Origin of the sequence: Nannocystis sp. RBIL2, from assembly GCF_026626745.1 — a bacterium.
In the GTDB taxonomy this organism is placed as follows: domain Bacteria; phylum Myxococcota_A; class Polyangia; order Nannocystales; family Nannocystaceae; genus Nannocystis.
Genome location: NZ_JAPNJW010000002.1, coordinates 921,816 through 979,486 on the forward strand (window position 1 = coordinate 921,816; position 57,671 = coordinate 979,486).

Below are 57,671 nucleotides of genomic sequence, written 5' to 3' on the forward strand. Positions count from 1 at the left end.
ATCCCCTGACGCACGCTGATCGGGTCGCGCGTCATCACGCGCCCGACCGGCTGGTCGAGGTTGGTTTCGAAGCGGACGTCGCGGCTGGTGAGGATCCCGACCGGGCGCCTGCCCTCGACCACGGGGAGCCCCGAGAAGCCGTGCGCGTGCATGAGCGCGAGCGCCTCGCGCAGGGTGTGCTCGGCGGTGACCGTGATCGGGTCGACCACCATGCCGCTCTCGCTGCGCTTGACCCTGCGCACCTCCTGAGCCTGCTGCTCGGGGGTGAGGTTCTTGTGGATCACGCCGAGGCCGCCGTGACGCGCCATGCAGATGGCGGTCGCGGCCTCGGTGACGGTGTCCATCGCCGCCGAAACCAGCGGGATGTTGACCATGATGTCGCGCGTCAGCCGGCTCTGCACCTCGACCTGCGCCGGCAGCACTTCGCTGTAGCCCGGGACGAGCAGCACGTCGTCGAACGTCAACGCCTCGCGGATCTCGATCGCAGCCATACCTGCTCCCTCGAAAGGTGGCGGGAGACTACCCAACGCGAACGTGCGCGCGCATGCGCGAAGGCGTGCGTTACCTGACGACTTCGCGCGCCGCTCCTGCGCACGCACGATCACGAATCAATCTCACGGCGGCGCCGCGCGCCAGTCGTGATCCGTCGGCGACCTCGGCGATCGCGCGACGACAAGGTGCGATAAGCTGCATCGACCCTGGGCGCCGTGGCCGGCGCCGTCACCTGAGCGACGGTTGTGCCGCCTGTACAGCCCATCGATGGCCCCTTCGCCGAGCGCGTCGTCAGCGTGCTGACCCCGCTGCTCGGCCCGCATACGGCGAAGCGCGCGCTGGCCATGATCTGCAAGCGGGCGGGCAAGGACGCCGCCGAGCTCGGGCTCGACGATCTCGAGGTGGCCCAGACCACGCTGCGGCCGATGCTGCGGACGCTGATCGGCAACGAGGTGACGGTGCGCGTGCTCGCCGACCTCGGCGCAGAGGAGGCGTCATGAACGCGCCGCGAGGCTTGGGCCTTCTCTTCTGCTTGGTCGCCGTCGGCGGGCGCTACGCCGCCGAGCTGCTGCTCGGCGCGAGCGCCGGGGACGCCTGGCAGCGCGGCCTCGAGGTCCTCGTGGTCGCGGTGTGCGCCTTCGTGGTGTTCCGCTTCAGCGCGGGCGACCCGCCGCGGCGGCCGTGGACGGTGCTGCTGCTGTCGATGGCCGTGGTCCCGCTGATCCGGTTCGCCACCTGGCAGAGCTGGTCGATCGCCGGCATCCAGCTGCAGAACATCCTCCTCATCTTCGGCAACATCTTCTTCGCCGGCTCGATCATCGGCTTCGGCCGCGTGCTCGGCAGCTCCGAGCTGCTGTCCGAACGGACAGGCGGCGCGCGGGCCCGGGCCCTCCTCGTCATCGGCTCGCTGGCCCTCGCCGGCCTGGCCTTCATCGCCTACAACGTGTTCGAGCTGGCCAGCCGCGGCATGCCCTCGACCAGCGACGCGTGGGCCGGCGCGGTCACCAGCGGGATCAGCACCCTGTCCGACGCGATCGTGTTCGCCGGCGGCCTCTACCTCGTGTGGCTGCTGCGCCCGATCGTCGGCGGCAGCATCGCTCTGCCCTACCTCCTCATGGCGTTCGGTGGCGCCGCCTTCCTCGTCGTCGACGTCTGGCTGGTCGCCACCCACAAGACGGCGCAGACCGACCTCACCGACACCACGGCCAAGCTGATCGGCGCGCTCGCGTACAGCTGCTTCGCCGCGGCGGCGCTGATCCAGGCGAGCCTGCTGGCTCCGAAGGCCCCGCGCGTGTCCGGCCCGGCGGCGGCCGCCCGCACCGCTCGCCGCGGCTGAGCGGGTCCCGCCCGAGAGCGCGGGCCGGTCGAGCTGTCCTTTCGGGCAGCCTCACCTGGCCCGAAGCGCAGATGACTTGACAAGCCTAAGTGGACATGTCCGAAAGTGCAGGCCTATGACCTGCGCTTTCGGACACATCCACCTGTCCGGACGGACAGCCTACTTCGCGGCCGCCGGCGCGCGCAGCCAGGTGTCGAGCCAGGCCAGCACGTTGTCGTGCCACACCTTGCTGTTGGCCGGCTTCAGCACCCAGTGGTTCTCGTCGGGGAAGTAGAGGAGGCGGCTCGGCACCCCGCGCCGCTGCAGCGCGGTGAAGGTGGCGATGCCCTGGGTCTCGGGGATCCGGAAGTCCTTGCCGCCGTGGATGACGAGCATCGGCAGGCGCCAGCGGTCGACGAAGTTGGCCGGGTTGTGCGCCTCGTGCTGCTTGGCGAACTGCCAATAGGGGCCGCGGTGCTCCCACTCGGGGAACCACAGCTCCTCCGTGGCGTAGTACATCATGCGATTGTCGAACACGCCGTCGTGGTTGACGAGGCAGCGGAACGGGGCCTGCCACTGGCTGGCGATCCAGTTGACCATGAAGCCGCCGTACGAGGCACCGAGCGCGCACACGCGGTCGCCGTCGAGCCACGGGTAGCGGGCCAGCGCCGCCGCCAGGCCCTTCTGCAGGTCGACCAGCGGCGCACCGCCCCAGTCGTCCTGGATCGCGTCGGTGAAGGCCTGGCCGTAGCCGGTCGAGCCGTGGAAGTCGATCATCACCACCGCATAGCCGGCGCCCGCGTAGGTCTGCGGGTTCCAGCGGTAGCTCCAGCGATCGCTGAACGAGCCCTGCGGACCGCCGTGGATCAGGAACGCGACCGGGGCCTTGGCGCCCTCGGCCAGGCCCGGCGGGCGCACCACCCAGCCGTACACCGTCTCGTTCTTGTGGCCGGGGAAGCTGAACTGCTCGGCCACGCCGACGTCGGCCGCGGCGACCTTGGCGTCGTTGACGTGCGACAGCTGCTCGGCCTTGCCGTCGAGGCCCGCGGTGTAGATCTCGTCGGGGTGCGCGAGGTCGTTGCGGAGGAACAGCAGGCGGTCGCCGAAGCGCTGCACGTCGTGGATCGCCCCGCCGCGGATCAGCTCGCGCGCGCCGCCGGTGGCGACGTCGACCGCGAACAGCGACAGCCGGCCGACATCGTCGGCGGCGGCGTAGATCGTCTTGCCGTCGCCGCTCCACACGAACTCCTCGACCGAGCGGTCCCAGCCGCCGGTGAGGATCTTCGACTGTCCTTCCGGCCATGGCCGAAGGACCAGGCTGAAGCGGTCGGCCTCGTAGCCGGGGCGGGTCATCGCCGCGTAGGCCAGGGTCTTGCCGTCGGGCGAGAAGGCCGGGCGGGTGTCCCACGCGAGGTTGCCGGCGGTGAGGCTCTTGGGCGCGGCCGAGCCGTCGAGCGGGGCGTAGAAGAGGTCGAAGTTGGTCGACCACGGCTCGGTCTGGCCGGCGACGCGGGCGGCGAACACCACGCCCTTGCCGTCGGGCGTGAGCGTCAGCTCCTCGCTGCCGCCGAACGGCTTCGACGGGACGTCGCCGTCGATGCCGCGCGAGACGTGGACCGGCTGGCCGCCGCCGCCGCTGATCGTCCAGGCGAACAGCTGCGCGCGCCGGCCGTCCTCCCACTCGTCCCAGTGGCGCACGAACAGGCGGTTGTAGACCGTGCCGGTGCCGTGGTCCTTGCGGCCCCGCTCGCGCAGCAGCGCGGCCGTACACGCGAGCGAGCCCTCGGGCGCCGCGTCGCACTCGGGGAACACCTCGGCCGAGAACACCAGCTGACCGCCGTCGCTCAACACGATGGTGCCCACGTCGACCGGGAAGTCGGTGACGCGCGTCGGCGTCTCTCCGATGGCGACGCGGAACACCTGCTGCGTGCCCTCGTGCTTGCCGAGGAAGTAAAGCGTCTCGCTGTCACCGGCCCAGCGCGGGCTGGACTCGCTGTCGAGGTCGGAGGTCACGCGGATCGGGCCCGAGCCGTCGATCCCCATCACGTAGATGTCGGTGCGCCCGCGGTTGTTCTCGAGGTCGGTCTTGCGCAGCACGAAGGCCACCTTCTTGCCGTTGGGCGCGACCTGGGGGTCGCTGATCCGATCGAACGCGAGCAGGTCGAGCACCGAGAACGGGTGCTGCCCGGGCGGCGCGATCACCTGATCGACGAACGGCTCGGGGGCGACGGCCCGGGCCTCGGCCGCCGGGGTCTCGGGCGCCGGCGCTGCGGCGGGCGGACAGTCGCGGACGACCCGCTCGCGGGTGCCGCCGCACGCGACGGCGAGAGTGGACAGACCGAGGATGGTTCGAAGCCGGGGGCGAATGCGCACGATTGCCCCAGACTATACGGGCGCCGCCGCGCGCCGGGAAGTTATGCAGCCGAACGGCGCTCACCGGCCCTCCGGGGCGTCCCGGCGAGGGATCGGGCGCCCCGGCGCCCCGGCGTCGGGCGGGCCGCGGCGGCCGCCGGCCAGCGGCGCCGACGCGGGTTATGGGGAGCATGTCTGAAGGGACATGTCGTGGCGACATGTCTCTCGACGCTTCGGTGGCGAGCCGACGGGCGCACCAGGATCGACGCCGGCCTCGCCGGGGCTCTCGACCGCGCGACCAGGCCTCTCCGCTCAGGTTCGTCCGAGCATGTCTCCGAGGACATGCCCCTTCAATCATGTCCTCGAGAACCTGCCCTGGCGGACACTCACCGCTGCCCGCGGGTCTTGACCGAGCGGGCCACGCCGGCGGCCGCCAGCAGCGACAGGCCGAGCGCGGCGGCGAGGCCGGCCGCACCGGCGACGACGGCGGCGCCCCAGCCGTACACCTGGGCGGGAGGCGGCGCCGGCGGGTTCGGCGGCGGGGCCTGGCCCCACGCGCGGGCAGCGGCCTGGAACAGCGGATCGACGGGCACCTCGGGCGCGCCCCGCCCGGCTCGCGCGAGGTCGAAGCGGGCCCGCTGCTGCCGATCGCAGAGCAAGTCGCGGGCGGTCAGGATGGCCCGCATGCGCTCGCCGGCGGCCGCGTCCTGGGGGTTGCGATCGGCGTGGTGGCGGTGCACCACGCGGCGGAAGGCTCGACGGATCTCCGCCTCCGACGCGGACGGCGCGACCCCCAGGACCCGGTAGTGATCGACGAAGGCGGGCATGCGCCGCGATCTTGCCACACGCCGCGGCGCGCGGCGCGGACTCGGCCGCCGGCGGGTCGACAAGCCCGCGCGACGACGCTACCGTGCGCGCGTGCAACCGGTGTGCGACAGGCGCTGCCCGTGGTGCGGTCAACCACTCGCGCTGGTGTGGGTCCACGGCCACGGCCAGTGCGTCCGCTGCGGCACCAACCTCGAGGAGTGCTGCCGCGGCGAGACGGCCGAGGTCGCGTCGGCGAGCGCGACCGCGCCGGCGCGCGTGCCCTCCCCCGCGCTTCTGTGGGAGCGAGGCTGACCGCCGTGGCGCGCTACGACTGCCTGAGCTGCGGCGCCTGCTGTCAGAACACCCCGGAGAACCAGTCCGAGGGCTTCGCGCAGTACATCGAGGTCGACCCCGCGGCGCCGCTGTGGCGCCGCCCCGACCTGGTACGCAAGCTGGTGGTCCGCGACGACGACGGCGCGGCGCACCTGCGGCTCCACCCCGACGGCCGCTGCGTCGCGCTGCGCGGGCGGATCGGCGCACGGGTGCGCTGCGAGATCTATCGCGAGCGGCCGATGCCGTGCCGCAGCGTCGAGGCGGGCAGCGATCTGTGCCAGCGCTACCGCAAGAGCCGCGGACTCCGGGTGTGAAATTCGCCGCGTTGCGGCACGCTCGTGGGGTGCGTCTCTCGCCGGTCCTGCTCGCGCTCGTCGCCTGCGCGCCGAAGCCGGCGCCTTCGAGCCCGACTCTCGATCCCGAGGCTGTCCCTGCGGACATGCCCCAAAAGCCCGGTCCTGAAGGCCAGGTCGCAGCCCCACCGCCCGCGCCCATGTCCGCGCTCGCCCCGGGGCCCGGCATTCGTGTCGCGCTCGACGTGCGCGGCTGGGCGGTCGTCGCCCTGCCCGATCGCCTCGTCGTGCTCGACGACGACTTCCGCCACCTCCGCGGCTTCGATCCGGTCACCGGCGCCGAGCTGTGGCGGGTCCAGGCGCAGTCGGAGCCGCGGGGGTGGCACACCCTGTACGCCGTCGGCGACCGCGTGCTGCTGCACGCCGGGTCCGACCTCGTCGCCGTCGACGCGCGCCGCGGCGAGCTCGTGGCGACCCATCCGGCGCGCGTCTTCAACGGCAGCGAGGACGCCTGTCGCCTCGACATCTGGCACGGCTTCGACGACCGGAGGCGCCGCTGGACCCCCGACGACCCGGCGCTCACCGCCTGTGCCGCGGCCTGCACGTGTACCCGACGGCTGTTCCGCTGCGACACCGGCGCGCCGATCGGCAAGCCCTTCAACGGCAACGAGATCTATCTCCACGACGAGCTGGAGGAGTCGGCCAGCATGTTATGCGTCGGCGCGCCGAACTGGCTCGGGCGGATCGGCGGCAAGTACCTTCTCGGCGTCCGGGCCGGGCCCGACGCCTACGAGGGGATCGCGGTCGACGGCGAGGGCAAGGTGCTGTGGCGCCGGCCCGAGCTGTCCGCCGCAGTCGAGCCGTACCGGCGGTTCGACGGCGACGTCGCCGCCGACGCGTGCTGGTCGATCGACAGCACGAGCATGGTCGCCTGGACATGTTCGACCGGACAGATCCGGTGGCAGGCGCAGTTCCCGGGCGAGCAGAAGGGATACAGCGGCGAAGCTCACGTGGTGGCGCCGGGGCTGCTGCTCGTGCGCCGGCGATCCGAGAGCGAGCTGCAGGTCGAGCTGCGTGACGTCACCACCGGCAAGCAGCGGTGGCGTCGCACGCTGCCGCCCGACCGCGTGGCCCTGGCCCCCGGCGAGAACACCGACGTCCTCGCGTACGCCCACACGACGACCTACGCGTGGCTCGACCTGCGCAAGGGCGCCACGCTGCGCGAGCACACCATAGCGCCGGACCAGTCGATGACCCGCGACCCCGCGAGCGACGGCTACATCCGGCTCGGCGGGCCGGAAGTAGCCCTGCTGAGCCGTGAGGGCGAGGTGCTGCAAACTGTCCCGAAGGCCACCCCCGGGATCCAGTGGCTCGGCGCCGGCTTCGTCGCCGGCCGCGAGGAGCGGCGCTTCACCGTGCTCCGCCGGCCCGACTTCGCCGTCGCGCTCGCGGTCGAGGGCGCGTGGCTGGTCGAGGACTCGAGCGCGGCGCTCGGGCCGGCGGCAGTGGTGCTCCTCGATCAGCGCGGCCAGGACGAGCCGCTGCGGATCGTCGTGCTGCGCTCGGACTGAGCGACCGTCGCCCGGCATCGCCACGCCGGACGACCTGTCCCTTTGGCCAGGCAGCGCATCGAGTCGAAACGCCGCGGCCGCGGGCCTCAGCCGCCCTTCTTGGGCCGCGTGATCTCGATGTTGGTGCCGACGCCCTCCTCGGGGTCGAGCTCCTCCGAGGCCGCGTTCTCCTCGTCGCGGAAGCTCTTGCGGTCGGACCGCTTGAGCTTGGCCTTGAGCTCCTTCTGCCCGTCGGCCGCGACCTCGATCGTCTCGAGGTGGTTGTCGAAGCCCTTGGCCTTGAACTCGACCTGGTGCGACCCCGGCGTCAGCTCGAGCGTCAGCGGGGTCTTGCCCTTCGACACCCCGTCGACCAGCACCTCGGCCTTGGGCGTGGCGTCGATCTTGAACGCTACCGGGCCGGCCGGCTGCGGCGGAGTCTCGACCTTCGTGTCGGGCGGCGTCTCGACCTTTGTGTCGGGCGGCGTCTCGGGCGGTGTGTCCGTCTTCGTGTCGGGCGGCGCCTCGACCTTCGTGTCCGGCGGCGTGTCCGTCTTCGTGTCGTCCGGCGGCAGCTGGCCCTTCGCCTCTGCCTCTTGAATCAGGGCCTTCAAGGCAGCTTGCCGCTCCTTGGCCTGGGCGTTGGTCGGATCGGTGACCAGCACGACCTCGTAGGCCGCGAGCGCCTCGTGCAGCTTGCCGGCGGTCTCGAATTCCTGCGCCTTGGCCAGGCCGGCGGCGCTCTGGGGCTGCGGGGTCTCCTGCGGGGGAGCCGCGATCGGCGGCGGGAGCGGCGCCTGCTTCTGGCTCTCGAGGTAGAAGTACACGCCGACGCCCACGCCCACGATCGCCAGCAGCGCGAAGATCCAGCCCGAGCCGCCGCCGGAGCTGGGCGCCTCGGCGACGGCCGCCGGCGCGGGCTCGATGACGGGGATCGGGTGGGCGCCGCTGGCCTCGACGGCGGCGGCCAGGGTGGCCGAGCGCGCGCGGTCCTGGGCCGCCTCGGCCTGGGTGGGACCTGGCCCACGGGACAGGTTGTCCTTCGCCGCGACGCGCGTGCGCGGGGCCGCGACCGGCAGGCGGAACATCGCCGCCGGCACGCAATCGATCATCCGCTCCACGACCTCGTTGGCGTCCGCCGGCCGGTTGTCGGGGTTCTTGGCCAGGCAGTCGTGGATCAGGTGGATGAGCTCGTCCGGGACGTTGTGGTCGGGCGGCAGGACCGTCTCGAGCGGCGTCGGCTTGGCGTTGACGTGCTTGTGCAGCACGTCGCGCGGGCTGTCGCCCTCGAACGGCAGCCGGCCGGAGAGCATGTGATAGAACAGCACGCCGACCGAGTACACGTCGGAGCGCGCGTCGGCCGGCCGGTTCATGATGACTTCGGGCGCGAGGTAGGCCGGCTCGCCGACCACGGGCGCCTCCTCGTCGCTGCCCTCGGGCCACTCGAACAGCGCTGCGATCCCGAGGTCGAGCAGCTTGACGTAGTTGGCGCGGCCCTGCTCCTCGACCAGGATCACCTGGTCGGCATGGAAATCGCCGTGGACGATCCGACGCACGTGCGCCCCGCCGAGCCCCTTGAGCACCTGCGCGGCGATCGGCACGAACCCCTCGAGCTGGAGTCGACCCATGCGCCGCACGTACTCGGCCAGCGTCTCGCCCTCGACGTACTCGACCGCGATCCACACGCGCCCCGACTCGCGCCCGTGGTCGTGCACGGCGGCGATGTTGGGGTGCTCCAGGGTGGCCAGCGCCTTGGCTTGCTCGTCGAATCGCACCGCCGCGGGCGATCCGTCGACCCAACCCGCCGCGAGCAGCTGGACGACGACCGTGCGGTGCATGGTGCGGTGGGTGGCGAGGAACGCCTGAACCCGCGGCCCACGCTCCAGGACGCGCTGCAGGGTGTAGTGGCTGCCGATCGTCTGGCCGATCAGGGCGTCGGTCCCGGATGCGGGGATGGATCTCTTAACCGGCATCGTGCCCTCGGTGCAGTGGCGAATTCAGGCCCTTGAAACGTGGAGGCCCCGGGGGCCGTGGCGCGGGTCGGGCCCGGAGGCCCGTAAAACGACTCCCGTGCGCGGGATCGGACCCGCGCCCGCGTGTCGTCGTGCGACCCAACGTAGCATGGACCCGCTGCGCGCGACCAAAGTGCTGCGCCAGCCGGGGCCCTGTCTGGTGCAAAACCCGCACTCGGCCCCTCGCCTGCCCCGGAGCCACCCTCTATCCTCCGCGGCCATGCGCCTGCGTCGCTTCGGTCCGCTCCTCCTCCTCGCCGCCTGCGGCGATCCCTCGGACACCCCGACGACTGCCTCCGCCGGCATCACCTCGGTCACGGCCTCGAGTTCGACCGGCGCGACGACGTCCGACTCCGGCTCCTCCGAGCCGACACCGACCACATCGGACGGGTCCGCGACCGCCGCGAGCGAGGCGACGACCGACGCGACCACCGGGGACAGCAGCGAGGGCGACGCCACCGGCACCTCGACCACCACGGGCACCAGCGAGCCCGCGAGCGGCACCGCGGCGACCGACACCTCCGGCGACACGGCCGCCAGCGACGCGACCACCACTACCGGCGAGGACACGAGCACCACCACCGGCGAGACCAGCGACGGCACCACCGCCGAACCCTGTCCGATCGGACAGGACGGCTGTCCCTGCGGTCAGTCCGACGTCTGCGACCCTGGCCTCGAGTGCCAGGCCGGCCTGTGCGGACCGCCCGCGCCGCCGGTCTGCGGCGACGGCGACGTCGAGGGCGGCGAGCAGTGCGACGACGGCAACAAGATCCCGGGCGACGGCTGCGAGAACGACTGCACACCCACGCCCATGCCGGCCAACGACCCGTGCGGCTTCCCGTCCGACGGCGTCTGGCTCGAAATCGACTACGGCAGCGCGTTCACCTCGACCAACCCTGACTGGACCTACTCCCCCACCCCAGGCTGGGGCGAGGCCGACTGGGCGCCGCAGGGCGAGTCGTGGCCGGAGGTGTGGGACATCTATCAGAACGTCGAGGTCGAGGACGACCAGATCGGCCGGGTAGCGATCGTCGACGGCAACGGCGCCCTGCAGATCATGTTCGGCATCGGCGGCCTCACCTACGACTACGCCACCGTGTGCGTGCAAGGCCGCAGCTACTCGGTCGGCTCGTCGGTGACCTTCACCGTGCAGAACCAGCTCAACAAGTGCGGCGCCACCGGCTCGATGGCCAACGACTGGTCGATCCACAGCACCGGCGTCGACCTCGCGACCTGCATCGTCGACAACAACGAGTTCCAGGGCCTGCGCATCTTCGCCTCGGGCGGCAGCGGCGCTCTCTCGCTCAAGCGCCTGCGCTTCACCCTCCACGGCGCGGCCTACTAGCCGCCCGAAACCGCGCGGCGTCGGATCGGTCACACGCGGCGGCGAAGATCGCCCCGCCCGGGAGATGTCCCCGGGGACACCCCGGCCAGCGACCCCAGCCATGGCGGACTGGCCGGCGCGGGCCAGCGGCGAGGAAGCGGCCTCGCGCTCGCGTCGGCGGTCAACGTGTCCTTTCGGCCAGGCGCTTCGCGCCTCGATCGCCGGCGGCACATGTCCTTCAGGACATGCCGCTCGCGCGCCTCAGAACCGCAGCCCGAGCCCCTCGGGCTGGAAGCGCAGGCGAGCGCCCTCGTCGAGGTCGTCGGCGCGCTCGTCGCGAGCGGCCTGGATGGCGATGCCGGTGATCGCTCCGGCGGCCGCCGCGATAGCGATCGTCGTCACCCAGAAGTACCACTTCTTCACGATCCGCTCGCGCTTGGGCGGGGCCGGCTTCGGCCCCTCGGCGACCGCGGGCTTGGGGCGCAGGGACGCGTCCTTGTCGGCGCGGGCCTTGTCGAGCGCCGCGCGGTGGGTCGACGCCGTCTCGTCGTCGACTGTCCCACGGGACATGTCCTCGAGAGCAGCCAGCTGGGCCTCGCCCGCCTCGCGCTCGGCCCCCTCCGGCAGGGCCGCCACGTGCCCCTTCCAGGCCGCGCGCGCGCACGCGTAGTCGGCCAGGCGCTGGCACACCTCCGCCTCGCGGCGCCAGTTCTCGGCGCTCGGATCGGCCTCGCGGGCCTTCTCGGCCAGCGCGCGCGCCGTCCCGAGGTCCCCGGCGGCGAGCGCCGCGTCGACGGTCGCCGGCGCCTCGGGCGGGGCTCCCGGAGCCGCCGCGGCCGGCCGCGCCAGCGCGAACACGAGGGCGCCGACCAGCGCGCGTCGCCAGCCCGCCGCTCGCGGACGCTGGCACCCCGGGGTCTCACTCGTCGTAGACATCGGTCTTGATCTTCGGCCCTGGCTCGCGCGGACCCGGCTCGGTTGTACCAGCTTTGCGCGGCGGTTTCTTGCCCCGCTTCTTCGTCGGCGAGACCACCGGCTCGATCGCCTTCGCCTCGGGTTCGGCCGCAGGGATCGCCGCGGACGGCGTCCCGGACCCATCCTCGGCCCCCGGCGCCGACGTCCCGCTCGCTGCCGTCGCCGCTGACGGATCGGCCGCCTCCGCGTCAACCGCCTCCGTCGTCCCGACCGCCGCCACACCCGGACCGGCCGGCGACGCGACGGGGAGCCCCGCCCCGACCTCGCGACTCACCGCCGCAGGCTCGACGATCGGCGGCCCGGCCTCACCGGCCTCCTCGCGCGGCATCAGCACCCACGCCACCAGTCCCCCGGCCGCGCACGCGAGCACCAGCGCCGCCGCGCGCAGGCTGCTCGCCGCCCGACCTGTCCCCGAGGACATGTCCGTCCGCGCCGGCTCGCTCGCCCGGCCGACGAGGGACGCGCCGCCCTCCGGGGCCAGCTCCGCGCTACCTGTCCCCGACGACAGCGACCGCACCCGCAGCCTCGAAGCTGTCCCCGCGGACATCTCCGACCGCGCGGCGGCCTCGACCGCGCTCTCCAGCCCCGGCGCCAGAGTCACCGCCGTCGCGCTGACCGGACCTGTCCTCGCAGACATGTCCCCTGAGCTGCCGTCCTCGATCACGGCTGTCTTTCCGGACATGTCCGTCAAGACCTGTCCTTCGATTCGCTGCGTCGACCCCTCCTCGATCGCCTGCGTCGTCGCCTCCGCCGACACCGACGCCGGCGCCTCGGCCCCGAGCAGCAGCGACGCCACCATCGCCGGCTCGCGCTCCAGCACCGCCAACAGCGCGGCGGCCACCGCGTCGCCGTCGTGCGGGCGAGCCTGCGGCTCCTTGCGCAGCAGGGCCAGCGCCAGCTCGGCGAGCGGATCGGGGATCCGCCGCTGCGGCGCCGCCTGTCGCGGGTCGAGCGGCGGCTCGCGCAAGTGGCGGCCGACGATCTCCATGAAGCCCTCGCCGAGGAACGGCACCTGCCCGGTGAGCGCCTCGTAGAGGATCACGCCGAACCCGTAGAGGTCCGCGCTGCCGTCGCCGGTCTCGCCGCGGATCCGCTCGGGGGCCATGTAGAACGGCGTCCCGAGCAGCGCGCCGGCCTGTGTCTGCACCACTGCGCCGGCCTCGCCCGCGAGCCCGGGGAGCAGCTTGGCGATGCCGAAGTCGAGGATCCGCGGCTGCACCGACCCGTCGCCCGCACGCGCCAAGAACAGGTTGGCCGGCTTCACGTCGCGGTGGACGATGCCGGCGCGGTGGGCCGCCGCCAGCCCGCGCGCCACCTCGGCCAGCCAGCGCAGCACCTCCTCGGCCCGCTGCGGCCGCAGCAGCGCCTCCTCGAGGCTCTCACCACGCAGCAGCTCCATCGCCACGTAGACCTGGCCGTCGGGCAAGGCGGCGCAGTCGAACACCGGCACCACCGTCGCGTGCGGCACCTTGCCGGCCAGCACCGCCTCTTGCAGCAGCCGCTTCGCCGCCTCGCCGGTGCCTGCGTCGCGGCGGACCAGCTTGAGCGCCAGGCGGCGGCGCAGGAACAGGTGCTCCGTCTCGTAGACGCGGCCCATCCCGCCCTCGCCGATGACCGTGACCACGCGGTAGCGGCCGTCGATCACCGCCCCGGTCTGGAGCGGGGGATCGGCCTCGGCCGGCTGCCAGTCCGCCCGGGCCGTCCGCGTCAGGCGCACCGCCGCGGACTGCGGCTCTGCCGGCGTCTGCGGGGCCAGCGTCGCCAGCGCGTGTGCGTCCGGGGCCACCCGGCCACGGTACCAAAGGGCGCGGCCCGGGTGATATAGGAGCCCCGGTGTCCAAGGGAACCAAGAAGATCGACGACCTCGCCGAGCTGCTCGAGCGGACCGGCGGGGACGCGCAGCGGCTCGAGGTCGTGCGGCGGACCCAGCGCTTCAAGCGCTCGTGGATCGAGCTCGCGGAGGCGCTCATCAAGGTCCGCGCCGGGCGGGCCTACGAGCGCTGGGGCTACGAGGACTTTCACGCCTACTGCGCCCAGGAGCTGACGCTCAAGAAAGCCACCGTCGACAAGCTGACCGTCAGCTACTCGACCGTGCAGCGTCACGCCCCCGAGGTGCTCGAGTGGGACGGCGTCGCGCGCACGATCCCGACCGTCGAGGCGATCGACTACTTCTCGCGCGCGATCGGCGACGGACCGGCCAACGACCCCAGCGCCGACGAGGAGCCCGCGCCCTCGCGCCGCGCGCCTGCGCGCCCTCACGCCCCCGAAGTGCTCACCGAGCTCAAGAATGCCGTGTTCGACGAGGGCCAGCCGGTCGCCGAGCTGCGCAAGCGCTTCGACCCCGTGCTGAACCCGCGGCCCAAGGGCGCCGACAAGCTCGATCTGCTCAACAAGGCCTCCGCGGCCGCCCGCAAGCTCGCCGAGCTGCTGCCCGACCTCGACGGTCTCCCCGAGAAGCGCGTGCGCAAGCTCGAGGAGGAGCTGGGCGCCCTTCGCGACGACATCGAAGCGCTCGCCGAGCCGCTGCGCGAGAAAGTCGCCCGGGCCGCCAAGCGCACCGCCCCGCCGCGCCTGCCGGCCGCCCAGAGCGGATGAGCGCCTGGATCCGCTAGCGGGGTCGCACGGACCTCGGACACACTGAGCGGGGAGCCATGGACGAGCCGCAGCCCGACCCCGACGTCCACGCGCCAGCGCCCGTGTCGCGGCGCGACCGGGTGGCGTGGCTGCGCGAGTACCTGTTCCCGAGGACAGTCACCTTCGACCCCAGCCCCGGGCGGCAGGTCTGGCTCGCCGCGGTCTACGCCGTGCGGCGGTGGTTGTTCGTCGATCGCAGCACCACCCTCGCCTCGAGCCTCGCGCTGCAGACCCTGCTCTCGCTGGTCCCGTTCGCCGGCCTCGTCCTCACCTTGCTCGGCCTGCTCGGCGAGGACAGCGGGCGCAGCTTCATCAACCGCGTCGCCCGGGCTCTGATCCCCGACCCCGGCCGCTCCGAGATCATCAGCGCCCAGATCTACGACCTCGCCTCGCGGGTCACCGTCGAGAACCTCGGCGTCGTCGGCTTCCTCGGCTCGATCGGCGGCGCCATGCTGCTGTTCATCACCCTCGAGGACGCGATGAACCAGATCTGGCGGGCCAAGCTGCGCCGCTCGATCGTCGCCAAGTTCGCGATGTTCTACACGCTCACCACGCTCGCGCCGCTGGTGATCTTCTTCAGCATCACCCAGTCGATCGTCGCCCGCTTCACCGATCAGAACTTCTCCGTCATCCCCTACCTCAGCACCGACATCGCCTTCATCGTCCTGCTGCGGTTCCTCCCCGCCACCGCCGTCAGCTGGAGGGCGGCAGTCATCGGCGGGGTCGTCGGCGCCACCCTGTTCGAGTTCGGCAAGCGGGGCTTCGCCCTCTACCTCGGCACCTTCCGCACCTACGAGGGCACCTACGGCGCGCTCGCGCTGATCCCCGTGTTCTGCGTGTGGGCCTACCTCTCGTGGTTGATCGTCCTGCTCGCCGCCGAGATCGCCTACGTCGTCCAGCACATCGCGGTGGTCCGCCGCGACGGCTTCGTCAACCCCAGCCTGCGGCGCGACCCCGAGGGAGGCGTCAGCGCGGCGCGCCTGGCCGCGCGGATCGTCCTCGCCATCTGCGACCACTACGACCGCCGCGGCGCCCCGCTCGTGCTCCAGGCCCTGGCCTCGCGGTTCCGCGTCGAGGCCACCCGCCTGTCCGACGTCCTCACCCGCCTCGAGGCCGCCGGCGTGGTCCTGCGGCTCGTCGGCGACGACAACGGCTACGTCCCCGCGCGCCCGCTCGACCAGCTGCGCGTGCTCGACATCCTCCGCCTGTTCCGCGCCGACGTCGACCAGCCGCGCAACGACAGCCTCACCGAGCTGTTCGAGCGCTGCGATCGCGGCGAGGCCGGCGTGCTCGGCGACGTCACCTACCAGCACCTCATCGAGCAGGCCCGCGAGCGCCGCAGCGGCGGCGGGACATGACCCTTCGGACCTGCTCCTTCGGACCTGCCCCGGGCGCCCTGCCCTTTCGGACCTGGCCCTCCGGACCTGTCGTCAGTACCAGGTGAACGTCAGGCCGACCGTCCCGGCCGAGCGCAGCCCCAGCTGCGGCGCCACCATCCCGTCGCCGCGGAGCATCAGCCCGAGGTTGAAGCGGCGGGCCAGCCAGAACTCGTAGCCGAGCCCGACGCCGAACGCGAGGCCGACGGCCGCGCGGCTGATCCCGGGCGCCGGATTGACGAAGTCGGTGACCTCGGCCTGCACGAACGTGCCGAGCCCGGCCGCCCCCTGCAGCACCAGGCCCTTGCCCTTGATCGGGTAGCCGATCACCTCGGCCAGCACCGAGAACAGGCCTTGCCCGCGGCGGGCCCCGCCGAGCGTCATCGACAGCAATCCGCCGACCAGCAGGTTGTCGCGGATCCGTCCGCCCGCCCGCACGTGGCCGAGCAGCGCCACCGACAGCGCGTTGCGGCCGGTGTCGGTGCGGCGCAGGTTGCCGGCGCCGAGGCCGACGCCGAAGCCGGCGTACCAGTTGTGGCGCACGCGCTTGGCCGGCTGGACCTCGACCGCCGGCGGCCGCGGCTCGCTCGGCGCTGCGGCCGCCTCGGGCCCTTCGGCCACCGGCTCCGGCGTCGCGGGCTCCTGGGCCTGCGCCAGCGCCGGAGTCAGCGAGAGGGCGACGATCACGGCGACGCGCGTGAAGGCGCGCCCGTGCAGCGACGAGCCGGGCATCGCCGCGACTATACCGAAAGTCCTGCGCCCGCGTGAAGCCGCGGCGGCGCGGGTCCCGGCGGTCCCGCCTGCCCATCGCGAACTGGGCCCGATGATTCGAACACGGCCCGTTCCGAGCCGCGTGAGGCAAAAATCGGGGCACCCCGCTTTACAAGCCGCGTGAGCATTGTGTCAAATTCACGCATGTCCGACTCGCCTGTGCGCTCCGCCCGTGCCCCGCTCGCCGCGGCGATCCTCGGCCTCCTCGCGCTGCTCGGCTTCGACGCCGCGGCCGCGCCGAGCGGCGCGTCGACGAACCTCTCGGCCGCCGCCGCGACCCCGCCCACGCCGACGCCGGCCCCTGCCCCCGGCGCCGCCCTCGGCACCCCGCGCGGCTCCGGCGAGGTCAAGCCGCGCATGTGGGCGGTGAGCCTGTCGAACATGGTCGTCTACGAGAACGGCAGCGGCTACCTCTACGGGTTCTGGCGGCAATTCGGCGAGGCCGTCGAGAAGCCCGCGCGGCTCTACTGGGGCCGCGGCTGCCCCGACATCAGCGATCGCGTCTACCACGTGCTGCAGGCCGGTTTCGCCCAGCAGCGCGAGTTCTTCCTGATCGTCGACCGCGACCCCGATCCGCGCCAGCCGGGCGCCTTCTGCGTCCGCGGCGTCGAGCTCGAGAGCCGCTTCGGCGCCCCGCCGCCCGCGCCCACCACGAGCCCCGCCCCCCCGGCGCCGAAGGCCGCCCCCGCTCCCGGCAGCAAGTGAGGGCGCGGCTCGTCCGCGCCGATCACCGGTCCGCCGAAACTTCCCACGCCTCACTCGCAGACACGTGGTCGCCTCTCCGACCGCGCTGCCGAGCGCGTGATCGCCTCGCTGCGATCGGCGACCGGGCGACCGGCCCACGCGCTCTGCTGCACCGCGCCAAAAGGCCTGGTTTTTGCCCCTGAAGGCCGCGGGGGCGCAAGGCCGCGGGCGCTCCTCGTCCTATCGCAGGGCCGGCGAAGCTGCGATACTGCGGGCTTCGGACGGCCTGCGCCATGAGACATCCCCGCCCATTGCTCTCGCTCTCGCTGCTCATCCCCGCGCTCGCGGCGTGTCCCGGCGACCCGGGTGACACGGACGGCGGCACCACCACCGAGACCGGCACCGCCGCCGACACCGACACCGACACGACCGCGCCGACCACCGGCGAGCCGTCTGCGCCGCAGTTCCCGACCGACCGCTTCTTCCTGCGCATCGACGACACCCCGCCGCCGCCGGTGGTGCTCGAGATGGACAAGGCCAAGGCGCTCGAGATCTTCGGCGAGGTCGCGGCGAAGGACATCAAGCTCATCGAGCTCGACAGCGGCCCGCTGCTCGACAACGTCCTGGCGACCATCCAGAGCTCGTGCGGCGACAAGTGGAACGTCTACGACGACACCGTCAAGAACGGTGACCTCCCGGTCGACCCCCAGCACGACTGCAACCTCACCGCGCTGGGCAAGCTGTACGACGGTGATCCGCTCGCCAACGACCCGACCAAGTGGCGCACCTCGCCGCAGTTCGCGATGGTCCGCCTGCTCACCATGACGCCGCGCAACGCCGACGTGGCGACCACGGTCATGGAGGACTTCCAGTACCTCTTCTCGCTGTACGACAACGAGACCGTCAACGGCCTCACCTTCAGCGACGTCCTCGCCGCCAGCCTGTTCTGCGGCGGCCACGAGCTCGGCTCGGTCCAGTGCACCGAGAAGCTCAAGGACTCCAAGCTCGACAAGGCCCACGAGGGTGACCTTCACACGCGGCCGTTCATCCCGGTCGCCGTCCTGCGCGACGCCCTCAAGGTCACCCTGCTCGCCTCGCACCCCAACATCGCCAACAGCGAGGGCAAGCTGCCGGTCACCCTCTACGACGCGCTGATGGACATGCAGCCGCTGTCGGACAAGCTCGGCCCGGTCGGCGATCACCCCGGCCTGCTCGTCCCCGACGACGCCGACTTCACCACCTACAGCGACGCGCTGACCGCCGAGTTCAAGATGATCGCCACCGCCGCCAGCAACTTGCGGCGCGTCGACGGCATCGACGCCTCCGAGGGCGCCGGCGAGATGTTCCTCAGCCTCGACGCCGCCCCGCTCGCGTTCGACTTCAACGACCCCGTCAAGGTCGTGATCGAGGGCATCGCCGCCAACCCGACGGTCGACATGCGCATGGCGATCGCCGAGCTCGACACCAAGGTGCCGTCGTGCGTCGACGGCAACGCCACCTGCGCGCCCAACCTCCCGGGCAGCCCGCTCGGCGACACCTACGTGTGGTCGCAGCCCGAGTGGTCGCTCGAGCGGATCATCGCCCAGGCCGCCTACGACGCCTTCAAGGACCTCGACTACCCGTTCTACTGCTTCGCGCCCGGCCTGCCCTGCCTCGCCGGCGCCTCGATCGGCGTCGTCGACCCCGGCTGGGCCGAGTTCGACATCCAGGTCCCGAACCTGGTCTCGCCGGCGCCGCAGTACCTGTGGGAGATGCTCCTCGATGTCGCCCAGGACATCATCCACGACCCGGCCGGCAACGACGCCTTCAACCGCGACATGAACGGCAAGATCGTCGGCGGCGAGCAGAACACCGCCGACAACCTCGAGGAGGGCGCCGCGCGCCCGGTGTTCGCGCTCAAGGGCGTGCCGATCGGCTTCACCGCCGAGGAGATGGTCGCGCAGATCCGGCCGACCCTGCAGAGCCAGGCCGCCAAGATCGCCGACGTCATCCTCGGCAACTACTGGACCTCGAACGGCCGGCTCGACTTCTACTACCGGCGCGCGGCCGACGGCGGCACTCCCTACCTCTTCTTCGTCGGCCCCGAAGACAAGCGACCCGACGCCGGCGATCCGACCCAGCTCGCCGCGTGGGACTACGCCAAGCCCGGCTTTTTCGCCGACGCCGAGCTGACCGACAAGCTGTCGTCCACCGCGATCGACGGCGTCCCCGACACCGAGCACGAGAAGTACCGCCTGCCCGTGGGCGAGTCGACGCTGTTCATCCAGGACGACGCCGGCGACACCTACGAGCTGCGCTTCACCGTCCCCGCCGGCGCCGACCCGGTCGAGATCGTCGTCCGCGTCCGCAAGCTGTGAGCAGCAGGTCCGCCCCACGGCCTCCTGTCCCTTCCTTCCTGTGCGATCCGCCATGTCCCGAAATACCCGCCACATCCCCCTCCTCCTCGCCGCCCTGCTCGCGCCCGCCTGCGTCGAGGAGGTCACGGTGCCCGACGCGCCGGCGGCCGAGCCCGTCGAGCTCGGCGACGAGCGGCGCATCGAGCTGCGGTTCCTCCGCCTCGACGCCAAGGGCTTCGTGCAGACGCTGACGCTCGAGGACATCAAGCAGCGGTTCCCCGAGAAGATCCTGCGCGAGACCTGGCTGCTCGACATGGATCTCGAGCCGCTGATCCGCAACGCCCTGCTGACGCTGATCGCCACCCCCGAGGCCGACGTCCCGCAGCTCCCGCGCAGCGCCCAGAACATGTGGAAGCTGCTCAACATGACCGCCAAGTCGACCAGCCTCGACGGCACCTCGCTGGCGCCGCTCATCGGCGTCGGCGAAGCCGTCGGCCTCGGCCCGGCGACCATCCTCGCCGACCTGATCGCCGTCGATCCCAACGAGCCGATCATCACCGTCGACCTCACCACCCGCGCGGTCATCGACAACGTCGTCAGCACCCACCCGAACGCCCAGCTCCGCCCCGGCCCCGTCGACGCCGAGCACCCCGACGGCAAGTACCCGGTCGCGCCCGGCAGCCTGCCGGTGAGCCTGTGGGACGTCGTCACCGACTTCGCCGAGATGCCGAAGCGCTTCGGCCCGACCGAGGCCGCCGACCCCGACGACCCCGATCACCCCGGCTTCATCGGCGGCGCCTTCAAGTTCAAGGCGACCACGCCCGACTTCAAGATGGTCGTCAAGGTCGACCTCAACGCCCTCCCGTACAAGGGCCTCGACCTGACCGACGGCACCGTCGCCAACGTCAACAGCACCAAGAGTCAGATCTTGAGCGCCTTCGACTTCACCCGCGACGACTGGATGAGCATCGAGGGCCTCGTGCCGGCGCTGGTCGTCGAAGAGATGACGATGACCATCGACGAGGACAAGGAGTTCGTCGCCAGCGGCGCCAGCCAGGAGCCGGCCCCGCTCGGCGACTCGCCGGTGTGGCAAAAGCCGCGCTGGCTGTTCGAGCGCCTGATCGCCGAGGTCGCGGTCGCCCGCGCCGCCCTCATCCCGGCCCACTGCACCGAGTACGGGCCCAAGGGTCAGGTCGACCCGCCGTTCATCGCCGTGCAGGCGTGCCTCGGCCAGGGCACGTTCGTCGATGGCGCCTTCGACCCCGACGCCGCCGCGCCCGAGTCGTGGACCTCGATCGCCATCGACGACAGCGTCCTGCTCGACTCGCCGCCGCCGCCGCCGTCGTACTTCTGGGACGTCCTGCTCGAGGTGGCCCAGGTCCGGCTGCACGACGGCGGCCTCGACGAGGGCGAGGGCGACATCAGCTTCACGCTGAAGCAGGTCCCGGTCGGCACCACCGTCGCCGACCTGGTGGCGCAGATCAAGGCCAACATCCAGAACAACCCGCCCGCGCTGTCGGCCATCGCCGAGCTGCTCAACGAGAACACCGAGGGCCGGGCCGACTTCTTCTACTACGTCCCGAAGGGCGACAACCCGCCCGAGCTGCAGGGCGACTGGCTGTACTTCGTCACCGCCGCCGACATCGAGAACGACGGCGACGGCGAGCCCGTGCGGCCCTACGGCTACAAGAAGCCCGGCTTTTTCCGCGACGCCAAGCTGACCGACAAGGCCTCCGAGGTCGTCGCCATCGACGGCGACACCAGCCACGAGAAGGTCAAGATCGCCGCCGGCGACGTCCTCTACATGCTGGACGACGAGCAGCGCCTGTTCAAGCTCGCGGTCGAGGACAAGCCCGCCCCGCACAGCATCGCCCTCACCGTCACGCGCTCCCGCTGAAACCTGTCCTCAAGGCCAGCCTCTCGCCATGCCCACGCGCCGCCTCGCCCTCGCCACGTCCGTCGTCACGGCCCTCCTCGGGCCGGTCGGCTGCATCGACGACATCGTCGTCCCCGCGGCCGAAGTCCCGACCGAGGCGGCGATCGGCCAGCCGAAGCGGGTCGTGCTGCGCTCGCTCCGCCTCGAGGTCGAGAACTTCGAACAGGCCGTCAACCTCGAGCAGATGCGCAAGCTGCCGCGCAAGGTGCTCGACGACCTGTGGCTGCTCGACTACGACCTGACCGAGTCCGTCACCGTCGTGCTCGACGAGCTGCGCGCGCTGCCGCCGGAGGAGGCCGACGCCCTCGCGCCCGCGGCCAAGAACTTGCGCCGGCTGCTCAACATGAACCCCGACAACGTCGACCTCGAGGGCACCAAGCTCGAGGAGCTGATCGCCTTGTCGGCGTCGGTCGGCGTGCCGCCGGCGCGGGCTCTGGCCGCGCTCATGCAGATCGGCGTGACCGACGACGCCATCCCGCCGAAGGTCGTCTCCGAGACCTTCCTCGACGAGCTGCTCGGCTCGCACCCGGCCGCGCAGACGCGCAAGGGGGCCGTCGACGCCGACCACCCCGACGGCCTGTGGCCGATCGCCGCGCGCTCCCTGCCGATCACCCTCGGCGACATCGTCTACGCCTTCGAGAGCCTGCCCGACCGGTTCGGCCCCGCCTCGCTCGACCCCGACGACCCCAACGCGCTCGTCCACCCCGGCTTCGTCCTCGCCGCCTCCGGCATCACCGAGGACGCCTTCACCATGTACGTGCGCGTCAACCTCAACGCGCTGCCGTACAAGGGCGTCGACCTCACCACCAACTACGTCGCCAGCGTCAACAGCACCGCCAGCCAGATCCACGAGGTCTTCGACTTCTCCGACCCCGACTGGATCCGCGTCGAGGGCCTGTCGAAGGACCTCACGATCTCCGAGATGACCGTGCGCGTGCTCGAGGACGACACCTTCGTCCCCGGCGGCGACGCCCGCGAGCCGCTGCCGACCGGCAACTCGCCGGCCTGGGACCTGCCGCCGTGGCTGTTCGAGCGCCTGATCGCCGAGATGGCCCGCCGGCGCACCGTCGAGGGCATCGGCCCGCACTGCGACGAGTACAAGCTCGGCACCGACGTCGTCGCCTTCGAGGCCTGCGTCGACGCCACCGGCTGGACCGAGATGACGACGTTCACCGACGTCGGCAACCCGCCGCCGCCGGCCTACCTCTGGGACCTGCTCAGCGAGGTCGCGCAGGTCCGGCTGCACGACGGCGGCCTGGCCGAGGGCGACGCCGACGTCGAGTTCACCCTGACGGACATCGTCATCCCGCTCGACCAGGCCGCGATCGTCAAGCAGATCAAGGCCAACCTCGAGCGCAACCCGGAGGCGCTGATCGGCATCACCGAGCAGCTCAACGACAACGCCGACGGCGACGCCGACTTCTACTACTTCAAGCCCGCCCCGGCGGCCGGCGGCGAGGGCGGCGACTACCTGTTCTTCGTCACCGAGGCCGACCTGCGCAAGGACGGCGACGGCCTGCCCGCGCGCCCCTACGAGTACGAGCGGCCCGGCTTTTTCGCCGACCCCGAGCTGACCGACAAGCGCTCGTCCAAGGCCGACATCGAGGGCGACACCACCCACGAGAAGGTCCGCGTCGCCCCGGGCGACGTGCTCTACGTCGAGGACGACGACCGCCGCCGCTACCGGATCACCGTGCTCGACAAGCCGAGCGCCAACAACCTCGCGCTCGAGCTCACCCGCACCCGTTGACGCCCCCGCCACCCCCCGCTTAGCCTCACCTGCGCATTCGGACCTGCCCCTTCGGACCTGGCCCCCAGTTCCTGGTCTTTCGCACCTGTCCCTTGCACCCGCACCCCCAGCCACCCGCCATGCGTCTCCTCTCCCTCCGCGCCCTCGTCCCCGCCTGCGCCCTGCTTGCCCTCGCCGTCCCCGGGAGCGCCCGCGCGTCCGGCCTCGACGCGCCGATCGTCACCAGCGGGCAGTCGCACCCGACCGCGCGCGACGCCGCGGCGGTCTACTGGAACCCGGCCAACCTCGGCTACCTGAAGAAGGGCGAGGTGCTGGCGGGCGTGGGGCTCATCGTCGGCGACATCCGCTACGACCGCGAGCGCACCGGCGCTTACCAGACCCCCGACACCCTGCAGTTCAACGCGCCGATCGACCCGTCGTACATCGACGGCATGAAGACCGGGCCGAGCGACCAGGTCAAGGCCAACCCGATCGCGCCGAGCGGCAACTTCTTCCTCGCCTACCCCGTCGTCAAGGATCGCTTGACCCTCGGCCTCGGCATCTACGTCCCGTTCGCGGCCGCGCTCAAGTTCCCCAAGACCGGCGCGCAGAAGTGGCAGGCCCAGCAGGCCTTCATCGCCACCTCGCAGATCCACCTCGGCGCCGGCGTGCGGATCAACGACTTCGTCGCGCTCGGGGCCGGCGTCGCCTACGTGCTCGGGTTCGCCGAGCTGAGCAAGATGCAGGACTTCGCCGGCGTGCAGGAGTTCGCCGACGGCCTCAACACCCTCGGCCAGAAGAACTCGTTCGGGCCCGAGGCGCCGACCGAGGTGCGCGAGCTCGACGTCCTGTCGCGGCCGTTCTCGCTCAAGCGGGCGATCGCCCACGGCGTCACCTTCAACGTCGGCATCACCGTCAACCCGACCAAGCGCCTCAACATCGCCCTCACCTACTTCCACAGCACGGCGATGCGCTACCGCGGCAAGTTCGCGGTCGACCTCAACGACCCGTTCTTCACCCAGGACCTGGCCGCGCAGGGCCTGCAGTTCAAGCCGCTGGTCCGCGGCGACGCCACCCTCGAGTACACCTTGCCCAAGCGGATCACCCTCGGCGTCGGCTACGACATCGGCGAGCGCTGGCGCGTCGACGGCTTCGTGCAGTACGTCCGCTACTCCGAGCTCGACGCCTTCCGCGTCACCGCCACCTCGCCCGACCTGGCCCAGCCGAAGCTCGGCATCGGCGACACTCTCGCGGTCAACCTGCCGCGCCTGTGGAAGGACTCGATCTGGGTCGAGGCCAGCGGCCGCTTCCGGGCCACCGAGCGCATCCTCGTCAGCGCCACTCTCGGCTATCAGTCGCCGGCCTCGCCCGCGAAGACCATCGACACCGCCTCGCCCGACGGCCAGCGCATCATCGGCGCGCTGGGCGGCGTGCTCGACGTGAGCCCGCGCGTGTCTCTCCTCGCCGACGCGCGCTTCCAGGGGATCGCGCCGCGCGAGGTGCGGGGCTCCGACTACGACCTCGGCAACGGCACCTACCGCCTGTTCATCGCCGCGATCGCCGGCCACCTGCGGGCGCGCTTCTGAGCCGCCGGCGATCCCCCGCATGCCCCCAAGGACCTGCTTCACGGGACAGCTCAGCCACGCGCCTGCGGCCGCGGCGAGCGCCGGCCCCGCCGTCGTCAGGGGCCTACAGGCGCCGTCCTTGACAGCCGTCCGGCGCGGCTCGTAGCGTGGATCACGAGGGGGTCGCGTGGCACACAGACATGGCGGGGCTGCTGCGCAGACTGCTTGAGAAGCCGAAGTTCGCGGACGAAGAGCTGGCCCGGGTCGCCGGTGTCCTGCACACGATCCTCGTCATCAGCATCGCCATCTGCATCGTCTCCGGCGTCATGCAGGTGCTGTACCTCGCCGACAGCACGGCCGCGCTGATCATCTACCCCGGCCTCGGCCTGCTCAGCTTCGGCCTGTTGATGCTGGTCCACCAGGGCTGGCTGCGGCTCGCCGGCGCCATCTTCCTCGGCCTCCTGTGGCTCGCGGTCACCTTCGGCTCGCTGACCCACGGGGCCGTGCGCAGCCCGAGCGTCGGCGGCTACATGCTGGTCGTCATCGTCGCCACCTTGCTGTTCCGCCAGGTGTGGATGCTCGTGTTCATCGGCCTCAGCGCCGCCGCGATCACCGGCTTCCTCGTGCTCGAGCGCACCGGCGTCGTCGTCCCGCAGCTCACCCCCGACACCCCCGAGCTGGCCTTCATCGCCCACCTCATCCACTTCAGCGCCGGCGGCGTGTTCCTGTCGATGGCCGTCAAGGGCCTGCGCAACGCCCTCGACCGCGCCCGCAACGGCGAGCTGCGCTCCGCCTCGCTGCTGCTCGAGGCCCAGGGCGCGCGGCGCTACGCCGACAACATCCTCGCCTCGATGGCCGAGTCGCTGATCGTCCTCGACGCCGGCGGCACCGTGCAGACCGTCAACCGCGCCACCTTGCAGCTGCTCAGCGCCCCGCCCGAGCAGCTGCTGGGCAAGCCGTTCACCGCCATCCTCCCCAGCTTCCGCGCCGCCAAGAACGGCGGCAAGGGCACGCGCGAGGGCCCGGCGCTGGTCGAGCGCACCTATCACACGCCCGACGGCCGCGACATCCCGGTGCTGTTCGCCCGCTCCGATCTGTTCGACGACGACGGCACCCCGCTCGGCGCCGTCTGTGTCGCCTCCGACATCACCCACCTCAAGCGGGCCGAGGCCTCGTTGCGCGAGGCCAAGGAGCTGGCCGAGGAGGCCAACCTGGCCAAGAGCCGCTTCCTCGCCAACATGTCGCACGAGCTGCGCACCCCGCTCAACGCCGTCATCGGCTACGCCGAGATGCTCATGGAGGAGGCCGACGAGCGCGGCCTCGACGACGGCATCGACGAGCTGCGCAAGATCCAGTTCGCCGGCAAGCACCTGCTCGGCCTCATCTCCGACATCCTCGACCTGTCCAAGATCGAGGCCGGCCGCATGGACATCCACCTCGAGACCTTCGACGTCGCCGACATGGTCGAGGCCGTCCTCGACACCGTGCGGCCGCAGCTCGACAAGGGCCGCAACAAGCTCGAGCTCGCGTGCCCGCGCGACATCGGCTTCGTCCACGCCGACCTCACCAAGACGCGGCAGATCCTCATCAACCTGCTGAGCAACGCGGCGAAGTTCACCGACAAGGGCGTCGTCCGCCTCACCGTCGCGCGGATCGGGCTCGAGGCGCCGCGCATGCTGCAGTTCATCGTCGCCGACACCGGCATCGGCATGACGCAGAAGCAGCTCGCGCAGTTGTTCCAGGCCTTCACCCAGGGCGACAGCGGGACCGCCCGCAGGTTCGGCGGCACGGGCCTGGGGCTGGCGATCTCCAGGGCCTTCTGCGACATGCTCGGCGGCACCATCGAGGTCACGTCGCAGCTCGGCGTCGGATCGGCGTTCACCGTGCGACTGCCGTACATGGATCCCCGCGAGCTGACGACCAGCCGCCGCGGTGTGCCCGCCGAGGTCGTCGCCGCCGCGCGTGCGGCGGCCATGCGTGCGGGCCTCGTCGACGCTGCGAACGCTGACCTGCCCGATCAGCCATCCCCTGAGAATCCGCCTACACGCCGCCGCTGATTTTCGCGCCGCCCGCCGAACGTGCGCTTGACCGCGCCCGCGGCCCTGGTAGGTTGATTTTGCGCCGATGACGTCGCCCGCGCTCAAACGGCTGCGCCGCCTGTTGGAGGGCCCGCGGTTCGCGGACGAGGAGCGGACGCGCGTCGCCGGCATCGTCCACCTCGCGCTCGTCGTCGCCACCGCGATCGGCATGCTCGGCGTGGTCGTGCAGGTGGTGATGTTCACCCGCGGCGCCGCCCTCTCGCCGCTCGACCTGCTGTTCCCGGCGCTCAGCCTCGGCCTGCTCGCGCTGCTGCACCACGGCTACGTCTACTCCGCCGGCTACGCGCTGCTCGGCGTCGCCGGCAGCACCATGGTCGCGCACGCGGCCTACACCGGCGGCCTGCGCAGCTCGGCGCTGGGCGGCCTCATCCTCCTCGTCATCGTCGGCATGTTGCTGTTCGGCCGGCGCACCTTGCTGGCGATCCTCGGCCTCTGCCTCGTCTCGCTGGTCGGGCTCTACTTCGCCGAGGTCGGCGGCATGTTGCCGGCCGACGCGGTGCTGGAGGACGGCCCGCGCGCGTACCTGTCGCGCATGCTGCACCTCGCGGCCGCCGGCGTGTTCCTCTCGCTCGCCGTCCACAGCCTGCAGGACGCGCTCGGGCGGGCGCGGGCCGGCGAGCTGCGGGCCGAGCAGATCCTGGGCGAGGCTCAGCGCGCGCGCCGATACGCCGACAACATCCTCGCCTCGATGGCCGAGTCGCTGGTGGTGGTCGACGCCGAGGGGCGGATCCAGACCGTCAACCGCGCCACCTTGAAGCTGCTCGACGCCCTGCCCGAGCAGCTGCTCGGGCGCCGCTTCGCCGAGCTCTTGCCCGAGTTCTCGTCCGAGCTGCCGCTGCCGCACGAGCCGCAGCAGGGCCTCGTCGAGCGCGTCTACAAGGCCCCCGGCGGCCGCGAGATCCCGGTGCTCTACGCCCGCTCCGACCTGCGTGACGATCACGGCGAGCCGATCGGAGCCGTCTGCGTCGCCTCCGACATCACCCACCTCAAGCGCGCCGAGGGCTCGCTGCGCGAGGCCAAGCAGATGGCCGAGGAGGCCAACCTGGCCAAGAGCCGCTTCCTCGCCAACATGTCGCACGAGCTGCGCACCCCGCTCAACGCCGTCATCGGCTACGCCGAGATGCTCATGGAGGAGTCCGACGAGCGCGGCCTGCAGGGCTCGGTCGACGAGCTGCGCAAGATCCAGTTCGCCGGCAAGCACCTGCTCGGCCTCATCTCCGACATCCTCGACCTGTCCAAGATCGAGGCCGGCCGCATGGACGTCCACCTCGAGACCTTCGACGTCGCCGACATGGTCGAGGCCGTCCTCGGCACGATCCGCCCGCTCGCCGACCGCGGGCACAACCGCCTCGTCGTCGTCTGTCCCTCCAGCATCGGCTTCATCCACGCCGACCTCACCAAGACGCGGCAGATCCTGCTCAACCTCCTCAGCAACGCGGTCAAGTTCACCGACCACGGCGAGATCCGCCTCACCGCCAGCAAGACCTTGCGCGACGGCACCCCGGCGATCCAGTTCATCGTCGCCGACAACGGCATCGGCATGACGCAGCAGCAGCTGAGCAAGCTGTTCCAGGCGTTCTCGCAGGGCGACAGCACGACCTCGCGCCGGTTCGGCGGCACCGGCCTCGGCCTCGCCATCTCCAAGGCCTTCTGCGACATGCTCGGCGGCAACATCGAGGTCAAGTCGCAGCTCGGCGTCGGCACCATGTTCACGGTGCGCCTGCCCTACTCCGACCCGCACGAGCTGTCGCTGTCGCGCCGCTCCGGCAGCTTCTCGCGCACCGTCGCCGAGGCCGCCCGCGCCGCCGCCGCCCGCGCCGCCAAGCTCAAAGTCTGAGGCTCTGTTCGGGGGACATGTCCCGCCGGGCCGCTCAGGCCATGTCATTAACATGTCCTAAAGGACATATTTCGCATGACCTGCCCCGCGCGACCTCGAAACCTGAACCCGGGCCCGGAAAAAAGGCTCCGATGGTGCTGCTCAGCTCGCGGTCTGCTCCTGTCCGAGGGGACTTGTTCCGCACAGGCCGCGCTGCCGGGTCGAGAGTTGGGTCCCTGTCCCGCGGGACAGCTTCCGCACCGCCCGCGGAGGTAGTCGCACTCAGGGCGCGCGCTTCTCTGTCTCCGAGGACATGCCCTTTTCGTCCTGTCCGATCGCACAGGCCCGGACGATGCCGATCAGCTCGCCGACCAGCACCGGGCTGTCGGCCAGGTCGGGGTTGGCCTGCATGTGGGCCGACAGGCCGACCGCCGCGCCGCCGCCGACGATGACCTGGCGCAGGCGGGCGTCGTCGACGCTGGCTTGCCAGGCCGGGTCGCCGAAGTCGCGCGGGCGCGGCGACAGGCCCCGCCCCGCCAGCCCGTCACCGCGGCCGTGCGGGCCGTGGCAGTTGGCGCAGCGATTCTCGAAAATCTGCCGGGCCGCGCGGACCAGCTCCGGATCGCCCGGCTTGAGCTCGACGCGCGGCTCGCAGCCGGCGGGCGCCAGCAACAGCGCCAGCGCGGCCGTCAGCCCTCCTCGGACCATCGCCGGCCCGCCTTGGTGTCGCCGCGGCGTTGCTTCGCGGCCAGGCGACGCTCGACCGAGCCGCGCGTCGGTCGGGTCGGCCGCCGCGGTCGCGGCTGGCGCTGGGCCGCCTCGAGCAGGACCCGCAGCTTGGCCAGCGCGTCCTCGAGGTTGCGGCCTTGGTCGCGCGTGCGCTCCGACGTGATCACCAGCTCGTCGTTGCCGACCAGCCGCGTCTTGGCCAGCGCGCGCAGGCGGGCGCCGGTCTGTTCGGTCAGCCCCTCGATGCACGCGAGCGTCACCCGCAGCTCGACCTTGGACGCGACCTTGTTGACGTTCTGCCCGCCGGGCCCGCCCGAACGCACGGCCTTCCAGCGCAGCGCCCACACGGGTACCCGCAGTCCAGGCTCGGCGATGAGCGGCCCCTCGATCACGGGCGGAGGGTGAACGATCGCCCGCCCCGGCGCAAGGTCCCGCCCGCGCGCGGCCCGGCGCGACCCGGCGCGCGCCGGCGAGCCCGACCCGAGCTCGATCGCCTGCTCTTTCAAACATGTCCGAATCGCCATCTCACGGTCATGGCCCGCGGCGGCGGGGCTCGCGGTCGCGCCCGGTCACCGGGCGCGCCGAGAGGTGGCTCGCGGCTCGCCACGGATGGCGCACTGCCGCGGCCGTCGGCGCAGGTCGGGCCCGTCGCCTGGCGACCGTTCAAGCTCACGGCCCGGGCGCCCACTCTTCCGACCGAACGCGAGATCGACCTCCCAGCCAACCCGTGAACCATCGGTCCTGAAATGTCGGCCTGCGCGCTCCGGCGCCGCGCGAATCACTCGCGCTCGCATCGACGATCCTGCGCGCCGCCGTGGCACCGCACGCCCCGCACGAATCTCTCGCGCTCACGTCGACCGCGCTGCGCTCCGCACACTCCGCAAGAATCACTACCCGCGCCCTCGCCCTCGCCACCCGCACGCCCCGCACGAATCTCCCGCGCTCACGTCGTCCAACCGTGCGCAGCGACCGTTGCGACCCGCACGCCCCGCACGAATCTCTGCGCTCACGTCGTCCAGCCGTGTGCAGCGACCGTTGCGACCCGCACGCTCCGCACCCATCACTCGCGCTCGTCCCCTCGTGCACCGCAACCGTGCGTGTGCCCGACCTCGTGGACTTTCCAGTCCGCCGAGGCCGACACGTCGGCGCCGCGAGGACTGCCGAGACGCTTCGCCGATGCAGGCAGTCTCGACCCGTTCGGCCGACCCACCGCTCACACCGCGGCGCGGAGCGCCTCTTCAGCCCGCTCACGCAGCGCCAGCGCCACCACCTCGGGCGCCAGCGCAGCGGCGGCGAGCAGACACTCGGCGGCCTCCGAACCGCGACCTGCGGCCGCCAGCGCTTCCCCGGCGCGGGCCAGCGCCTCGCGGCGACCGACGACGTCCTCGATCGGCAGCAGTCCTGCCGCGTCGCGGTACAGCTCTGCCGCGCGGCGGAACGCCAGCGCCTCGGCGGCGTGCTGCGCCGCCACGCGCGTGACCTCGGCCGCGCGCACGCGGTCGCCCGCGGCGCGCAGGTGGTCGGCCAGCAGCTCGGGCGGCACGCCGGCGCGGCCCAGCAGCTGCTCCGCGATCTGGCCGTGGATCGTCCGCGCCTGCTCGTCGTGGACTCCGGCCAGCACTGCCAGGCGGATCCGGTCGTGATACGCCTCGACCAGCTCTCCGCGCGGCGACTTGCTGACGCGCACCAGGTGAGCCGCGCGCAGCTGCTGCAGCTCGCGGCGACCGCCGCCCGACAGCGCCGACGCGATCTCGAGCTCGAGCGGGCGACCGGCCACGATCACCGCCGCCAGCATCTCGCGGGACGCCGCCGGCAGTCGTCCGACGCGCTCGGCCACCATCGCCTCGAGCCGCACGTCGCCGAGAGATGTCTCTCCGACCATGGTCGTTCGGACATGGTGGGCCAGCTCGCGGACGAACAGCGGCACCCCGCCGGCCTCGGCGGCGATCGCCGCCGCGCGGGTTTGCAGCGCCTCGCCCTCGAGCTCGCACGGGCCGCGGCGCAGCAGCAGCTCGGCCAGAGTCGTCGCCTCGTGCGGGCGCAGCGGCTCGAGCCCGAGCTCGAGCACCGGCCCGTTGGCGCGCAGGCGCTCGACCAGCGTCGTCAGGTCGGCGCTCGGCAGCGCCTCGCCCTCGCTGGCCGCGAGCACCACCAGGCAGCGCGGCGCGTCGGGGCCGCGCAGCAGCTCGACCAGCAGCGACGCGCTGTCGCTGTCGCCCCACTGCACGTCGTCGACGATCACCACCAGCGGGACCCGGTCGGCGATCCTTCGGAACATGTCGCGAAGGACAGCCGACGCGTGGCGCAGCGACGCCGCGTCGACGTCGCCGGGCGGCTCGGGCGGGCACGCCTCGGCGATCGACGCCACGCGGCGGAGCACCGGGAACAGCCGGGCCACCGCGGCGATGTCGGGCGGCACCAGCGTCGCCAGCTCACTCGGCGCCACGCCGAGGAGCAGCCCCGTGAGCGCATCGATGACGCTGTCGAACGCGTTGAACGGCACCTGCTCGCGCTCGTAGCAGCGGCCCGCGAGCACCACCGCCCCCATCGTGATGCCGGCGACGGCCGCCTGCGCCGCCTCGGCGAAGGCCCGCAGCAGCGCCGACTTGCCGAGGCCCGAGCGCCCGCGCAGCAGCGTGACCACGGCGCGCTTGCGGCTCTCCGTCAGCGCCGCACCGACGGCCGCGAACGGCACCTCGCGACCGATCAGCCCGCCGGGCGGCGACGCGTAGCCGCGTTGATTCGGCGGCACGTGCGCCCGAGAAGGGAGCGGACTTTCGGCGTCGCAGAGCACTGCAGCGATCTCCGCTCCGCCGGCGCGACGAATCGGTTCTCGCTCCAGGAGCGCCGCGCACAGCGCCGCCAGCTGCGGTTCTGCCGCCTCGCCGAGCGCCGGCGGCGCCACGCGTTCGCACTTGTCGCGCAGGACCTCGAGCATCGGACCTGCGAACGGCAGCTCGCCTGTCAGCGCCTCGAACAGCATCACGCCGACCGAGTACCAGTCGCACGCCGGCGTCGGCGTTGCCCCGTGGACGTGCTCCGGGGCCATGTACGCGGGCGTTCCCACCACTTCGACGCCGCGGCCGGCGGTCAGCTCGTGGACCAGGCCGAAGTCGAGGATCACGACCCGGCCTTCGCGAGTCACGAGTACGTTGGACGGCTTGATGTCGCGGTGGAGCTTGCCGGCCGCGTGCAGCGCTTCGAGGCCCGCGGTCAGCTGCGCGAGGCACGCTCGCAGGCGTGCGGGGTGCTGGCGCACGTACGACAGGAAATCGACCCCGTCGACCAGCTCCATCGTCAAAAACGCCTGATCGCCGCGGACCACGAGGTGGTGCAGCAGTGACAGGTTCGGGTGCGAAATGTCGGCCAGAGCGCGGAATTCGAGCTTGAAGCGGTAGAGGGCGGCCGGTTCGAAGCCGCGGAGGACCTTGAGCGCCACCGTCTCGCCGTCGCGTCCGACGGCCTCGAACACCGCTCCTGTGCCGCCTCGGCCGATCATTCGCCGCAGGGTGTAGCCACCCAGGACGGGCGCACCGTCGAAGGTCCCGAACAGGCGCGCGCGCACGGATGATTTGATTTGCTGGATCTCCAGCCCGGGCGCGAACACGCGAGCGGCTTGGATCTGCTCGCCCAGCGTGTCTGCACCCGACCTACCCCGCTGCACGACTCACCTTACCATGGCTTCAACTTGGGCGGTGGCGGTGATAGAAATGATCGCGTAGCCCCGTGGCGACGGATTTCGAGCTCCTGGATGCTTGGCGGACCGGCGACCGAGAGGCCGGCAACGCGCTGTTCGAGCGTCACTTCGACGCCGTCTGTCGCTTCTTCGCCAACAAGGTGACGCACGGCGTCGACGACTTGATCCAGAAGACCTTCCTGGGCTGCGTCGAGGCGCGCGACCGGTTCCAGAAGCAGTCGAGCTTCCGCACCTACTTGTTCGCGGTGGCCCACAACATCTTGCGCGCGCACTTCCGGGAGCGGCGGCGCGAGGGCCTGGCCTCCGACCTCAGCGAGACGTCGACCGACGAGCTCACCCCGTCGCCGAGCGCCGTGTTCGCGGCGCACGAGGAGCAACGGCTGTTGCTCGAGGCGCTGCGGCGGATCCCGCTCGACTATCAATTGGTCCTGGAGCTCTATTACTGGGAGGACATGGCCGCGCCCGAGCTCGCGCAGGTGCTGGCCATCCCCGAGGGCACGGTGCGCAGCCGGTTGCGCCGCGCCAAGGAAGCGCTGGCTGACAAGATGAGCAGCCTGGCGCGGACCCCCGAGCTGCTGCGGGCGACCTTCAGCGATCTCGACGGCTGGGTCCGATCGTTGCGCGCGCAGTTGTCCGGGGAGTGACCTGCGGCGGTGCAGTTCGGCGGTCGTCGCTCGTCGCGGCGGCTCTCGATCGTCGCTAGCCGAGAGATGGTCGTTCACGGCGGCGCGATCCAGGCGCTACCGGAGGCGGATTCAAGAGGCATGTTGGAGGTGGCAGGTTCGCCGCGGCGACGCGGAACATCCCCGGTCCACGCGTGTTGGCCAGGCATTTCGGCCAGTTCCTCATCCTGAGGCGTTTTCAGAAGAAAGTGTGATCGACCCGATCGCCATCCGCACTACCTCGGCCGATGAACGGGGCAGCGGGCCCCAAGCGCTCTTGGGCCTTCGGGCCTGAACTCTTCAACTTCGAGTCACTCACGCGGAACCTGGTATGCAGCTCGATAGCACCCATCCAAGCACTGTGGACACTGCCGCGCGCGGCGCAGCCAACTCCTGGTCCAAAAGCCAACCCGAGGTCGATGCCAAGGAGACGCGGTCCGTGTCCATGGTGTCGGTCCTGACCGAGTTGGTGCACGGCTACCGCCGTCCGGCCGTCGTGCTCACCGAGCAGGGGGCCATCCTCTGTATGAACGCCCCGGCGATGCGCGCCCTCGATCGCAAGCCCGGCGACCCCGAGCCCGCCGCCCCGGCTGACCCGAAGGACTGGCCGCGTCGCGCGACCATCCAGACCGACGGTCAGGTCTACACCCTGGCGATCCCGGACATGGCGATGGAGACCCAGAGCTCCGCCCCCGAACCGCAGCTCCCCCCGCGCCTCGCCAAGATCGCCCGCCTCGTCATCTCGGGTTGCACCGACAAGCAGATCGCCACCCGCACCGGCCTCTCGTTCAGCACCGTGCGGACCTACGTGCGCCAGATCTACCGCCGGATCGGCGTCCACAGCCGCGTCGAGCTGGTCCACGCCACCAACCCGCACAGCATGACCCGCGGCCTCGACTGAGGCGCGGAATCCGCGTGAGCGAAGAGCCAGGTACCGAAGACCAGGTACCAAGAGCCAGGTACTGAAGGACAGTACCTTCGAAACAGGAACGGAGGGGCATGCCCCTCCGCTCCTGTTTTGAGTTTAAGCGGGCACCTCCGCGCGGCGCGGAGGCGGTCGCCTCAGACGTCGAGCGAGTCGGCCTCGGCCGCGCGGTCCATGATGAACGAGTAGCGCGCGCCGGCGTCCTTGCCCATCAGGCTGCTGATCGTCTGGTCGGTCTGCAGCTCGTCGCGGATCTTGACCTGGACCAGCGCGCGCTTCTTGGGGTCGAGCGTGGTGTCGCGCAGGGTCTCGGGCATCATCTCGCCGAGGCCCTTGAAGCGCTGGATCTCGGGCTTGCCGCGGCCCTTGTCGGCCAGGATCCGCTGCAGGTGGGCGTCGTCGGCGGCCCACAGCGTCTCCTTGCCGATGTCGACGCGGTACAGCGGCGGCTGGGCCAGGTACACGTGGCCGCTGCGGATCAGCTCGCGCATGTGGCGGTAGAAGAAGGTCAGCAGCAGCGTGGCGATGTGATGGCCGTCGGAGTCGGCGTCCATCAGCAGGATGACCTTGCCGTAGCGGAGCTGCTCGATGTTGACGTCCTTGCCGACGCCGCAGCCGAGCACCTTGACGATGTTGCCGAGCTCCTCGTTCTCCAGCACCTTGGCCAGGCTGGCCTGCTCGGTGTTCAGCACCTTGCCGCGCAGCGGCAGGATCGCCTGCGTCTTGCGGTTGCGGCCCATCTTGGCCGAGCCGCCTGCCGAGTCGCCCTCGACGATGAACAGCTCGCACTTGGCGGCGTCGCGCTCGGAGCAGTCGGCGAGCTTGCCGGGCAGGCCGAGGCGCACCCCGCCGGGGCCCTTGCGCGAGACCTGCTGGCTGGCCGCGCGGGAGGCCGCCCGCGCGCGCGCCGACGCGATCACGCGGGCGACGATCGCCTCGGCGGTGCTGCGGTTCTCGTGCAACCACTGCTCGAGCGCCGCCCGGATCGCGCCCTCGACCTGGCCCGCGACCTCCGGGTTGTTGAGCCGGTTCTTGGTCTGGCTCTGGAACTGGGGCTCGAGCACGTAGGTGCTGAGGATCGCGACCATGCCCTCGCGAATGTCGTCGAGGCCGATGGAGAGGCCCTTCGGCTCGAGCTTGTGCGTCTGCATGTACGCGCGGATGCCCTTGCCGAGCGCCGCCCGCAGGCCCTGCTCGTGGGTGCCGCCGTCGGGCGTCGGCACGCCGTTGACGAACGAGTGCATCGCGTCGTCGGTGCCCTCAGTCCAGGCGAACGCGACCTCGATCTTCGGGTCGTCGGCGCGGTCGAGGTAGAAGATGCCCGGGTGCACCGCCGGCTTGGCGCGCACCTCGATCAGCTTCTTCAGGTACTCCGACACGCCCTCGGCGTGGTGGAAGGTCTCGGTCTTGCCCGCCGTCTCGTCGACGAACACGATCTTGAGCCCCTTGTGCAGGTAGCTCTTGGCCTCGAGGCGGTCGCGGATGACCACCGCGTCGAAGGCGGTCGTCTTGCCGAAGATCTGCGGGTCCGGCCGCAGATAGATCGCGGTGCCCGAACCGCGGGCGTTGCCGAGCTTGCGCAGCTTGCCGTCGAGCACGCCGCGGACGAACTCGATCTCCCACATCGACCCGTCGCGCCAGACCTTGGCGACGAGCTGCTCCGACAGCGCGTTGGCGACCGCCGCGCCGACGCCGTGGAGGCCGCCGGAGTGCTTGTAGCTGGTGCCGTCGAACTTGCCGCCGGCGCCGAGCTTGGTAAACACCGCGACGATCGCCGGCATCTTCAGCGTCGGGTGGTTCTCGACCGGGATGCCGCGGCCGTTGTCGGTCACGCTGACGCCCTTGCCGTCCTTGTCGAGCTTGACCTCGATCTGGGTCGCGTAGCCGTTGATGACCTCGTCGACCGCGTTGTCGAGGATCTCCCACAGCAGGTGGTGGAGGCCGTCCTTGCTGACGCCGCCGATGTACATGCCGGGGCGCTTGCGGACGTGGTCCACGCCCTCGAGGAACTGGATCGCTTCTGCGCCGTATTTACTCGCCTGGGCCATCGTTTGACTCCTCCCCCGCTACGCCTTCTTGCCGGCCTTCTTCGCCTCGGCCGCCTCGAGGTCCGGTAGCACCGGCTCGGGCAGCGTGATCTTCTTGACCGCGCCGCGCTTCCACAGCTCCGCACCCTTGCCGCCGCGGGCCGTCGGCTTGACCGCGCCGGGGCCGACCTTCATCGACCCGCCGGTGGCCTTCTCGACCTCGACCGTCGCGGTGCCCGGGAACGCCCCCGCGACCTCGTCGCCGTCGTCGAGCTTGACGAGGATGACGCCGAGGCCCGGCCCCGACAGCAGGCTGACCTCCTGCGCGGTGCAGCGGAGCAGCCGCCCCGACCGCGTCAGCGCGCACACGTCGTCCTCGGCGTAGACCTTGAACACCGCGACGAACTCGTCGCCCTCGCGCAGCTTGCCGAACATGCGGCCGCGCGTGGTGCTGACCTCGCGGTGCGGCCACAGCGTGAACCTCAGCGCCATGCCCGAGCGCGTCACCGCCAGGAAGTGCGGGTACGGCTCCTCGTACTCCTCGCCGAGCTCGGGCTTCGGCATGCCGAACTCCGGCATCACCCGCGCGTCGGTGCCGACGGCCGCGACCAGGCGCTCGCCGTCCTTGAACTTGAACAGCTGCTGCACCGGCGTGCCGTGGCCGGTCGACTGCGGCACGTCGTTGATCCGCACGTTGTAGGCCGAGCCCTTGTTGGTCAGCAGGACCACCGACTCGGTCGTGCTGCCGCCGACCAGCGCCAGCGCCTCGTCGCCCTCGCGCATGCGCGTGCTGGCGAGGTTGATGGTCCGCTGGCGCTTGATCCACCCGTCGCGGGTGACCAGGACGACCGCGTCCTCCTTGACGATGAAGCTCTCGGCCGTGAACTCCTCGGTCACGTCCTCGTCGGAGATCCGGGTCCGCCGCGGCTCGGCGAACTCCTTCTCGACCGCCTCGAGCTCGCTCTTGATCTCGGCCCACAGCTTCTCGGGGCTCTTGAGGATCGCCTCGATCTTGCGCGCCGCCTTGCGCTTCTCCTCGAGCTCCTCGCGGATCTTCTGGATCTCGAGCTTCGCCAGGCGATAGAGCCGCGTCTCGAGGATCGCGTCCGTCTGGATCTCGTCGAGGTCGAACGCCTTCATCAGCTTCTGGCCGGCGTCGGCGCGGCCGTCGCTGCGGCGGATGATCTTGATCGCCTCGTCGAGCGCGTCGAAGATCTTCTCGAAGCCCTCGAGGATGTGGATCCGCTCGCGCAGCTTGCGGAGGTCGTATTCGAAGCGGCGGCGGACGGTCTCCTGGCGGTACAGCAGGAACTGCTCGAGGATCGCCGCCAGGCCCAGGCGATCGGGGCGACCGACGTCCGCGCCCGCGATCGGCACCAGGCACGTGAAGTCGTACTTCACCGTGACCTGCAGCCGCGTGTGCTTGAACAGGTAGGCCATGATGAGCTCGGGCTCGGCGCCCGACTTGCGGCTGACCTCGAGCTCGACGCACACCTCGCGCGTGCTCAGGTCCTGCACCCCGACCAGCTGCGGTAGCTTCTTGGCGGCGATGATGTCGCCGATCTCCTCGACCAGCGCCGACTTCTCGATCCCGTACGGCACCGAGGTGATGACGATGAAGGTCGACTTGTCCTCCTCGCGGACCTTCCACTCGCCCTGCAGCTTGCACGAGCCCTTGCCCTCCTCGTACAGCTCGGCCAGCTCCTTGCGGGTCGCTACCAGGCGCCCGCCGGTCGGGAAGTCGGGGCCCTTGATCGCCTTGAGCGCGACCTTCAGCGCCTCCTTGCGCCGCTTCTCCCCCGCCGCCTCGTCCTCGCGCGCGGGCGGCAGCAGGGGGATGAGCGCGATCGCGGCGCGCACCACCTCGCCGAGGTTGTGCGGCGGCACGTTGGTCGCCATGCCGACGGCGATGCCCGTGCTGCCGTTGACCAGCAGGTGCGGGAAGCGGGCCGGCAGCGTGATCGGCTCCTTGCCGGTGCCGTCGTAGGTCGGCCGGAAGTCGACTGTATCTCGGGTCAGCTCGGTGAGCAGCTCCGAGGCGACCTTGGTCAGGCGGGCCTCGGTGTAGCGGTAGGCCGCGGGCGAGTCGCCGTCGATCGAGCCGAAGTTACCCATGCCGTCGACCAGCGGCGCGCGCATGACCCAGTCCTGGGCCAGGCGGACCATCGCCTCGTAGACCGCGGTGTCGCCGTGCGGGTGGTACTTGCCGATGACGTCGCCGACGACCTTCGCGCTCTTGCGATGGCGGGCGTCGTGCGTGAGGCCCAGGTCGGCGAACATCGTGTAGATGATGCGGCGCTGGACCGGCTTGAGGCCGTCGCGGACGTCCGGCAGCGCGCGCGAAGTGATCACGCTGAGCGCGTAGTTGAGGTACTTGCGCCGCGCCTCCTCGGCGAGGTCGCCGAGGGTGATGGGCATCGGGCCGCCGCCCTCGTCGTCGTCGTGCGTGCGCGTCGCCTTGCGGCGGCCGCGGCTGGAGGGCCCTTCTTCGTCAGACGTCCGGACAGTCATCCTGCGCTCCCGAGGTTGGACGCGCCGGAAACTGCTCCTGCGCGGCCTGCGACGCCCGTCTCGCCCGTATCCGGGCCAGCCAGGCGCGGCCGAAGGTTACCCGCGGGGCGATCCAGGTCAAGCTCTCTGCACCCCGTTTCTCGGCGCCGGCCGCGGCGGATCGGCCTGGGCGGGGCCGGTCCGGTGTGTCATAAGTGGAAGTCCCTTGAACCAGGTCGCGACCAACGTTCGCTGGCACCAAGCCGCCATCGGCCCCGACGAGCGCGCGCAGCGGCTCGGCCAGCGAGGCGTCGTCGTCTGGCTCACCGGCCTCTCGGGCGCCGGCAAGAGCACGATCGCCGCGCAGGTCGATGCCCAGCTCCACGCCCGCGGCCGCCACAGCTACATCCTCGACGGCGACAACCTGCGTTTCGGCCTGTGTCGAGATCTCGGCTTCTCCCCCGACGATCGGGCCGAGAACGTGCGCCGCCTCGGCGAAGCCGCGCGCCTCCTGCAGGACGCCGGCCTCATCGTCCTCGTGGCGGCCATCAGCCCCTACCGCGACGATCGAGCCCGCGTGCGCGAGCGCTTGCCCGCGGGGCGCTTCCTCGAGGTGTTCGTCGACGCCCCGCTCGCAGTGTGCGAGTCCCGCGACCCCAAGGGCCTGTACCGTCGCGCGCGCGCCGGCGAGATCGCCGGCTTCAGCGGTATCGACGCCCCTTACGAGCCGCCGGGTGCGCCGGACCTGCACCTGCTGTTTCGCGCCGAGGCGAGCTCGCCCGATGCGCCCGCGGACGCGAGCCCGGCTCATGCGGAGGCAGGACCCGCAGCCATGGCGGAAGCGCGTGTCGCCGTCGGCGCCTCGCCGGACGAGCACGCGGCCGCCATCGTTGCGCTGCTCGAGGCACGCGGCCTGCTCGTGCCTCCGGCGGGCGCCTGAGCCGGGTCCGCAGGCGTGCGGCGTCGCGCGCAAACGCACGAGTTTTCCTGGTCTCGCCCGCGTGACGCCGCCTCCGGTCGGCCGCGTGCGTGACAGGGCTCCGCCGAAATCCCGCCTTCCCCCCGTTGCGCGGCACCGGAGGGATCCATACTCTCCCCGCGAATGAGCAAGGACGATCTAATCGAGTTTGAGGGAACCGTCACCGAGGTTCTCACAGGCGGGTTATTCAAGGTGGAGATCGATCCGGACCACCGCGTCCTCGCCCACCTCGCCGGCAAAATGCGGCGCTTTCGCATCAAGGTCGTGCTCGGCGACCGCGTCACCGTCGGCGTCACGCCGTACGATCCGACGCGCGGTCGCATCGTCTATCGCGCGCGTTGAAATCATCTGTCCTTCGGGACAGATGACGCGCGCGCGAGCACTTCCGCTGGCGCGGGCGAGGTCATGAGTGGTCCGAGGTCTGCGCGGACGCCCCAGGCGCTCCGCGCTTTGTTACGCCCGCGACACGCCACGCACGCGCCCGCGGTTGCCGGCCCCCGGGATCGGTGGTAGTGGAAAAATCATGGCTTGGGCCGGACGCGGCGGACAACGGGTGGGTTTGGTGGCGCTGCTGGCGGGCGTTGTCGCGCTGCAGGCAGGGTGCTCGAACGACACCGGCCAGACTCCCGTCACCGACGCCACCGGCTCGCTCGTCACCGACAGCGACAGCACTGGCGACACCTCCACTGCCGCGGGCACCGAGCCGACCACCACCGTGGACACCAGCACCGGGCCGGTCGAGCAGTGCGGCAACGGTGAGGTCGACCCCGGCGAAACCTGCGACGACGGCAACCTCGACAACTCCGACGCCTGCCTGAACAGCTGCGCGCTCGCGGTGTGCGGCGACGGCTTCGTCCAGACCGGCGCCGAGGAGTGCGACGACGGCAACCGCGACAACTCCGACACCTGCACTGCGCAGTGTCAGCCGGCCCGCTGCGGCGACGGCTTCGTCCAGCTCGGCGCCGAGGCGTGCGACGACGGCAACTCGCAGGACGACGACGGCTGCACGTCCGCCTGCGAGGCCGCCCCGGTGATGCTGTGCGGCAACGGCAAGGTCGACGACGGCGAGGAGTGCGACGACGGCAACACCCTCGATGACGACAACTGCCTGTCGAGCTGCGTCCCCTACTCGTGCGGCGATGGCTTCACCCACGCGGTGTTCGAGGAGTGCGACGACGCCAACCTCAGCACCGACGACGGCTGCATCGAGTGCATGGCTGCCCACTGCGGCGACGGCTACCTGTGGCCCGAAATGGAGGCCTGCGACGACGGCAACCTCGACAACAACGACGACTGTCTGGTCGACTGCTCGCAGGCCAGCTGCGGCGACGGCTTCGTCCACAACGCCGACGAGACCTGCGACGACGGCGTCAACGACGGCAGCTACGGCGGCTGCGCCCCCGACTGCGCCTCGCTCGGGCCGCGCTGCGGCGACGGCCAGATCGAGCCGGACATCGAGACCTGCGACGACGGCAACGTCGTCCCGCTCGACGGCTGCGACGACAAGTGCCAGAAGGAGCTGCCCACCGAGTGCCTCACCTACGTGCCGCTCGCCGAGCCCGACCGCAACGCCACCTTCAACGACGGCCCGGGCAAGGTCACCAAGTGTGACAAGGTGCTCGAGAACAAGTGGTACCGCTTCACCGCCCCGGCCGGCACGCTGATGCCGACCACTCCGCTCAAGCCGTTCGACTGCGGCACCGACGCTCCCGGCTGGATGGTCGGCGTCCACCCGATCGTCGACGAGGGCGTCGTCGATCGCCAGGTCTGCTTCGCATGGGACGTCGAGTGCCAGTGGGAGGCCACGATCCAGGTGCGGAACTGCGGCGATTACTACGTCTACAGGCTCGCCGATCCCCCGGACGAGTGCCTGCGCTACTGCGGCTTCGACGGCTGACGTCACGAGAGCCCCCGGCTGCTCGAGCGGCCGGCCGCCTGTGCGCGAATTCACGCCCACGCTCGGCAGGCCGATTCAGCCCCGACGGCGGCGATCCGTTGTACGCTGGCCGCGGAGACGCGCCATGCACCTGACCCCCGAGCAGGAGTGGATCCTCGTCGCCTGCGGCCTCATCGCCCACGCTGACGGCGAGATCAAGCCCGGCGAGGCCGACCTGATCCTGACCATGCTGGACGAGCACCTCGACGAGGCCGAGAGCCGGCGGTGGTTCAAGAAGCTCGGCGACCTCAACGCGCTCCACCGCATCTTCGACGACCTCCCGCCGCCGCTGCCCGCGTTCACCGAGACCACGCTCGAGCGGGCCTGGGCGATGGCGCTGGCCGACGGCGAGGCGAGCGCGGCCGAGGTCGCGATGATGGAGCGGATCGCCGCCCAGCTCGGCGTCACGCCGAACGAGCTGGCGCGCTGGCGCCGGCAGTGGACCGAGCAGGCCGCCGATCTCGGCGAGCACATCGCCGCGTTCGCGGCGGTGCTGATCCACCTCGACGGCGTGCTCGACCCCGACGAGATCGATCAGTACCGCGCGCTGCTGGGTCGCCTGCCGCTCACGCCCGAGCGCCGCGACGTGCTCGCGCGCGAGTACCTGTCGAAGCGGCCGGAGCTCGACCACGTCGGCGCTCGCCTCGCGGCCCTCCCGCGCGAGCGCCGCTTCGCCGTCCTGCGGGCCATCGGTCCGCTCGTGTCCGCCTCGAGCCGCGCCGACCTCGGCCGCGACTTCTTCCTCGAGCTCGCGGCCTTCGCCGCCGTCCCGCGCGAGCAAGCGCTGCGCCTGCTCTTCGCGTGAAGCGCCGCCGCGGCTTGCCCGGGCGCCCCACCGCGGGGACACTGAGCACATGCCGGGTCCCGAGCCGAGCGCCGCGTCCGACAACCTGCTTTGGCCGATCGATCGCGTCCTCCTGCTCGGCTTCGCCCCCGCAGGCCTCGCCACCGCCGCCACGCTGATCGTCCTCGGTCTGCTGGCAGACACCTGCCCCGACGCCCACGAGGCGCTGGTGACCGCCCTGTTCGTCGGCCAGGCCGCGCTGTGGCTGGTGTTCGCGCCGGTCTACTTGCTCGGCTGGGTCCACTGGCACCCCCGCCGCGCCGTCGCCGAGACCGGCTGGCTCGGCTCCGCCGCCCTCGCCGCCCTCGTCTGGCTGCTCAACATCCTGGTGTTCGCCGCCCTGATGGCCGCCTTCGGCTGGGGCGAACGTGTCCCGTGGACCATGCTCTGAAGGGCATGGCCGATTGGACATGCCGATCGCGGCATGTCCACGTCGACATTTCCTTCGCGACATGTCCACGTCGACATGTCCATGTCGACATGTCCTTCGCTACATGTCGAGCGGCGGCAAAGCACGCGCGGCAGACCGGTCGCGCCCGACTCGCTGCGAACGAACGGCCCACGCTCCCCGCGCGCCGCTCGACCCTCGTCTCGCCCGGTTCGCTCGCTACGCGGCGCCTCAGCGGGTCACGCTGAGCTTGCTGCGCGCGGCATGGTGCGCGAGGGCCAGCTCGCACAGCTGGCTGATCAGCTCGGCGTAGGGCACCCCTGCCCGTTCGACCAGCTTGGGGTACATGCTGATCGTCGTGAAGCCGGGCATCGTGTTGATCTCGTTGAGGTACGGCTGGAGCGTCTGGCGGTCGACGAGGAAGTCGATGCGGGCCAGGCCCTTGCAGCCGGCGACCCGAAACGCGCGCAGGGCCAGGTCTTGCAGGCGCTCGGCGGCAGATTCGGGCAGGTCGGCGGGGATCTGCAGGGTCGCCGCATCCTTCAAGTACTTGTTCTCGTAGTCGTACCACTCGCCGGCTGGCAGCCCGATCTCGCCGGGCGCGCTGACCAGCGTGTGCGCGTCGCCGTTGCCGAGCACTGCCAGCTCGATCTCGCGGGCGTCGACGCCCTTCTCGACCACCAGCTTGGCGTCGTAGCGCGACGCCAGCGTCAGCGCGCGCCACAGCCCGGCCTCCTCGTCGACGCGGCTGATGCCGACCGAGCTGCCCTGGTTGGCCGGCTTGACGAAGCAGGGGAACCCGACCACCTCGACGATCGCGTCGACGATCTCCTGCCGCTGCGCCGCCGTGCCGAGCCCGTGCGCGTCGACCTCGAGCCAGGGCACCACCGGGATCGTCGGCGACTGCGACCCGAGCACGTGCTTGAGCAGCGCCTTGTCCATGCACAGCGCCGACGCCAGCACGCCCGAGCCGACGTACGGCAGGCCCAGCACATCGAGCAGCCCCTGGAACGTCCCGTCCTCGCCGTAGGGCCCGTGCAGCACCGGGAACACCAGATCCGGCGCCAGCTTGCGCAGGTCGGACACCGGCTCGCCGTGCTCGAGCACCGCCTCGAGCGACCCCTCGGCCGGGCCCGTCCACCAGCTGCCGTCGCGCCGGATCCCGAGCAGGATCGGCGTGAAGCGCTGGTGATCGATGGCCTTGAGGATCTCGGTCGCGCTGCGGAGCGAGATCTCGTGCTCCGAGGAGCGACCGCCGAAGACGATGAGGAGACGTCGGGCTGGCATGGGCGGATGGACGCTACCACCGCGCGACGGCGATGGCGATATGGCGCCCCGCCGTGACGCGCCAGGCCCGGCGGGCATTCCTCGGCCGCCCGCCGCCCGCAGGAGACCGATCTCCTGGCCCCTCGCCCGCCCGCGCCCCGCGGACGAGCCCGGCCGCGGCCGCCCGGACCTGTCTCTTTCGCCAGGTCGCCCTTCGACGACCACGGGTGTCGCAAGGCTTGCGGCGAACCACCTCGCCTCCCCTGCGAACCGCCGTCGCGTCAGCGGGTGCCGCCCGAACGCTGTCAGCCTCGCAACTCCCGGCGATCGCCGGCCCGCGTCTCCGAGGTTCGCCGACCGACCAGGCTCCTATCTGTCTTTTTCGCCCTGCTCTTTCGTTCCTGGCCTTTTCACCAGAAAAAAAAGCACAGGTCCGATCGGTCAGCTCGCGTCGAGGTGGTCGAGCAGCGCCAGGACGATACGATCCTGCAGCCGCCGGCTACGGGGCATCGCCAGGTTCTTGCCGTTGATCAGCACGCTGAAGCCGAGCGCGCGGCGGCCGTCGGGCGTCGCCGCGATCCCCGACAGCGCGCTCACGCCCCCGATCGTCCCCGTCTTGCCGCGCACGCGACCGCGGCCGTTCGGCATGCGCAGGCGCAGCGTCCCCTCGCCGCCCGCCCCGGCCAGCGCCGGCACGATGCTCGCCGCCGCCGCGCCCTCGTCGCGGGCCAGCGCCAGCACGCGGACGAGCCCGCGCGCGCTGACTCGCCCGCGCAGGCTCAGGCCCGAGCCGTTCTCCGGCTGCAGCTCGCGCGGGTCGTTGCCCGCCGCGCGCCAGAACGCCTGCAGCGCCGCCCGGCCGTTGTCCCACGAACCTGGCTCTCCGGACATCCGGCGCCCGAGCGTGCGCACCACCTGCTCGCTCGTGAAGTTGTTGGAGTACTTGAGCGCGCTCGCCAGGATCTGCGACAGCGGCGGCGACACCAGCGTCGCCACCTCGCGCGCGTGGGCCGAGGCCGCCCCCGACTCGACCGGCAAGAGCGGCCCGCCGAGCTCGTGCAGCACCGCCGCGAACGCCTCGCCGGCGAACTTGCCGGGCTCGCAGATCCGCCGCCGCACCGTCACCGGCTTGCGCTTGGCCGCCCCGGTCACCGTCAGCACCGTCCGCCCGGCCTCGCACGTGCTCGTCACCTCGAGCGCGCGTCCTCGGAGCGGTCGGGCCTTGTTCACCACCGTCACGTGCTCGCTCGCCGGCGTCACCTCGACGTGCACAGTCATTCCGTCGGTGCGCACCGTCGTCTCGACCGTGTTGAAGCTCAGCGACAGCGCCCCGCTCGGCGCCAGGTAGCTCGGGCCCGGGCCCGGCGGCTCCTCGTAGCCGGGGCCGAAGCGCTCCGGCGAGAAGGCCCGCTCGTCGATCACGATCCGCCGCACCCCCGCCAGCGCCTCGGCGGCCAGCGCCTTGCTGGCCAGCGCGTGCAGCCCTTGCAGCTGCAGGCTCGGATCGCCGTCGCCGATCAGCACCAGCGCGTCGCCGTCGCGCACCACTCGCGTCTCGAAGCGATAGTCGGGGCCCAGCAGCTCGAGCGCCGCGATCGCGGTCAGCACCTTCTGGTTCGACGCCGGGTTCAGGCGGGCCGCGCCGTTCTGGTCGAAGAGCCATGTCCCTTCGTCCAGGTCGGCCACGTGGACCGCGACCCCGGGCCCGGCGCGGCGGACCAGCTCGGCCAGCTTGCGCCGCAGGCTCGGATCGTCGGCCGGATCGGCCGCCCACCCGCGCGCCTGTGCGCGCGCCGACACGTCGGCCAGGCGCGCGGCCACTCGCTGCGGCCACGTCTGCGCCGCGAAGGGCGCGCCTGGACGCGGCGACGGCACCGGCGAGTCCGGCTCGACGACCTCGCGGATCGACTGCGGCGCCGGGGCCGGGCCGGGCGAACGCGGACCGGCGGACGCCAGGCCCGCATACGCGGTGATCAGGGCGAGGGCGAAGCTTGCGAGCTGGGGGAAGGAGCGGGTCACGGCGGGATATCCCACCATGGCGTACCCGCCCCCCGCGCTCAAGAAATCGGAATTTCCGCCGTTCGGGGCCACTGCCCCGACGCTCACCCGCTCGACGGGCCGAGGGTCGCGGCCTGCCCGGCGCGCTTTCGCGCTGACCTTCGGGACAGACCGCCACCGCGGCGGGACCGACTAGCCCTTGTCGGTCTTCTTCTTGGCCTTGGTCTTCTTGCTGCCGGACTCGGCCTGGACCTGCTGCTTGTTGGCCAGGCGGGTCGCCTTGACCTCGGCCGCCTTGCGCTTGAGGCGGGCGATCAGCTTGTTCCGGCTCCGGCGCTGGCGCATCTTCGGCGTGTGGCGGTTATCTGCGTATCCCATGGCGGCAAGGACCTCTGTGGCGGCAAATGTTGATCTGCGGGGCCTGATTCACCCGAATTCGGGCGATTTGACGGCCCCGGGCCGGCTGGAGGCCGGCGCTTTCGGGCGGCGTAGGATGCGTGAGCGGCCCTCCAGGGTCAAGCGCTGATTTCCGACGCGGCCGCTGGCACCGCGAGGCGGACCCCTTCCCCCGCGCGCCGGGCCTGCTAATGTCCGCGCCCCATGCTCGACATCCACGTCCTCCGCGAAGACAGCGCCCGGATCGCCCAGAACCTGCGCGACCGCCATTCGCGCGTGTTCGAGGACCTCGCGCCCGGCGCGGACGCCGACTCCGCGGGCGCCGACTGGGCCGCGCAGACCGTCGCGCGCCTGGTCGACCTCGACGCCGCCTACCTCGGCCTCCTCCGCCGCCAGGACGAGCTCCGCCAGCAGCAGAACCAGACCAGCGCCGCCATGAAGTCGGTCGGCTCGCTGCCGAAGGACCAGCAGGCGGCCGAGCGGGCCCGCCTCATCGAGCAGGGCAAGCAGCTGCGCACCGACGAGAGATCTCTCGTCGATCAGACCGAGGCCGCCCTGCGCGCCCGCGACGAAGCCTGGGCCCGCGTCCCCAACCTCACCCACGCCGAGACGCCGCGCGGCCGCACCGACGACGACCACCGCGAGCTGCGCCGCGTCGGCACCCCCCGCGACTTCGCGGCCGAGGGCTTCACCCCGCGCGACCACCTCGCGGTCGCCGAGTCGCTCGACCTCGTCGACTTCGAGGCCGGGGCCAGGGTCGCCGGCCAGAAGTTCTACTACCTCAAGCACGAGGCCGTGCTCCTCGACCTCGCCCTGCAGCACTTCGCCCTCGGGGTCGCCGCGCGCCACGGCTTCGCGCTGCACACCACCCCCGACCTCGCGCGCGAGGAGATCCTGCGCGGCCTCGGCTTCCAGCCGCGCGGCGAGTCGAGCCAGATCTACAGCGTCGCCGACAGCGACCTCTGCCTGGTCGGCACCGCCGAGATCACGCTCGGCGGCATGCTCGCCGACGCGATCCTCGAGGAAGAGCAGCTGCCGCTGCTGCTCGCCGGCCTGTCGCACTGCTTCCGCACCGAGGCCGGCTCGGCGGGCCAGGAGTCGAAGGGCCTCTACCGCGTGCATCAGTTCACCAAGGTCGAGCTGTTCGCCTTCACCACGCCCGAGCAGAGCGAGACGATGCACGCGCGCCTGCTCGCCATCGAGGAGGAGATCTTCCAGGCCCTGAAGATCCCCTACCGCGTCCTCGACATCGCCAGCGGCGACCTCGGCGGCCCTGCCTTCCGCAAGTTCGACCTCGAGGCGTGGATGCCCGGCCGCGGCGCCCACGGCGAGATCACCAGCACCTCGAACTGCACCGACTACCAGGCCCGCCGCCTGCGGATCCGCTACCGCCCCGGCGGCGACGGCAAGCCCAAGCCGCGCCACGTCCACATGCTGAACGGCACCGCCGTGGCCACCTCGCGGGCGCTCGTCGCCATCCTCGAGAACTACCAGCAGCAGGACGGCACCGTCGCCGTCCCCGAGGTGCTCCAGCCGCTGGTCGGCAAGCCGGTGATCGGCCCGCGCCGCCGCGCCTGAGCGTTTCGCCAGGTCCCTCACGACAGGTCCCGAACGCCATGTCCCAAGCGCCATCCCCTGCTCCGCGCGTGCTGTCGGGCATCCAGCCCTCGGGCGTGCTCCACCTCGGCAACTACTTCGGCGCGATCGCCCAGCACATCGCCTTGCAGGATCGCTACCCGGGCGAGGCGTTCTACTTCATCGCCGACTATCACGCGCTCACGACCCTGCGGAACCCGGAGGCGCTGCGGCAGAACGTGTTCGACGCCGCGGTCACCTACCTCGCGCTCGGCCTCGACCCCGCCAAGTCGCTGCTGTTCCGCCAGAGCGACATCCCCGAGGTCCACGAGCTCGCGTGGCTGCTCGCCTGCGTCACCGGCGTCGGCCTGATGGAGCGGGCCACCAGCTACAAGGACAAGATCGCCCAGGGCATCAAGCCGAACGCGGGCCTGTTCAACTACCCGCTGCTGATGGCCGCCGACATCCTGATCTACGACGGCACCCTCGTGCCGGTCGGCAAGGATCAGCTGCAGCACGTCGAGTTCGCCCAGGACATGTCGACCTACCTCAACGAGGCCTACGCGGCCGGCGGCCCGCCGCTGCTCGTCCGCCCCGAGGCGATCCTCGGCAGCGCGCCGATCGTCCCCGGCAACGACGGCCGCAAGATGTCCAAGAGCTACAGCAACTTCCTGCCGCTGTTCGAGTCGGGCAAGAAGCTGCGCAAGCTGGTCGGCCAGATCGTCACCGACTCGACCCCGCTCGGCCAGCCGCTGAGCCCCGACACCTGCAACGTCTACGCGCTGCTCAAGCTCCTCAGCGACGAGGCCGAGCTGGCGCAGATCGCCGAGTGGTACCGCGCCGGCGCCCGCGACGGCCAGCCGTTCGGCTACGGCCACGCCAAGGTGCTGCTCGCCGACAAGATCGACGCCCACTTCGCGCCCGCCCGGGCCCGCCGCGAGCACCTGCTGCAGCACCCCGACGAGGTCGAGGCCATCCTGCGCGCCTCGGCCGAGCGCGCCCGCCCGATCGCCCGCGCGACCATCGACCGCTGCCGCCGCGCCGTCGGCCTGGTCTGAGCGCCGGCGCCGGGCCGCCGCACGGCGAGCGGCCGCTGCAGTCACCCGCCACCTGCTCTGATCGTCGTCGCCGAACCACGGCACCAGCGCGGCTCGGCCGACAGGGTCACCGACGTGCCGGCGACGACGCGCGCCGCCCATCCGCTCGCTCGCTACCTGGCCTCGCGGTCCTCCGCTTCGCTGGCGGCGCGGGCAACGGCGCCTCGCCTCGCCCGCGCGCCTCTGCCAGACTCGCCGCGCGATGGACTTCGAGCTCCGCAGCTTGGGCGGCGTCGCCACCGACGCGCTGACGGCCCTCGCCGAGGACATCTTCGGCCGCGGTGAGCGGGCGCCGGGGTGGTTCATGCGCAAGCTCGAGCGCGAGGGCGTCGACCGCGAGCTCTCGGTCCTCGCGGTCGCCGCCGGCGCTCCGGAACATGTCCCTCAGGACATGCTCTTCGGGTACTTCCTCATCGGCCACGATCCGTCCGACCGCATCGCCCACTCGGCCGGCCTCGGCGTGATCGCGGCGCGTCGCGGCGGCGGCCTCGGTCGCGCCCTCGTCGAGGCCGCCGCCGCCCGCCTCGCCGGTCGCTTCACCGCCTTGCGCGTGCTCGCCGAGCCCGAGCGCGAGGCCTTCTACGCGCGCCTCGGCCTCGTCGCCACCGCGCGCCGCGCGACTCTCCTGGCCCATGGGACATGCCCGATCTCACCTGTCCGATGGGACCGTGAGCTCGCCGACCACGTCAAGCAGCCGTGGTCCCCGGCCCCCACGGACAGCGATCCGATCGAGGTCTGCGCGTGGCGTCCGGGCGCGTGGGCTCGCACGCCGCCGACGCTCGCCGCCACGCTGGAGCCGCTGCCTGGCGTGTGGGCCCACGTCTCGCGCGAGGGCCGAGCCCTGCTGGTGCAGCGCATGCTCGTCGCGCGTGGCGTCGATCCGTTGGCTGCGGTCGCGGCCTTGCTCGCACGGACGCCCACGAGCATGCCGCTGCTCCTGTACGGAGCCGACCCGGTGAGTTCGATCACCGCCACGTTGCTGCGCGGCGACCTCGGCGAGCGCTCGCAGGACGCTCTGCACCTCACGCAGCAGCGCGGCGAGTTTCGCGTCGTGCAGCGGTTCGCGGCCATGGATCTCGCGCTTTCGCGGCAGCTAGACAACTTCCGATCGGGCGATGGATGATGCGCGCGGACCGTTCCGGAGCTTCATCGTGACCCTCGCGCATAACCTCGCCAAGACTGCAACCTTCGTCCTCACCGCCACCCTCGCGCTCGCTGCCTGTCGCGGCGAAGATCCGCTGGCCGGCGCGACCGCCACCGAGACCTCGACCACCACCGGGGACGGCACGAGCACCACGACCGGCACGGAGAACCCGACGACCAGCACCACGTCGTCCTCCAGCTCCACCACCGCCGACGACACGACCACCGACGCCACGCCGACCACCACCAACATGTCGGCCGGCTTCATCACCACCGACACCACGCAGGGCACCACCGGTCCGGGCAACCCGCAGCCGAACGGCGGCAACTGCGTGAGCGACGACGACTGCGAGTCGATGAACTGCTACACGAGCCCGCTGTTCCCCGACGGCGGCATCTGCTCGGAGTGCAACGAGGACTCCGACTGCGTCGAGGCCGGCACCGGCATCTCCTGCTCGCTCGGGCCCAGCGGGGCCACCTGCGCCGCCGGCGGCTACGGCAACCAGTGCATGTCGCAGGACGCCTGCCAGGACGGCCTCATCTGCGGCCCCGCGGTCGACATCCCGATCCCCGGCGTCATCCCCGACACCTGCGGCGAGTGCTCCGACTCGGGCGACTGCGACATGGACAAGATCTGCACGCCCGAGCTCGACATCCAGGCCTTCAGCGGCGCCAAGAAGTGCGTCGAGCCCGGCAGCGTCGAGAACGGCGCCCTCTGCCCGCTCGGCGAGGACGACGCCGACGCCGCCTGCGCCTCGGGCCAGTGCGGCGAGGTCAGCGTCATGGGCTTCTTGACCCTCGGCGTGTGCGGCGAGTGCAAGACCGACGCCGACTGCATGGGCGGCACCTGCACCCCCGGCTCACTCGGCCAGGGCGGCGCCATGGGCAGCGTCTGCGAGTGACCCGCAGCGCCTGAGCCCCCAGAGGCCCGCCGGCGCATCGCGCCCGCGGGCCTCGCTCGTGGGTCGATCCTTCGTTCGGATGACCCAATGGACATGCCCGGAAATACATGCCCCATCGGTCACCAACAGATCGAGGCGCTCTACATCAAGACCCTCGGCCACGGCAGCGAGATGAAGTGGTGGGCCGAGGACGGCCCCGAGAGCGCCGGCGACGCGCTCGCTACCCCGACGAGGACAACCCAAAGACTTCGACTCGATCTGCCCCGACTACTTCGACGGTGGCCCGCCCGAGGCGATCGCCACGGCGCCCGCGGGCCCGGCCAGCGAGGGATCGCTCCATCGGCTCGCCGCGCCCCGCCCTCGGCGCTCCGCGTCACTCCGCCGCGCGGCTCAGCCACTCGCGGCGGCCCTTGCTCCCGGCCTGGAACGCGATCCCCGAGGCTGCCTCTCCGGCCATGTCCCAAACGCCCTGAGCCCAGATTCCTGCCCCGAGGAGCATGCCCGAGAGGACAGCCGCCACCACCAGGGCCGCGCGCCGCGGTCGGGTCGGCCGCTCCGTCTGCCCCGGGGCGGGCGTCAGCGCGGCGAGCAGCGGGCGCAGGCAGGCCCAGCCGACCAGCGCGCTGCCGACCGCCGCGGCCGCGGCCATCGCCCGCACCAGCACGTTGCTGTCCTCGAGGACAGCCGTGAACAACCACCAGCGCCCCGGCAGCCCGGCGGTGGGCGGCGCCCCGGCCAGCGCCAGGGCGCAGATCGCCAGCGAGGCCGCGAGCACCGGGCTGCGACGCACCGCGCCGGCCAGGTCGACCAGCCCGCGGTTGGCGTGGACCGAAGCCGCAGCGGCCATCGCCGCCATCGCCGCCAACACGAACACCCCGTGACCGATCACGGCGGCAGTCACCGCCGCCTCCGCCGCAGTGTGCCCCCAGAGGTAGTGATCTGCGACCTCGAGCCCGCCTGCGCGCAGCCCCGCGTGCGCGACGAAGTTGGCGGCCGCCGCGATCGCCAGCAGCGTCAGCCCGACCTGCGCCGCGCCGGCCCACGCCAGCAGGCGCCGCAGATCGGCGGCCCGCACGGCACGGATCCCGCAGACCACGACCGAGACGCCGGCGAGCACCGCCGCCGCGGTGCCCCAGCCGTAGGGCGCGTAGACCACCCGCGGGGTGTGCAGCGCCGCCACGAACACGCGGATCAGCGCCGCCACCGCGGCTGTCCTCACGACCAGCTCGGTCGCCACCCAGCCGCACAGCCCCGCGCGCCCGGCCACCCGCGTGCGCCCGGCCAGCAGCGGGAACACGCCGGCGCGGACCAGCAGCCCTGCCAGCACCAACAACGCCCCCGGGATGTACAGCGCCGCCGGGGCCATGCCCTCGACCGCAGCGTCGCGGGCGTGGGCGATGAGCCCCGCCGGCAGCTCATTCTTGGCCTGCAGCACGTCCACTGCGGCCTGCGTCGTGTGGGCGCCCCAGCGCAGGAACACCGCGCCGACGCGGGCGCCGAGCTCGTGCAGCCGCACCGTCCCGGTCGCCGCGACCACCAGCCCGACGCCGAGCCACAGCAACGCCGCGCCGAGCCCCTGTCCCAAGAGCCAGGTCCTCGCCGACTCGCGCCCCGCCGCCGCGGCCCCCTCCGCCGGCTCGCCCTCGCGGCCTGCGGCCAGACACAGCCCGCCCGCCAGGGTCGCCAGCTCGAGGCCGACGCACAGGCTCGCCCAGTCGGCCGCCCGCGCCGCCAACATCGCCCCCGCGCCCGCGAGCAGCAGCATGCCCCGACCCCACGCCGCGCGCGGATCGGTGCCAGGCCGCGGATCTGCGATCACCGCCGCGAGCAGCACCGCGACCAACAGCGCGTCGAACAGCGCCGCCAGTCGATCGACGACGATCGCCCCGCGCGCCTGCAGCTCGCCGACCAACTCGGGCGCGGTCAACCCCGCGAGCGCCGTCGCCAGCGCGAGCGCCAGCCCGCCCGCCGGCACGACCCGGCCGAGCGCGAGCCGTCCGAGCGCCGCCGGTTGCCCCGCGCGCGCCGCCAGCAAGCTGAGCACGCCCCAGAGCCCGACGATCAACACCGAAGCGAACGGCACCAGCCCCTCACTCACCGCGCACCCGCCTCTCCTCCGCGCTCGCCAGTCCGGCGCGCAGGCCCGCGAGAGGCGACTCGCAGCGCGTCGGCAGCACCGGCGGCAGCAGCACCGGCACCACCCGCGGGTCGACCAGTGCCAGGCAGCGCTGCAGCGCGCTCGCGCGGACCCACGCCTCGCCGGCCTGGTCCACGCGCGCGAGCACCAGGTTCGGCCGCGCGATCGCCACCGCCGCCACCACGGCCAGGGCCGCGGCCGACCAGCGCGCGGGGACATGCTCCGAAGGACCTGTCGCAGGCGCCATGTCCCCGACGACATGACCCTTCGGACCTGTCCCACGAATCATCGCCGAGCCGGCCAGCCCGAGGGCCAGCGCGGCCCCGCAGGCGCACCACGGCCCGAGCGCGGCGAGCGTCAGATCGGCCGGACGCAGCGCCGCGCTGCTCACCAGCGCCCCCGCCAACCCCGCCGCGAGGCCGAGCACCACGCGCGTGACCGTCCCGGCGCGCGCCAGCCCCGGCTGCCCGAGCCCGGCGACCACCGCGAGGAGCAGCGCCCCCGCCAGCCCCTCGTGCGTCAGCGTGGCCACGCCGACCACCGCGACGCTCCAGCCGACCAGCGCGATCCGGGCCGCGCGGCGGTCCGGATCGACCTCCGCGCGCGCCGACAGCCCGGCGTAGACCGCCCCCAGCGTCGCCAGAGCTGCCAGCCACGGCGCCGTCGCGGCCGCGCCCAGCGGCACCAGCGGCGCCCACAGCCGGATCAACACGTCGAGCCCGAGCCAGCGGACCGGCCCCGCCAGCAGGCGCGCCGTCCCGCGCGAGCCCGCGCCTGTCCCTTCGACCAACCCCGCGTGCAGCGGCCACAGCCCGATCGCCAGCGTCCCCGCCAGCGCCAGCGCGGCCGCCAGCGCCGTCCCTGCCCCCCCTGGCACGCGCACGCTCGCCATGTCGACCAGCGCCGCGCTCCACGTCCCGCCGCTCGCGCCGCGATGGGCCACGGTCAGGCCCGCGGCGACCAGCAGCACCGCACCTGCCCCGAGGGACAGGAACAGCGCCAACGCCCGGCCGGCGATCCGCCCCTCGGCCTCGCTCGCCCGCACTCCCAGGAGCCCCAGCACCAGCGCCGGCGCCAGCGCCCACGCGGCCGCCAGCAGCAGCGCGTCGTCGGCCAAAAGTCCGACCAGCACCGTCCCCTGCAGCGCCAGCAGCCCGGCCAACCGACCTCGGCGGCGCGTCTCCTCCTCGAGCACCGCGAGCAGCCCCGCGATCGCCGTCGCCACCAGCCCGAGCGCCGACAGCGGGCCGATCGCCAGGCGCAGCGCCACCCCGCGGCCGAGCCACGGCGCCTCGATCGCCGCCGTCCCCGCCGCGCAGGCGATCGCCGCCGCCACCCCGAGCGCAGTCGCTCCCAGGGCGCAGACCCGGGCCGCCCGCCGCGGCAGCAACAACACCGCCAGGGCGGCGAGCCACGGCAGCGCCGCGACGATCCGCAGATCCGCCAGCGCGCTCACTGCCGCCCTCCTGCGGGCCCAGCCCCCGACGCGCCTACCTGACCCTGCCCTGCAGAACCTGCCCCTCCGGACATGTCTCCAGCGCCAGCCTTCGTCGCCTCGCCGGCCTGCGCCGAACCTGTCCCTCCGGGCATGTCTCCAGCGCCAGCCTTTGTTCCGCCGACCTGATCCGAACCTGTCCCTCCGGGCATGTCTCCAGCGCCAGCCGTCGCTCCGCCGGCCTGCGCCGAACCTGCCCCTTCACGCATGTCTCTCGGGCCAGCCTCTCGCGTCCCCGCGGGCACCGGCTCAGGGACCGCGCCGCCCGCGGAGGCACCTGCCCCTTCGGGCATGTCCTCCGCGCCAGCCCCCGCCGGCGCCTCGATGCGCGCCGGTTCGAACTCTCCGGCCGCACCTGCCCCTTCGGGCATGTCCTCCGTGCCAGCCGGTAAATCTCCGCGCGGCGCCGGGCCGATGTCTTCGCCCTGCCCCTCCAGCCCCGTCCCCGGTCCGCGGACGCTCGTCTGCGCCGGCGCCTCCGCGCTCCCGCGGCGGGCGCCGGCCATCGCCGCATCGAGGCCGCCGAGGTCGACCGGATGCACCCGCGTCGGCCCGAGCACTGCCACGTCGGGGTTGCAGAACACCGAGCCGAGGATCGCCAGCGCCCCGGCGGTCGCCAGCAGCAGCGGCCCGCGAAGATCGAAGCGGCCCGGCGCGACGGTCACCCGCTCGTCACCTGGCCACAAGGTCAGGCGACCGACCAGCCGCTCGCCCAGCCGCAGCAGCCGCGGGATCGTCGGTCCGGCCGCTCCCGCGGCGCGCGAGCGCGGACGGCTCGCCGGGCGGACCCGCGGCGCGAGCACCAGCCCGATCACCATCGCGGCCGCCACCAGCCCTGCGCCGACGACCGGCCCCACGATCCACGCGTCCGGCCGGGGCCCCAGGGCGTAGGCGCCCTCGAACATCCGCCCGCTCACGAACAGCGGCCAGATCCGCTGCGCCAGCGGCCACAGCCCGGCAGCCACCGCCCCGAGCGCCAGCGCCCCCGCGACCCCGAGCAGCAGCGGCGGCGCCTCGGGCCGCGGCCAACCTGGCGCATCGGTCCTGTCCCCCAGGACACGTCGCACCGCGCTCGCCGAGCCCGCCACGCCCACCAGCGCCAGCGCTGGCGCCACCAGGTTGATGCCCGACGACCACGCGCTGAGGTCGTTCCACAGCGCCACCACTGCCGGCCCGAGCGCGATGGCGAGGCCGAGCCCCGCCACGCCGACGATGCCCGCTCGCAGCGGTCGCGGCGCGAACAGCCCTGCGATCGGGGCCGCCCACGCCAGCCCGCCCGCGAGGAGCAGCTGCGCCGCAGCGATCGGCTCGCCGATCGCTATCGTCGCGGTCGCGATCGCCAGAGTCGCCGCCGTCCCGCACGCCAGCGCGCGCGCGCTCGTGCGGGCGCGCGCCGCCTCGATCCCCGCCCACGCCGCCGTGCCCGCCGCCGCCGTGGTGAGCAGCGCCAGCGCAGTCGGGGCCGTCGCCAGCGCCACCTGCGTCCGCAGCAGCACCACCGCCAGCGCCGGCGCCGCCACGCACGTGGCCACCAGCGCCGGCGCCGGGCCCTCGGCCCACGCGCGCGCCAGCAGCCGCGGCCACGCCAGCGCCCACGCCAGCGCCGCGGCCCCGGCCGCCAGGGTCGCCACCGCCCCCGGCGGCAGCCCGAACAACGGCCCGCCGATCTGCCCGCGGACCAGCTGCGAGCGCTCCTGCGCGAACGAGGCCCGCTCGAGCCGCATCAGGTCGAAGTCGCCCGCGGCGCCCAGCCAGGCCAGGATCGCCAGCGACAAGCCCGCCCCGACCAGGCCCAAAAGCCATGTCCGATCGGGCATGTCCGAAGACACATGGTCTCGCGGCCATGCCCTGAGGGCCAGCACGACCAGGCCGACCCCGCTCGCCAGCTGGGCCAGGGTCCCGCCGCTCGCCAGCACCAGCGCGCCGCCGGCGGCCAGGGCCAGGCGCGCGCCCGGGCGGCCGCCACCGGCTGTCCCGAAAGCCAGGTTGGCGACGACCCCGAGCACCAGCGCCGCCAGGGCCACCACCGCCAGCGCCAGGCCGAGCCCGTCGAGCTGGACGATCCAGTCGATCGTCGTCGTGCGGCCGACGCGGATCCACTCGAGGCGGTGCTCGAGCTGGTTGCGCTGGATCGCCTGCCACAGCACCAGGCAGGCCAGCACCGCCGCCACCAGCGCCCCGCGGGCCGCGGCTGCGCTGGCCGAGGCCACGCCCCAGCGCCGCTCCAGCGGCCCGACCAGGCCGACGAGCGCGAGTCCGACCGCGGCCGGGAGCAGCGTCGCCGCCAGCGCGCCCATCACGAACCTTCCCGGTCCGGCGCGGCCTGCAGCGTCGCCAGCACCACCGCGTAGGCGCCGGCGAGCGCGAGCAGCAGCGCCGCCAGGCCGTGGATGTCGGCGGCCGCCCACGCGCGCGCGGCCCCGACCAGCACCGTCGCCGCGCCGACCAGCATCACCACCAGCGCCAACGTCCGCGCCCACCCGTCAGGGCGCAGCAGCACGCCCGCGAGCCCGAGCAGCCACAAGCCGCTGGCCAGGTAGTAGACGTGGGTGATGGGCACGCGCGGTCTTATATCCGATGCCGCGG

The 57,671-nt window shown here is 72.2% G+C and carries 46 protein-coding genes (2 of these 46 cut by a window edge); 26 read left to right on the top strand and 20 right to left on the bottom strand.

From position 1 onward, the window contains the following. Positions 1-491: the beginning of an IMP dehydrogenase gene (guaB, locus tag OV090_RS28875; RefSeq protein WP_267707848.1), read on the bottom strand. Its footprint begins 973 nt before the window's first position; 491 of the gene's 1,464 nt are visible here — the first part of the coding sequence; its start codon is at positions 489-491; its stop codon lies beyond the left edge, outside the window. Positions 492-737: 246 nt separating this feature from the next. On the opposite strand from guaB, the gene OV090_RS28880 reads away from it, so the two are divergent. Continuing rightward, the gene (locus OV090_RS28880; protein WP_267707849.1) at positions 738-992 is read left to right on the top strand and encodes a hypothetical protein; all 255 of its coding nucleotides are present in this window, start codon (positions 738-740) and stop codon (positions 990-992) included. Next, complete coding sequence (locus tag OV090_RS28885; protein WP_267707850.1) at positions 989-1,828, top strand: hypothetical protein; 840 nt, start codon at positions 989-991, stop codon at positions 1,826-1,828. The genes OV090_RS28880 and OV090_RS28885 overlap by 4 nt, the downstream gene beginning before the upstream one ends. A gap of 159 nt (positions 1,829-1,987) precedes the next feature. Here OV090_RS28885 and OV090_RS51010 read toward each other — a convergent pair whose 3' ends face one another. Together OV090_RS51010 and OV090_RS28895 are read right to left on the bottom strand one after the other, a co-directional pair. Beyond that, positions 1,988-4,180, bottom strand: coding sequence for a S9 family peptidase (locus OV090_RS51010; RefSeq protein WP_267707851.1), 2,193 nt, complete (start codon positions 4,178-4,180; stop codon positions 1,988-1,990). 365 nt (positions 4,181-4,545) lie between these two features. Beyond that, positions 4,546-4,986, bottom strand: coding sequence for a J domain-containing protein (locus tag OV090_RS28895; protein ID WP_267707852.1), 441 nt, complete (start codon positions 4,984-4,986; stop codon positions 4,546-4,548). Positions 4,987-5,077: 91 nt separating this feature from the next. On the opposite strand from OV090_RS28895, the gene OV090_RS28900 reads away from it, so the two are divergent. The 3 genes from OV090_RS28900 (at position 5,078) to OV090_RS28910 (ending at position 7,163) form a co-directional block, all read left to right on the top strand. Beyond that, a complete protein-coding gene (locus OV090_RS28900) occupies positions 5,078-5,278 on the top strand; it encodes a hypothetical protein (RefSeq protein ID WP_267707853.1) in 201 nt (66 codons plus the stop codon). A gap of 5 nt (positions 5,279-5,283) precedes the next feature. Then, positions 5,284-5,613 (top strand): YkgJ family cysteine cluster protein, encoded by a 330-nt coding sequence (locus OV090_RS28905; RefSeq protein ID WP_267707854.1) that lies wholly within the window; start codon positions 5,284-5,286, stop codon positions 5,611-5,613. Positions 5,614-5,738: 125 nt separating this feature from the next. After that, positions 5,739-7,163: a PQQ-binding-like beta-propeller repeat protein gene (locus tag OV090_RS28910; RefSeq protein ID WP_267707855.1), complete on the top strand. Its 1,425-nt coding sequence runs from the start codon at positions 5,739-5,741 to the stop codon at positions 7,161-7,163. Positions 7,164-7,249: 86 nt separating this feature from the next. Here OV090_RS28910 and OV090_RS28915 read toward each other — a convergent pair whose 3' ends face one another. Beyond that, positions 7,250-9,115, bottom strand: coding sequence for a protein kinase (locus tag OV090_RS28915; protein ID WP_267707856.1), 1,866 nt, complete (start codon positions 9,113-9,115; stop codon positions 7,250-7,252). A 259-nt stretch (positions 9,116-9,374) separates the two neighbouring features. Here OV090_RS28915 and OV090_RS28920 point away from each other — a divergent pair, with 259 nt between their 5' ends. Next, positions 9,375-10,499, top strand: coding sequence for a DUF4215 domain-containing protein (locus OV090_RS28920; RefSeq protein WP_267707857.1), 1,125 nt, complete (start codon positions 9,375-9,377; stop codon positions 10,497-10,499). A 240-nt stretch (positions 10,500-10,739) separates the two neighbouring features. Here the strand turns inward: OV090_RS28920 and OV090_RS28925 are convergent, their stop codons facing one another. Both OV090_RS28925 and OV090_RS28930 read right to left on the bottom strand, forming a co-directional pair. Next, positions 10,740-11,414, bottom strand: a complete 675-nt coding sequence (locus OV090_RS28925; protein WP_267707858.1) for a hypothetical protein — start codon at positions 11,412-11,414, stop codon at positions 10,740-10,742. After that, the gene (locus tag OV090_RS28930; RefSeq protein ID WP_267707859.1) at positions 11,398-13,239 is read right to left on the bottom strand and encodes a serine/threonine-protein kinase; all 1,842 of its coding nucleotides are present in this window, start codon (positions 13,237-13,239) and stop codon (positions 11,398-11,400) included. The genes OV090_RS28925 and OV090_RS28930 overlap by 17 nt, the downstream gene beginning before the upstream one ends. Before the next feature lie 47 nt (positions 13,240-13,286). On the opposite strand from OV090_RS28930, the gene OV090_RS28935 reads away from it, so the two are divergent. Together OV090_RS28935 and OV090_RS28940 are read left to right on the top strand one after the other, a co-directional pair. Then, a complete protein-coding gene (locus tag OV090_RS28935; protein WP_267707860.1) occupies positions 13,287-14,048 on the top strand; it encodes a hypothetical protein in 762 nt (253 codons plus the stop codon). A 56-nt stretch (positions 14,049-14,104) separates the two neighbouring features. After that, the gene (locus tag OV090_RS28940; protein WP_267707861.1) at positions 14,105-15,445 is read left to right on the top strand and encodes a YhjD/YihY/BrkB family envelope integrity protein; all 1,341 of its coding nucleotides are present in this window, start codon (positions 14,105-14,107) and stop codon (positions 15,443-15,445) included. A 72-nt stretch (positions 15,446-15,517) separates the two neighbouring features. Here OV090_RS28940 and OV090_RS28945 read toward each other — a convergent pair whose 3' ends face one another. Continuing rightward, entirely contained in the window at positions 15,518-16,195 is a 678-nt protein-coding gene (locus tag OV090_RS28945) for a hypothetical protein (RefSeq protein ID WP_267707862.1), read from the bottom strand. A gap of 183 nt (positions 16,196-16,378) precedes the next feature. Between OV090_RS28945 and OV090_RS28950 the strand changes: the two genes are divergently transcribed. From OV090_RS28950 to OV090_RS28980, 7 genes are all read left to right on the top strand, one after another. Next, positions 16,379-16,939 carry a hypothetical protein gene (locus tag OV090_RS28950; protein WP_267707863.1) on the top strand — a complete coding sequence of 187 codons (561 nt, stop codon included), beginning with the start codon at positions 16,379-16,381 and terminating at the stop codon, positions 16,937-16,939. A gap of 290 nt (positions 16,940-17,229) precedes the next feature. Next, entirely contained in the window at positions 17,230-19,275 is a 2,046-nt protein-coding gene (locus OV090_RS28955) for a hypothetical protein (RefSeq protein WP_267707864.1), read from the top strand. Between the two features lie 52 nt (positions 19,276-19,327). Then, positions 19,328-21,151, top strand: a complete 1,824-nt coding sequence (locus tag OV090_RS28960; RefSeq protein ID WP_267707865.1) for an acetyltransferase — start codon at positions 19,328-19,330, stop codon at positions 21,149-21,151. A 28-nt stretch (positions 21,152-21,179) separates the two neighbouring features. Then, positions 21,180-22,940, top strand: coding sequence for an acetyltransferase (locus OV090_RS28965; protein WP_267707866.1), 1,761 nt, complete (start codon positions 21,180-21,182; stop codon positions 22,938-22,940). Between the two features lie 119 nt (positions 22,941-23,059). Further along, the gene (locus tag OV090_RS28970) at positions 23,060-24,505 is read left to right on the top strand and encodes an outer membrane protein transport protein (protein WP_267707867.1); all 1,446 of its coding nucleotides are present in this window, start codon (positions 23,060-23,062) and stop codon (positions 24,503-24,505) included. A 146-nt stretch (positions 24,506-24,651) separates the two neighbouring features. Next, positions 24,652-26,541, top strand: coding sequence for a PAS domain-containing hybrid sensor histidine kinase/response regulator (locus tag OV090_RS28975; RefSeq protein ID WP_267707868.1), 1,890 nt, complete (start codon positions 24,652-24,654; stop codon positions 26,539-26,541). Between the two features lie 67 nt (positions 26,542-26,608). Continuing rightward, on the top strand, positions 26,609-28,420 hold the full coding sequence (locus tag OV090_RS28980; RefSeq protein WP_267707869.1) for an ATP-binding protein: 1,812 nt from the start codon (positions 26,609-26,611) through the stop codon (positions 28,418-28,420). 261 nt (positions 28,421-28,681) lie between these two features. Here the strand turns inward: OV090_RS28980 and OV090_RS28985 are convergent, their stop codons facing one another. From OV090_RS28985 to OV090_RS28995, 3 genes are all read right to left on the bottom strand, one after another. Continuing rightward, the gene (locus OV090_RS28985) at positions 28,682-29,107 is read right to left on the bottom strand and encodes a cytochrome c (protein WP_267707870.1); all 426 of its coding nucleotides are present in this window, start codon (positions 29,105-29,107) and stop codon (positions 28,682-28,684) included. After that, positions 29,089-29,520: an alternative ribosome rescue aminoacyl-tRNA hydrolase ArfB gene (gene arfB / locus OV090_RS28990; RefSeq protein ID WP_267707871.1), complete on the bottom strand. Its 432-nt coding sequence runs from the start codon at positions 29,518-29,520 to the stop codon at positions 29,089-29,091. Before arfB ends, OV090_RS28985 begins: the two co-directional genes overlap by 19 nt. Positions 29,521-30,341: 821 nt before the next feature. Next, positions 30,342-32,792, bottom strand: coding sequence for a serine/threonine-protein kinase (locus OV090_RS28995; protein ID WP_267707872.1), 2,451 nt, complete (start codon positions 32,790-32,792; stop codon positions 30,342-30,344). 62 nt (positions 32,793-32,854) lie between these two features. Between OV090_RS28995 and OV090_RS29000 the strand changes: the two genes are divergently transcribed. Further along, entirely contained in the window at positions 32,855-33,469 is a 615-nt protein-coding gene (locus tag OV090_RS29000) for a sigma-70 family RNA polymerase sigma factor (protein WP_096334117.1), read from the top strand. Positions 33,470-33,932: 463 nt separating this feature from the next. Continuing rightward, positions 33,933-34,388: a LuxR C-terminal-related transcriptional regulator gene (locus OV090_RS29005; RefSeq protein ID WP_245914033.1), complete on the top strand. Its 456-nt coding sequence runs from the start codon at positions 33,933-33,935 to the stop codon at positions 34,386-34,388. 161 nt (positions 34,389-34,549) lie between these two features. On the opposite strand, the gene OV090_RS29010 is transcribed toward OV090_RS29005, so the two are convergent. Beyond that, positions 34,550-36,460, bottom strand: coding sequence for a DNA topoisomerase IV subunit B (locus OV090_RS29010; RefSeq protein ID WP_267707873.1), 1,911 nt, complete (start codon positions 36,458-36,460; stop codon positions 34,550-34,552). An 18-nt stretch (positions 36,461-36,478) separates the two neighbouring features. Continuing rightward, positions 36,479-38,950: a DNA topoisomerase (ATP-hydrolyzing) gene (locus OV090_RS29015; RefSeq protein WP_267707874.1), complete on the bottom strand. Its 2,472-nt coding sequence runs from the start codon at positions 38,948-38,950 to the stop codon at positions 36,479-36,481. Between the two features lie 205 nt (positions 38,951-39,155). Between OV090_RS29015 and cysC the strand changes: the two genes are divergently transcribed. The 5 genes from cysC to OV090_RS29040 all read left to right on the top strand — a co-directional run bounded on the left by cysC (position 39,156) and on the right by OV090_RS29040 (position 43,079). Further along, on the top strand, positions 39,156-39,869 hold the full coding sequence (gene cysC / locus OV090_RS29020; RefSeq protein ID WP_267707875.1) for an adenylyl-sulfate kinase: 714 nt from the start codon (positions 39,156-39,158) through the stop codon (positions 39,867-39,869). A gap of 162 nt (positions 39,870-40,031) precedes the next feature. After that, complete coding sequence (gene infA, locus OV090_RS29025) at positions 40,032-40,250, top strand: translation initiation factor IF-1 (RefSeq protein WP_267707876.1); 219 nt, start codon at positions 40,032-40,034, stop codon at positions 40,248-40,250. 181 nt (positions 40,251-40,431) lie between these two features. Further along, on the top strand, positions 40,432-41,805 hold the full coding sequence (locus OV090_RS29030) for a DUF4215 domain-containing protein (RefSeq protein WP_267707877.1): 1,374 nt from the start codon (positions 40,432-40,434) through the stop codon (positions 41,803-41,805). Between the two features lie 124 nt (positions 41,806-41,929). Next, complete coding sequence (locus tag OV090_RS29035; protein ID WP_267707878.1) at positions 41,930-42,649, top strand: TerB family tellurite resistance protein; 720 nt, start codon at positions 41,930-41,932, stop codon at positions 42,647-42,649. 49 nt (positions 42,650-42,698) lie between these two features. Then, complete coding sequence (locus tag OV090_RS29040; protein ID WP_267707879.1) at positions 42,699-43,079, top strand: hypothetical protein; 381 nt, start codon at positions 42,699-42,701, stop codon at positions 43,077-43,079. A gap of 228 nt (positions 43,080-43,307) precedes the next feature. On the opposite strand, the gene OV090_RS29045 is transcribed toward OV090_RS29040, so the two are convergent. From OV090_RS29045 to OV090_RS29055, 3 genes are all read right to left on the bottom strand, one after another. Further along, positions 43,308-44,363: a D-alanine--D-alanine ligase family protein gene (locus tag OV090_RS29045; protein ID WP_267707880.1), complete on the bottom strand. Its 1,056-nt coding sequence runs from the start codon at positions 44,361-44,363 to the stop codon at positions 43,308-43,310. A 420-nt stretch (positions 44,364-44,783) separates the two neighbouring features. Then, on the bottom strand, positions 44,784-46,361 hold the full coding sequence (gene dacB / locus OV090_RS29050) for a D-alanyl-D-alanine carboxypeptidase/D-alanyl-D-alanine-endopeptidase (protein ID WP_267707881.1): 1,578 nt from the start codon (positions 46,359-46,361) through the stop codon (positions 44,784-44,786). 171 nt (positions 46,362-46,532) lie between these two features. Continuing rightward, on the bottom strand, positions 46,533-46,718 hold the full coding sequence (locus tag OV090_RS29055) for a hypothetical protein (RefSeq protein WP_267707882.1): 186 nt from the start codon (positions 46,716-46,718) through the stop codon (positions 46,533-46,535). Positions 46,719-46,940: 222 nt separating this feature from the next. Between OV090_RS29055 and serS the strand changes: the two genes are divergently transcribed. From serS to OV090_RS29075, 4 genes are all read left to right on the top strand, one after another. Beyond that, entirely contained in the window at positions 46,941-48,314 is a 1,374-nt protein-coding gene (serS, locus tag OV090_RS29060; RefSeq protein ID WP_267707883.1) for a serine--tRNA ligase, read from the top strand. Between the two features lie 38 nt (positions 48,315-48,352). Continuing rightward, positions 48,353-49,369, top strand: coding sequence for a tryptophan--tRNA ligase (gene trpS, locus OV090_RS29065; RefSeq protein WP_267707884.1), 1,017 nt, complete (start codon positions 48,353-48,355; stop codon positions 49,367-49,369). 241 nt (positions 49,370-49,610) lie between these two features. Continuing rightward, positions 49,611-50,531, top strand: a complete 921-nt coding sequence (locus tag OV090_RS29070; RefSeq protein ID WP_267707885.1) for a GNAT family N-acetyltransferase — start codon at positions 49,611-49,613, stop codon at positions 50,529-50,531. Between the two features lie 28 nt (positions 50,532-50,559). Continuing rightward, positions 50,560-51,453 (top strand): hypothetical protein, encoded by an 894-nt coding sequence (locus OV090_RS29075; protein WP_267707886.1) that lies wholly within the window; start codon positions 50,560-50,562, stop codon positions 51,451-51,453. 373 nt (positions 51,454-51,826) lie between these two features. Here OV090_RS29075 and OV090_RS51015 read toward each other — a convergent pair whose 3' ends face one another. The 5 genes in view from OV090_RS51015 to OV090_RS29100 are tightly spaced (at most 8 nt apart) and all read right to left on the bottom strand, a layout consistent with a single transcriptional unit that may run on beyond the window. After that, complete coding sequence (locus tag OV090_RS51015; RefSeq protein ID WP_267707887.1) at positions 51,827-53,536, bottom strand: proton-conducting transporter membrane subunit; 1,710 nt, start codon at positions 53,534-53,536, stop codon at positions 51,827-51,829. A 7-nt stretch (positions 53,537-53,543) separates the two neighbouring features. Next, positions 53,544-55,046 (bottom strand): hypothetical protein, encoded by a 1,503-nt coding sequence (locus tag OV090_RS29085; RefSeq protein ID WP_267707888.1) that lies wholly within the window; start codon positions 55,044-55,046, stop codon positions 53,544-53,546. After that, a complete protein-coding gene (locus OV090_RS29090) occupies positions 55,043-57,382 on the bottom strand; it encodes a hypothetical protein (RefSeq protein WP_267707889.1) in 2,340 nt (779 codons plus the stop codon). The genes OV090_RS29085 and OV090_RS29090 overlap by 4 nt, the downstream gene beginning before the upstream one ends. Beyond that, positions 57,382-57,645, bottom strand: a complete 264-nt coding sequence (locus tag OV090_RS29095) for a hypothetical protein (protein ID WP_267707890.1) — start codon at positions 57,643-57,645, stop codon at positions 57,382-57,384. The genes OV090_RS29090 and OV090_RS29095 overlap by 1 nt, the downstream gene beginning before the upstream one ends. Positions 57,646-57,653: 8 nt before the next feature. Beyond that, positions 57,654-57,671, bottom strand: the 3' portion of a protein-coding gene (locus OV090_RS29100) for a hypothetical protein (RefSeq protein WP_267707891.1). The gene runs 486 nt beyond the window's last position; only the last 18 of its 504 coding nucleotides appear in the window; its start codon lies off the right edge, out of view; the stop codon is at positions 57,654-57,656.

Coding starts and splice junctions, on each gene's coding strand:
- OV090_RS28885 (WP_267707850.1), top strand. CDS start 989: ATGAACGCGCCGCGAGGCTTGGGCCTTCTCTTCTGCTTGGTCGCCGTC.
- OV090_RS28895 (WP_267707852.1), bottom strand. CDS start 4,986: ATGCCCGCCTTCGTCGATCACTACCGGGTCCTGGGGGTCGCGCCGTCC.
- OV090_RS28910 (WP_267707855.1), top strand. CDS start 5,739: ATGCCCCAAAAGCCCGGTCCTGAAGGCCAGGTCGCAGCCCCACCGCCC.
- OV090_RS28915 (WP_267707856.1), bottom strand. CDS start 9,115: ATGCCGGTTAAGAGATCCATCCCCGCATCCGGGACCGACGCCCTGATC.
- OV090_RS28920 (WP_267707857.1), top strand. CDS start 9,375: ATGCGCCTGCGTCGCTTCGGTCCGCTCCTCCTCCTCGCCGCCTGCGGC.
- OV090_RS28925 (WP_267707858.1), bottom strand. CDS start 11,414: ATGTCTACGACGAGTGAGACCCCGGGGTGCCAGCGTCCGCGAGCGGCG.
- OV090_RS28940 (WP_267707861.1), top strand. CDS start 14,105: ATGGACGAGCCGCAGCCCGACCCCGACGTCCACGCGCCAGCGCCCGTG.
- OV090_RS28945 (WP_267707862.1), bottom strand. CDS start 16,195: ATGCCCGGCTCGTCGCTGCACGGGCGCGCCTTCACGCGCGTCGCCGTG.
- OV090_RS28950 (WP_267707863.1), top strand. CDS start 16,379: ATGTCCGACTCGCCTGTGCGCTCCGCCCGTGCCCCGCTCGCCGCGGCG.
- OV090_RS28960 (WP_267707865.1), top strand. CDS start 19,328: ATGTCCCGAAATACCCGCCACATCCCCCTCCTCCTCGCCGCCCTGCTC.
- OV090_RS28965 (WP_267707866.1), top strand. CDS start 21,180: ATGCCCACGCGCCGCCTCGCCCTCGCCACGTCCGTCGTCACGGCCCTC.
- OV090_RS28970 (WP_267707867.1), top strand. CDS start 23,060: ATGCGTCTCCTCTCCCTCCGCGCCCTCGTCCCCGCCTGCGCCCTGCTT.
- OV090_RS28980 (WP_267707869.1), top strand. CDS start 26,609: ATGACGTCGCCCGCGCTCAAACGGCTGCGCCGCCTGTTGGAGGGCCCG.
- OV090_RS28985 (WP_267707870.1), bottom strand. CDS start 29,107: ATGGTCCGAGGAGGGCTGACGGCCGCGCTGGCGCTGTTGCTGGCGCCC.
- OV090_RS29005 (WP_245914033.1), top strand. CDS start 33,933: ATGGTGTCGGTCCTGACCGAGTTGGTGCACGGCTACCGCCGTCCGGCC.
- OV090_RS29010 (WP_267707873.1), bottom strand. CDS start 36,460: ATGGCCCAGGCGAGTAAATACGGCGCAGAAGCGATCCAGTTCCTCGAG.
- OV090_RS29015 (WP_267707874.1), bottom strand. CDS start 38,950: ATGACTGTCCGGACGTCTGACGAAGAAGGGCCCTCCAGCCGCGGCCGC.
- infA (WP_267707876.1), top strand. CDS start 40,032: ATGAGCAAGGACGATCTAATCGAGTTTGAGGGAACCGTCACCGAGGTT.
- OV090_RS29030 (WP_267707877.1), top strand. CDS start 40,432: ATGGCTTGGGCCGGACGCGGCGGACAACGGGTGGGTTTGGTGGCGCTG.
- OV090_RS29035 (WP_267707878.1), top strand. CDS start 41,930: ATGCACCTGACCCCCGAGCAGGAGTGGATCCTCGTCGCCTGCGGCCTC.
- OV090_RS29040 (WP_267707879.1), top strand. CDS start 42,699: ATGCCGGGTCCCGAGCCGAGCGCCGCGTCCGACAACCTGCTTTGGCCG.
- OV090_RS29045 (WP_267707880.1), bottom strand. CDS start 44,363: ATGCCAGCCCGACGTCTCCTCATCGTCTTCGGCGGTCGCTCCTCGGAG.
- OV090_RS29055 (WP_267707882.1), bottom strand. CDS start 46,718: ATGGGATACGCAGATAACCGCCACACGCCGAAGATGCGCCAGCGCCGG.
- serS (WP_267707883.1), top strand. CDS start 46,941: ATGCTCGACATCCACGTCCTCCGCGAAGACAGCGCCCGGATCGCCCAG.
- trpS (WP_267707884.1), top strand. CDS start 48,353: ATGTCCCAAGCGCCATCCCCTGCTCCGCGCGTGCTGTCGGGCATCCAG.
- OV090_RS29070 (WP_267707885.1), top strand. CDS start 49,611: ATGGACTTCGAGCTCCGCAGCTTGGGCGGCGTCGCCACCGACGCGCTG.
- OV090_RS29090 (WP_267707889.1), bottom strand. CDS start 57,382: ATGGGCGCGCTGGCGGCGACGCTGCTCCCGGCCGCGGTCGGACTCGCG.